This is a genomic window from Nocardia sp. CA-135398 (genome assembly GCF_050955845.1).
Taxonomy (GTDB): Bacteria; Actinomycetota; Actinomycetes; order Mycobacteriales; family Mycobacteriaceae; genus Nocardia.
The window spans coordinates 5,281,424-5,339,094 of the sequence record NZ_CP192084.1 but is presented as its reverse complement, the minus strand read 5'-3'; the positions used below and the strand labels follow the sequence as shown (position 1 = coordinate 5,339,094).

General features: G+C 65.7%; 53 protein-coding genes, 1 pseudogene and 1 riboswitch (2 of these 55 running past the window's edge). Of the genes and pseudogenes, 16 read left to right on the top strand and 38 right to left on the bottom strand.

Going from position 1 to position 57,671, the window contains the following annotated elements; genetic code table 11:
- On the bottom strand, positions 1–71 hold the 5' end (the start) of the coding sequence (locus tag ACQP1T_RS23170) for a heme oxygenase (biliverdin-producing) (RefSeq protein WP_433755127.1). It extends 592 nt beyond the left edge of the window; 71 of the gene's 663 nt are visible here — the first part of the coding sequence; it begins with the start codon at positions 69–71; the stop codon falls past the left edge of the window.
- Between the two features lie 95 nt (positions 72–166).
- Positions 167–1,711: a threonine/serine ThrE exporter family protein gene (locus tag ACQP1T_RS23165; protein WP_433755125.1), complete on the bottom strand. Its 1,545-nt coding sequence runs from the start codon at positions 1,709–1,711 to the stop codon at positions 167–169.
- Positions 1,712–1,858: 147 nt separating this feature from the next.
- On the opposite strand from ACQP1T_RS23165, the gene ACQP1T_RS23160 reads away from it, so the two are divergent.
- A complete protein-coding gene (locus ACQP1T_RS23160) occupies positions 1,859–2,713 on the top strand; it encodes a TIGR03619 family F420-dependent LLM class oxidoreductase (RefSeq protein WP_433762326.1) in 855 nt (284 codons plus the stop codon).
- A gap of 27 nt (positions 2,714–2,740) precedes the next feature.
- Here the strand turns inward: ACQP1T_RS23160 and ACQP1T_RS23155 are convergent, their stop codons facing one another.
- The 4 genes from ACQP1T_RS23155 to ACQP1T_RS23140 all read right to left on the bottom strand — a co-directional run bounded on the left by ACQP1T_RS23155 (position 2,741) and on the right by ACQP1T_RS23140 (position 8,164).
- Positions 2,741–4,663 carry a VWA domain-containing protein gene (locus tag ACQP1T_RS23155; RefSeq protein WP_433755124.1) on the bottom strand — a complete coding sequence of 641 codons (1,923 nt, stop codon included), beginning with the start codon at positions 4,661–4,663 and terminating at the stop codon, positions 2,741–2,743.
- Positions 4,664–4,971: 308 nt separating this feature from the next.
- Positions 4,972–6,600, bottom strand: coding sequence for an ABC transporter permease (locus ACQP1T_RS23150; RefSeq protein ID WP_433755123.1), 1,629 nt, complete (start codon positions 6,598–6,600; stop codon positions 4,972–4,974).
- Positions 6,597–7,529: an ABC transporter ATP-binding protein gene (locus tag ACQP1T_RS23145; RefSeq protein ID WP_433755122.1), complete on the bottom strand. Its 933-nt coding sequence runs from the start codon at positions 7,527–7,529 to the stop codon at positions 6,597–6,599. Before ACQP1T_RS23145 ends, ACQP1T_RS23150 begins: the two co-directional genes overlap by 4 nt.
- The gene (locus ACQP1T_RS23140; protein ID WP_433755121.1) at positions 7,529–8,164 is read right to left on the bottom strand and encodes a TetR family transcriptional regulator; all 636 of its coding nucleotides are present in this window, start codon (positions 8,162–8,164) and stop codon (positions 7,529–7,531) included. The genes ACQP1T_RS23145 and ACQP1T_RS23140 overlap by 1 nt, the downstream gene beginning before the upstream one ends.
- A gap of 230 nt (positions 8,165–8,394) precedes the next feature.
- Between ACQP1T_RS23140 and ACQP1T_RS23135 the strand changes: the two genes are divergently transcribed.
- Entirely contained in the window at positions 8,395–10,347 is a 1,953-nt protein-coding gene (locus ACQP1T_RS23135; RefSeq protein WP_433755120.1) for an acyl-CoA dehydrogenase family protein, read from the top strand.
- 5 nt (positions 10,348–10,352) lie between these two features.
- Here ACQP1T_RS23135 and ACQP1T_RS23130 read toward each other — a convergent pair whose 3' ends face one another.
- The gene (locus ACQP1T_RS23130) at positions 10,353–10,985 is read right to left on the bottom strand and encodes a phosphatase PAP2 family protein (RefSeq protein ID WP_433762324.1); all 633 of its coding nucleotides are present in this window, start codon (positions 10,983–10,985) and stop codon (positions 10,353–10,355) included.
- Between the two features lie 271 nt (positions 10,986–11,256).
- Here ACQP1T_RS23130 and ACQP1T_RS23125 point away from each other — a divergent pair, with 271 nt between their 5' ends.
- A complete protein-coding gene (locus ACQP1T_RS23125) occupies positions 11,257–13,620 on the top strand; it encodes a LuxR C-terminal-related transcriptional regulator (RefSeq protein WP_433755119.1) in 2,364 nt (787 codons plus the stop codon).
- Here ACQP1T_RS23125 and ACQP1T_RS23120 read toward each other — a convergent pair.
- From ACQP1T_RS23120 to ACQP1T_RS23110, 3 genes are all read right to left on the bottom strand, one after another.
- Positions 13,589–14,491 carry a nuclease-related domain-containing protein gene (locus ACQP1T_RS23120; protein ID WP_433755118.1) on the bottom strand — a complete coding sequence of 301 codons (903 nt, stop codon included), beginning with the start codon at positions 14,489–14,491 and terminating at the stop codon, positions 13,589–13,591. The genes ACQP1T_RS23125 and ACQP1T_RS23120 overlap by 32 nt on opposite strands.
- A gap of 90 nt (positions 14,492–14,581) precedes the next feature.
- Entirely contained in the window at positions 14,582–15,973 is a 1,392-nt protein-coding gene (locus tag ACQP1T_RS23115; RefSeq protein ID WP_433755117.1) for a DUF2252 domain-containing protein, read from the bottom strand.
- Between the two features lie 234 nt (positions 15,974–16,207).
- Positions 16,208–17,902 carry a GMC oxidoreductase gene (locus ACQP1T_RS23110; protein WP_433755116.1) on the bottom strand — a complete coding sequence of 565 codons (1,695 nt, stop codon included), beginning with the start codon at positions 17,900–17,902 and terminating at the stop codon, positions 16,208–16,210.
- A 270-nt stretch (positions 17,903–18,172) separates the two neighbouring features.
- On the opposite strand from ACQP1T_RS23110, the gene ACQP1T_RS23105 reads away from it, so the two are divergent.
- From ACQP1T_RS23105 to gcvP, 7 genes are all read left to right on the top strand, one after another.
- Positions 18,173–18,742 carry a CDP-alcohol phosphatidyltransferase family protein gene (locus tag ACQP1T_RS23105; RefSeq protein ID WP_062985784.1) on the top strand — a complete coding sequence of 190 codons (570 nt, stop codon included), beginning with the start codon at positions 18,173–18,175 and terminating at the stop codon, positions 18,740–18,742.
- Between the two features lie 40 nt (positions 18,743–18,782).
- Positions 18,783–19,181, top strand: a complete 399-nt coding sequence (gcvH, locus tag ACQP1T_RS23100; RefSeq protein ID WP_433755115.1) for a glycine cleavage system protein GcvH — start codon at positions 18,783–18,785, stop codon at positions 19,179–19,181.
- A gap of 169 nt (positions 19,182–19,350) precedes the next feature.
- Positions 19,351–19,836 carry a glycogen accumulation regulator GarA gene (garA, locus tag ACQP1T_RS23095; RefSeq protein WP_062985688.1) on the top strand — a complete coding sequence of 162 codons (486 nt, stop codon included), beginning with the start codon at positions 19,351–19,353 and terminating at the stop codon, positions 19,834–19,836.
- Between the two features lie 73 nt (positions 19,837–19,909).
- Positions 19,910–20,746, top strand: coding sequence for a transcriptional regulator FtsR (ftsR, locus tag ACQP1T_RS23090; RefSeq protein WP_433755114.1), 837 nt, complete (start codon positions 19,910–19,912; stop codon positions 20,744–20,746).
- Between the two features lie 168 nt (positions 20,747–20,914).
- Positions 20,915–21,388 carry a bifunctional nuclease family protein gene (locus tag ACQP1T_RS23085; RefSeq protein ID WP_433755113.1) on the top strand — a complete coding sequence of 158 codons (474 nt, stop codon included), beginning with the start codon at positions 20,915–20,917 and terminating at the stop codon, positions 21,386–21,388.
- A gap of 194 nt (positions 21,389–21,582) precedes the next feature.
- On the top strand, positions 21,583–22,182 hold the full coding sequence (locus ACQP1T_RS23080; RefSeq protein ID WP_040689886.1) for a MerR family transcriptional regulator: 600 nt from the start codon (positions 21,583–21,585) through the stop codon (positions 22,180–22,182).
- Positions 22,183–22,312: 130 nt separating this feature from the next.
- A riboswitch (glycine riboswitch) is annotated at positions 22,313–22,412 on the top strand.
- Positions 22,413–22,599: 187 nt separating this feature from the next.
- The gene (gene gcvP, locus ACQP1T_RS23075; protein ID WP_433755112.1) at positions 22,600–25,419 is read left to right on the top strand and encodes an aminomethyl-transferring glycine dehydrogenase; all 2,820 of its coding nucleotides are present in this window, start codon (positions 22,600–22,602) and stop codon (positions 25,417–25,419) included.
- Between the two features lie 53 nt (positions 25,420–25,472).
- Here the strand turns inward: gcvP and ACQP1T_RS23070 are convergent, their stop codons facing one another.
- The 10 genes from ACQP1T_RS23070 to ACQP1T_RS23025 all read right to left on the bottom strand — a co-directional run bounded on the left by ACQP1T_RS23070 (position 25,473) and on the right by ACQP1T_RS23025 (position 32,720).
- The gene (locus ACQP1T_RS23070) at positions 25,473–25,955 is read right to left on the bottom strand and encodes an SRPBCC family protein (protein ID WP_433755111.1); all 483 of its coding nucleotides are present in this window, start codon (positions 25,953–25,955) and stop codon (positions 25,473–25,475) included.
- On the bottom strand, positions 25,952–26,302 hold the full coding sequence (locus tag ACQP1T_RS23065; RefSeq protein ID WP_433755110.1) for an ArsR/SmtB family transcription factor: 351 nt from the start codon (positions 26,300–26,302) through the stop codon (positions 25,952–25,954). The genes ACQP1T_RS23070 and ACQP1T_RS23065 overlap by 4 nt, the downstream gene beginning before the upstream one ends.
- A gap of 95 nt (positions 26,303–26,397) precedes the next feature.
- A complete protein-coding gene (locus tag ACQP1T_RS23060; RefSeq protein WP_433755109.1) occupies positions 26,398–27,078 on the bottom strand; it encodes a hypothetical protein in 681 nt (226 codons plus the stop codon).
- A 48-nt stretch (positions 27,079–27,126) separates the two neighbouring features.
- Complete coding sequence (locus ACQP1T_RS23055; protein ID WP_433755108.1) at positions 27,127–27,297, bottom strand: TetR/AcrR family transcriptional regulator C-terminal ligand-binding domain-containing protein; 171 nt, start codon at positions 27,295–27,297, stop codon at positions 27,127–27,129.
- A gap of 186 nt (positions 27,298–27,483) precedes the next feature.
- Positions 27,484–29,088, bottom strand: coding sequence for a VWA domain-containing protein (locus ACQP1T_RS23050; protein ID WP_433755107.1), 1,605 nt, complete (start codon positions 29,086–29,088; stop codon positions 27,484–27,486).
- A gap of 145 nt (positions 29,089–29,233) precedes the next feature.
- Positions 29,234–29,503: a WhiB family transcriptional regulator gene (locus tag ACQP1T_RS23045; protein WP_433755106.1), complete on the bottom strand. Its 270-nt coding sequence runs from the start codon at positions 29,501–29,503 to the stop codon at positions 29,234–29,236.
- Positions 29,504–29,530: 27 nt separating this feature from the next.
- Complete coding sequence (locus ACQP1T_RS23040) at positions 29,531–30,076, bottom strand: HNH endonuclease (RefSeq protein ID WP_433755105.1); 546 nt, start codon at positions 30,074–30,076, stop codon at positions 29,531–29,533.
- A 48-nt stretch (positions 30,077–30,124) separates the two neighbouring features.
- Positions 30,125–30,271 (bottom strand): hypothetical protein, encoded by a 147-nt coding sequence (locus ACQP1T_RS23035; RefSeq protein WP_433755104.1) that lies wholly within the window; start codon positions 30,269–30,271, stop codon positions 30,125–30,127.
- A 36-nt stretch (positions 30,272–30,307) separates the two neighbouring features.
- Positions 30,308–31,207, bottom strand: a complete 900-nt coding sequence (locus ACQP1T_RS23030) for a cutinase family protein (protein ID WP_433762322.1) — start codon at positions 31,205–31,207, stop codon at positions 30,308–30,310.
- Between the two features lie 379 nt (positions 31,208–31,586).
- Positions 31,587–32,720 (bottom strand): acyl-CoA dehydrogenase family protein, encoded by a 1,134-nt coding sequence (locus tag ACQP1T_RS23025; protein ID WP_433755103.1) that lies wholly within the window; start codon positions 32,718–32,720, stop codon positions 31,587–31,589.
- A 91-nt stretch (positions 32,721–32,811) separates the two neighbouring features.
- Here ACQP1T_RS23025 and ACQP1T_RS23020 point away from each other — a divergent pair, with 91 nt between their 5' ends.
- Positions 32,812–33,492 carry a winged helix-turn-helix transcriptional regulator gene (locus ACQP1T_RS23020; RefSeq protein WP_433755102.1) on the top strand — a complete coding sequence of 227 codons (681 nt, stop codon included), beginning with the start codon at positions 32,812–32,814 and terminating at the stop codon, positions 33,490–33,492.
- 3 nt (positions 33,493–33,495) lie between these two features.
- Here ACQP1T_RS23020 and ACQP1T_RS23015 read toward each other — a convergent pair whose 3' ends face one another.
- The 5 genes from ACQP1T_RS23015 to ACQP1T_RS22995 all read right to left on the bottom strand — a co-directional run bounded on the left by ACQP1T_RS23015 (position 33,496) and on the right by ACQP1T_RS22995 (position 37,586).
- Entirely contained in the window at positions 33,496–33,726 is a 231-nt protein-coding gene (locus ACQP1T_RS23015; RefSeq protein WP_433755101.1) for a hypothetical protein, read from the bottom strand.
- Between the two features lie 92 nt (positions 33,727–33,818).
- A complete protein-coding gene (locus ACQP1T_RS23010; protein ID WP_433755100.1) occupies positions 33,819–35,108 on the bottom strand; it encodes an acyl-CoA dehydrogenase family protein in 1,290 nt (429 codons plus the stop codon).
- A gap of 2 nt (positions 35,109–35,110) precedes the next feature.
- A complete protein-coding gene (locus ACQP1T_RS23005) occupies positions 35,111–35,794 on the bottom strand; it encodes a TetR/AcrR family transcriptional regulator (protein ID WP_433755099.1) in 684 nt (227 codons plus the stop codon).
- Entirely contained in the window at positions 35,791–36,840 is a 1,050-nt protein-coding gene (locus tag ACQP1T_RS23000) for an alcohol dehydrogenase catalytic domain-containing protein (RefSeq protein WP_433755098.1), read from the bottom strand. The genes ACQP1T_RS23005 and ACQP1T_RS23000 overlap by 4 nt, the downstream gene beginning before the upstream one ends.
- The gene (locus ACQP1T_RS22995) at positions 36,837–37,586 is read right to left on the bottom strand and encodes an SDR family NAD(P)-dependent oxidoreductase (RefSeq protein WP_433755097.1); all 750 of its coding nucleotides are present in this window, start codon (positions 37,584–37,586) and stop codon (positions 36,837–36,839) included. The genes ACQP1T_RS23000 and ACQP1T_RS22995 overlap by 4 nt, the downstream gene beginning before the upstream one ends.
- 155 nt (positions 37,587–37,741) lie before the next feature.
- Here ACQP1T_RS22995 and ACQP1T_RS22990 point away from each other — a divergent pair, with 155 nt between their 5' ends.
- Both ACQP1T_RS22990 and ACQP1T_RS22985 read left to right on the top strand, forming a co-directional pair.
- Entirely contained in the window at positions 37,742–39,925 is a 2,184-nt protein-coding gene (locus ACQP1T_RS22990) for a malate synthase G (protein WP_433755096.1), read from the top strand.
- A gap of 423 nt (positions 39,926–40,348) precedes the next feature.
- The gene (locus ACQP1T_RS22985; RefSeq protein ID WP_433755095.1) at positions 40,349–40,903 is read left to right on the top strand and encodes a hypothetical protein; all 555 of its coding nucleotides are present in this window, start codon (positions 40,349–40,351) and stop codon (positions 40,901–40,903) included.
- Between the two features lie 21 nt (positions 40,904–40,924).
- Here the strand turns inward: ACQP1T_RS22985 and ACQP1T_RS22980 are convergent, their stop codons facing one another.
- Positions 40,925–41,410: a hypothetical protein gene (locus ACQP1T_RS22980; RefSeq protein WP_433755094.1), complete on the bottom strand. Its 486-nt coding sequence runs from the start codon at positions 41,408–41,410 to the stop codon at positions 40,925–40,927.
- Positions 41,411–41,453: 43 nt separating this feature from the next.
- Positions 41,454–42,122, bottom strand: a complete 669-nt coding sequence (locus ACQP1T_RS22975) for a hypothetical protein (protein ID WP_433755093.1) — start codon at positions 42,120–42,122, stop codon at positions 41,454–41,456.
- A gap of 202 nt (positions 42,123–42,324) precedes the next feature.
- Between ACQP1T_RS22975 and ACQP1T_RS22970 the strand changes: the two genes are divergently transcribed.
- Genes ACQP1T_RS22970 through ACQP1T_RS22960 form a run of 3 tightly spaced genes read left to right on the top strand, consistent with a single transcriptional unit; the run spans position 42,325 to position 45,242 of the window.
- Positions 42,325–42,885: a hypothetical protein gene (locus tag ACQP1T_RS22970; RefSeq protein WP_433755092.1), complete on the top strand. Its 561-nt coding sequence runs from the start codon at positions 42,325–42,327 to the stop codon at positions 42,883–42,885.
- A gap of 12 nt (positions 42,886–42,897) precedes the next feature.
- A complete protein-coding gene (locus ACQP1T_RS22965) occupies positions 42,898–44,232 on the top strand; it encodes a Dyp-type peroxidase (RefSeq protein ID WP_433755091.1) in 1,335 nt (444 codons plus the stop codon).
- Positions 44,229–45,242: a hypothetical protein gene (locus ACQP1T_RS22960; RefSeq protein ID WP_433755090.1), complete on the top strand. Its 1,014-nt coding sequence runs from the start codon at positions 44,229–44,231 to the stop codon at positions 45,240–45,242. Before ACQP1T_RS22965 ends, ACQP1T_RS22960 begins: the two co-directional genes overlap by 4 nt.
- 11 nt (positions 45,243–45,253) lie before the next feature.
- Here the strand turns inward: ACQP1T_RS22960 and ACQP1T_RS22955 are convergent, their stop codons facing one another.
- The 11 genes and pseudogenes from ACQP1T_RS22955 to ACQP1T_RS22905 all read right to left on the bottom strand — a co-directional run.
- On the bottom strand, positions 45,254–45,970 hold the full coding sequence (locus ACQP1T_RS22955; protein WP_433755089.1) for a hypothetical protein: 717 nt from the start codon (positions 45,968–45,970) through the stop codon (positions 45,254–45,256).
- Positions 45,971–46,131: 161 nt separating this feature from the next.
- Positions 46,132–46,773, bottom strand: coding sequence for a DUF305 domain-containing protein (locus ACQP1T_RS22950; RefSeq protein WP_433755088.1), 642 nt, complete (start codon positions 46,771–46,773; stop codon positions 46,132–46,134).
- 2 nt (positions 46,774–46,775) lie between these two features.
- Positions 46,776–48,350: an LVIVD repeat-containing protein gene (locus ACQP1T_RS22945; protein WP_433755087.1), complete on the bottom strand. Its 1,575-nt coding sequence runs from the start codon at positions 48,348–48,350 to the stop codon at positions 46,776–46,778.
- A gap of 145 nt (positions 48,351–48,495) precedes the next feature.
- Positions 48,496–49,374 (bottom strand): 3-methyladenine DNA glycosylase, encoded by an 879-nt coding sequence (locus ACQP1T_RS22940; protein ID WP_433755086.1) that lies wholly within the window; start codon positions 49,372–49,374, stop codon positions 48,496–48,498.
- The gene (locus ACQP1T_RS22935) at positions 49,371–50,435 is read right to left on the bottom strand and encodes a hemolysin family protein (RefSeq protein ID WP_433755085.1); all 1,065 of its coding nucleotides are present in this window, start codon (positions 50,433–50,435) and stop codon (positions 49,371–49,373) included. Before ACQP1T_RS22935 ends, ACQP1T_RS22940 begins: the two co-directional genes overlap by 4 nt.
- Positions 50,428–51,813: a hemolysin family protein gene (locus ACQP1T_RS22930; protein ID WP_433755084.1), complete on the bottom strand. Its 1,386-nt coding sequence runs from the start codon at positions 51,811–51,813 to the stop codon at positions 50,428–50,430. The genes ACQP1T_RS22935 and ACQP1T_RS22930 overlap by 8 nt, the downstream gene beginning before the upstream one ends.
- Before the next feature lie 469 nt (positions 51,814–52,282).
- Entirely contained in the window at positions 52,283–53,719 is a 1,437-nt protein-coding gene (locus ACQP1T_RS22925; RefSeq protein WP_433755083.1) for a GuaB1 family IMP dehydrogenase-related protein, read from the bottom strand.
- Positions 53,720–53,884: 165 nt separating this feature from the next.
- Complete coding sequence (locus tag ACQP1T_RS22920; RefSeq protein ID WP_433755082.1) at positions 53,885–54,730, bottom strand: DMT family transporter; 846 nt, start codon at positions 54,728–54,730, stop codon at positions 53,885–53,887.
- Between the two features lie 385 nt (positions 54,731–55,115).
- Positions 55,116–56,483: pseudogene (locus tag ACQP1T_RS22915) on the bottom strand (DEAD/DEAH box helicase); the annotation flags it as partial.
- A gap of 123 nt (positions 56,484–56,606) precedes the next feature.
- Positions 56,607–57,545 (bottom strand): M56 family metallopeptidase, encoded by a 939-nt coding sequence (locus ACQP1T_RS22910; protein ID WP_062993871.1) that lies wholly within the window; start codon positions 57,543–57,545, stop codon positions 56,607–56,609.
- 63 nt (positions 57,546–57,608) lie between these two features.
- Positions 57,609–57,671: the end of a BlaI/MecI/CopY family transcriptional regulator gene (locus tag ACQP1T_RS22905; protein ID WP_040689937.1), read on the bottom strand. It continues 330 nt past the right edge of the window; 63 of the gene's 393 nt are visible here — the last part of the coding sequence; its start codon lies beyond the right edge, outside the window; it ends in the stop codon at positions 57,609–57,611.

Below are 57,671 nucleotides of genomic sequence, written 5' to 3'. Positions count from 1 at the left end.
TTCTCCGCCTCTTCGTGCTGCCGTGCGGTGGCGGTGCGGATTGCCGTGGAGAACGGGACGGTATCCGACATTTCCGAACCACCTCACTGATGCCGACGGGGTGGGCTTCGGGCACCCTGACCAATCCGTATAACCATACCGGCTGCTCCTGGTAGCTATCTGTGCATCATGATCGACGGCCGGATTCGCGACGATGCGGGTGGCGCGGCAATCGGCGTCGGTGCACGATGACCGGCCGGCGGATCGAACCGAATCGGCTCAGTATCCGCGGCCTGCGCACGGTGCGGTCGAACCACTCGCCGAGGGTGACGCCCGCGGCCAGCGCACAGCCGACGCCGACCGCGGCGAGCACCTGGTTGCCTCCGATCAACAGTTCGTCGTTGAGCAGGGCATAGAGCCCGCGATATACCTTCAGACCGGGCAGCAGCGGGGTGATGCCCGCGAGCGCGACGACCAGCGGGGGAGTCAGCGCTCGGCGCGCCATCAGACCACCGGCCAGACCGACCAGCGTCGCGGCGACCGCGGAGGAGATCACCGGACCGAAGCCCAGATGCTGTACGAGCAGAAAACAGATCGTGCCCGCCGCACCGCCGAACGCGGCCGCGGCGAGCGCGCGGCGTTCGGCGTAGCAGGCGAGTGCGAACGCCAGCGCGGCCACCGCACCGGCCGCGATCTTGATCGGCAGATCGGTGATATCGCGGCTCGAGGTCAGATAGACCGGTGGGATCGTGGCGCCGAGGATATCGCCGATCCGCAGTGCCATCGCGATGCCGGCGATAATGCCGCCGGTCATCATCATGACCTCGAGCATGCGGGCGGTCGCGGTGATCGGCGCGCCGGTTATCGCGTCCTGCACCGCGCCGACCAGCTGCAACCCACTGAGCAGCACGGTGATTCCGGCGGCGATGACCAGTGTCGGGTCGACATCGATATGCAGCGTTGCCGCCAGAGTGGCCAGCAGCAGCGCCGGTGTCGCCGCGACCGCGCCGCCCACCACATGCTGGAAGAAGAACGGCAGACCGTAGCGATTCAGCACGCGATTGACGCGGTCGATGGCCAGGGTGGTGCCGAAGCTGACCGCGGCGACCAGCCAGCCGCCGCCGAGCAGCGCCGCGATCGATGCGGCGAGCAGCGACCAGCCGAAGGTGGCGACCCAGCGGTGGTACGGATGCGGCGCGGAGGTGATCGCGTCCAGGCGGGCGCGCGCGTCCACGGGTGGGACGACCTCATGGCGGATGCGGCGGGTGAGCCGGTCGACCGCGGCGAGGCGGGTGAGGTCAAGTGAGCGATATTTGACCACCCGCATGGTGCTGGCGGGCGGGAGCAGCGGACCGCGGTCGGCCCAGATCCTGATCGCGTCATAGGTGACGTCGATATCGCAGCGGGCCAGACCGTAGGTGGCGGCGATGAAGCGCACCTGGCTCATCGTGTCGTTGACCCCCGTACCGGAGGCGAGCACCACCTCGCCCACCCGCACGGCCAGATCGAGCACCTCGGCGACGCGGGCGTCGTCGGTGAGATCGATCGGCTGCAGCGGCGTCGGCGCGGCGACGATGTGGTCGGCGGTGGCCGGACGGTCGGCGACCAACATGTCGACCGCCTGTTTGACGACCGGAACGCGGGGCGCTCGCAGGAAGCGCAATCGCGGCCGCCTGGCAGCTTGATCGCCCGGGGCGGTGTCGTCTCCTCCTGGAAATGTGTCCGGACCCATGAGCGCGACCGTAGTCAACCGAGGCCCGGGTTCGCATCTGTGGTGGTCCGAGGGACCGTCTCGAGGGCTGGACGGTTGTCCGGACACTTGGTCGAAGCCGCCATAAGTGATAGAACTTGTTCTAATTCGCAGATGGGAGCGTGCACGGTGCGGTACGGAATTGTGTTGTTCACCAGTGACCGGGGCATTACGCCCGCCGATGCGGCCGCGGCCGCCGAACAAGCCGGATTCGACGCCTTCTACGTGCCCGAGCACACCCATATCCCGGTGGTTCGGGCGGCGGCGCATCCGCGCACCGGGGATGCGAGCCTGCCCGACGACCGATATCTGCGCACGCTTGACCCGTGGGTCGCGCTGGCCACGGCGGCGGCGGTCACCAGCCGGATCACACTGTCCACCGCGGTCGCCCTGCCCGCCGAACACCATCCGATCACCCTGGCCAAGACCCTCGCCTCGCTGGATCATCTGTCCGGCGGCCGGGTCAGCCTCGGCGTCGGTTTCGGTTGGAATACCGACGAAATGGCGCACCACGGAGTGCCCGCGAATAAGCGCAGGACGGTATTGCGCGAACATCTGGATGCCATGCGCGCGTTGTGGTCGGAAGAGGAGGCCAGCTTCGCGGGGCAATTCGTGAATTTCGGGCCGAGTTGGTCCTGGCCCAAGCCGGTGCAGAAACGGATTCCGGTGATTCTCGGTGCGGCCGGGACCGAGCAGTCGTTCACCTGGCTGGCCAAGAACGCCAACGGCTGGCTTACCACTCCCACCGAGGACGGCCTCGGGGCGAAGATCGAACTGCTGCATCGGGTTTGGCGCGAACACGAGCGCGAGGGCAGCCCGGAGATCATCGCACTGGCCGGACGTCACGATGCGGCGCAGCTAGCGCAATGGGCCGAATCGGGTGTCACCGAGGCGGTTTTCGGCCTGCCGGATCGCGATGCCGATGACGTGCGCGCCTATCTCACCCGCCTGGCCGGGAAGCTGGGTCTCGAAGCTGCCCGCTGACACCGAGGGGTGTCAGCGGGCTTTCCGCTAGCCGCGTCGCCTGCGTGCCAACAGTAATCCGATCAGCACACCGGCCACGCCGATGATCGCAACACCGATCACAGCGATCGCGATCAAGCCGATCGACGAATCCGATTCGGACGCCCTCGATTCCGCCACCGCGGGCGCCGCACCGGGCGTGCGGCTCGTCGGCGTCTTCACCCCGGTGGAATTCTCGCCGAAGACGCCATCGCCGATGCTGCTCGCGTACGTCGGACCGCTCTCCTTGGTATCGGTGACGGTGAGATCCAATTGCACCGACACCGGGCGGTTTTCGCCCTGTTCGAAGGTCGACCCGAGTTTGACGGCGATGTAGTACCAACCGGCCACCGCCTCCCGCCGTGACTCCAACTGGTCGGCCTTGCGGTTGTTGTACCGAATCGGCACGGTGGCTATCGCCTTATTCGCCGGAAGTACACCCTCGGTGCCGGTATAGGCCGAGAAGTCGGAATCGATCTCTTCGCGGATCGGACTGTAGAGGCTGGTCCGGATATTGGAGAGATTGTCGAGTCCGCGACCGCCGTTGGCCCCGAACCGAACTCGATACGCCAGGCCCTGACCCCAGTCCAATCTGACGCGATAGAACACGAATTCACCCGGCTGCAGCGTATCGGTGTAGCGACCGCTGCCCGACAGCGCGCCGGCCACGGTGAACGATGACCCGCCGGATACGGGTGTACCCCCACCGCTGGGTTCGACGAAGGTCGTCGGCGGTGCGACGGCAACCGGACCGGCGCCGGTCACCGCAGGTTCGATACCGACCATCAGTTCGACCGGAAGTCGTTCCGGCACACCGGCGGATACCTTCTCCCAGGTCAATTGGAAGTAGTAGCGGCCGCCACCTTTGCATTTATCGGAGCCGCTGTTGCCCTTGCGTTCCTTGGTCGCACCGTCGAAGGCCTTGGCCACCGTGAGTGCGGCGCCGTCGCTGGATTTGGTGGAGAGTTCGGATTCGAAGACATTGCAGTCCTCGCCGTCCGCACCGAAGATCCGCATCTGCAGCGTGTTCAGATCATCGGTCGGGGAGATATCACGCAGTCGCGGAAAGGAAAGGGTGCCACTGAAATACGCCGTCGCACCCGCCGGGACATCGACGGCCCAATACCGCTTTTCCCGCTGTCCGATGGTGTCCAGATACTGGCCCGGGGCGGCGACCGGCGCCGCGCCGTAGGTGGGTGCGCCGGTGATCGGTATGCCGACGGCCTGGTAATTGCGCAGGGCGGCCGACGATATGCGCGGCAGCGTACGTTCGAGTGCGGGACCGTCGGCGGCATCGCTGTAGGTACCGCCGGTGGCCTGCGCCATGCAGGTCAGCTGGGCGCGGGCCTTGGCGTCGACGGCGAATCCGATGGTGTGCACGATGAGATCGAGCCCCTGCTTTTTCAATTCGCGGGCGACCTCACACGGTTCGGGCGGGGAGCAGGTGTCGTCGCCGTCGGAGACCAGGACGATCGAGCGCGGTCCCGATTTCGGCAGGGTCTCGGCAGCCTGGCGCAATGCGGTGCCCATCGGCGTCCAGCCACTGGCCTTGATTCCATCGACCGCGCTGGTCAACGCGTTCCGGTCCAGGGTTTCGGGTTTGTGCAGTACCCGGACGTCACGGCAGCCGGATGCCTTCTCCGCCTCGGTATTTCCCGTGTTCGTGCCGTAAACGGTCAGTCCCACTTTGGATTCCGCGGGCGCCGAGTCGACGAAGTTTCGCACGGCATTCTTGGCCGCATCCATCATGGTGCCCGCCGGATCGGGGCGCTGCATGGAGCCGGATGCGTCCAGAATGAGCATGGTCGGCGCATACTGCGGATTGTCCGGACTCTGCTGTGCCTGTGCGGGCAACGCCGCCACGGCCAGTCCGATCAAGCCCGCAGCAGCGGCCGCGGTGAGTCGGGTGAAGCTTCGGGTCATCCTCGACATATGCCTCGTCTGCTTATTTCGCTTTGGTAACGGAGCAGACGTTACCCACAGCTGGGGGGTGTTCCCATTGGTGAAAGGGGCACTGGCAGGCTGGACTGCGCTGCACTTCACCCACGGCGCGTGACCCGATCGTCTATCGCGACGGTCTCGGGCGTCGGCCTTGTTCGGTAAGACGCTGGGCATCTCGACCGCACCGGACCGACCCGGTGCGGACTCGCACCGCATGGCGGCCGCTCGGAGACCGAGGATATCGAAAAGCGCCCCGCAACGAGCGGTGAAACTCGTTGCGGGGCGCTGGTTTCAGAATCTCAGCGCAGATCGCGGCGACGAAAGCCCACGATCCCGGCCCCGAGCAGTACCACCACGATCCCGAGCAGCCACAGGATCGGCGTGGCCTCGAAGGATGAGCCGGGCAGCTTCGGCGGATGCGCGAAGGGAACCAGGTCGCGGACCCACTGCGGGAGTCCGTCGAGTGCGCCGATGACGAAGATGATGATCATCGTGCTCAGCACGCCCCAGGCGGCCGGCGTGTAGCGGGGCGCGAGCCCGTAGATCGCCACCGTGATCGCGGTGAGCACCCACACCGCGGGCAGTTGCACCGCCGCGGCGCCGAGGCAGTCGCCCAGCTTGCCCGCCAGATCGCCGTCGGAGATGCCGTAGATGACTCCGACCGCCGATCCCGCGAGGAACAACAGCACCACCGGTCCGAGCAGCGCGATACCGATATGGCTGAGCGCGTAGCGTTCTCGGCTCACCGAACCGGCCAGCGTGGCCTCGGCGCGCTGGCTGGACTCCTCCTCGTGCAGCCGCAGGACCGCGGAGATGGAGTAGGCCGACGCCGCGATGGCCAGCATGCCGAGCGCGAAGGTGATGAACGAATTCTGCAGCACGTCGGTGCCGCCCATCCGGTTGATCACATCGCGGACCTGCTTGCTGTTGTCGAGCATATCGCCGACGCTGTTGATTGCGCCGCCCATCAACGAGCCGTAGAGCAGGAAACCGATGGACCAGGCCAGCAGCGAGCCGCGTTGCAGCCGCCAAGCCAGTCCCGATGGACCCGCGAGTGTGGCGGCCGCGACCGGCGCGCCGGGGCGCTCGGCGAGCAGGCCCGAGCCCGTATCACGTTGCCGCAGAAGCATATATGCGGCAGCAGTGGTCGCAATGGCGACGATGAGCAGCGGAATCAGCACCCACCAGCGCTCATCGGCGTACGGCCGCATATTGATACACCAGCCGAGCGGTGAAAACCACGTCAGCACACCGTTTCCGGCATCGCCCACCGCGCGCAGCGCGAAGGCGGTACCGAGTGCGCCGAATGCCACCCCGCGCGCCACCCGCGCACCCACGCTCACCTGTGCCGCGACGGCGGCGACACCGGCCCAGGCGAGACCGGAGCCGCCGAGGGTCGCGCCATAGGCCAGCGAACCGGCGGCGGGCAGGTCACTGCCGTACAGCGCGAGCGCACTCAGGATGGCGACGATCAGACAGCCGGTCGCCGTCATGATCATGGCGGCGGTCAGCCCGGCATAGCGGCCGATGCTGGTGGCCCCGACCAACTCCGCGCGACCGGACTCCTCCTCGACCCGGGTGTGCCGGATGACGGTGAGGATCGTCGCGATCGCGATCATCGCATAGAACGGTCCGGCCTTCCACAGTCCGACCGAGCCGAGATCGGTGCTGAAGACCGGCCCGTACATGGCAACGAGCGCGGGGCTTTCCATCACCGACCTCGCCGCGTGATCGAGGTCGGCCTGTGTGGTGTAAACGGCCTTGGCGCTGCTGACATAGAAGGCGGGCAGCAGTCCGAAAGCGAAAACCCAGAGTGGCAATACGATTCGGTCGCGACGCAGGAACAGTCTCAGTAATTGGGCGGTACCGGCGAAGTCGGCCGACCCGCGCGCAGCGTAATGCCTACCGCCTGCGGTTACGGTCGTCATGATCCCACCTTCTCCATGGTCGCCCTCGCCTGCTCGGACGCCGCCCCATCGACGTGGTAATGCCGCATGAACAGCTCCTCCAGCGTCGGTGGCGCACTGGTGAGGCTGCGCACACCGGTATCGCCGAGGACCCGGATCAGCTCGCCGAGATGTTCACCCTCCACCTGGCAGCGCAGGGTCGACCCGTCGAGTTCGATGTCCTCGACCCCCGGGATCCGGCTGAGATCGCCTGGGTCGCCGAGCAATTCGGCGGTGATGGAGGTCCGCGACAGGTGCCGCATATCCGACAGCGATCCGCTCTCCACGGTACGTCCGGCTCGGATAATGGTCACTCGGTCACACAGCACCTCCACCTCGGACAGGATGTGACTCGACAGCAGAACCGTGGTGCCGCGCTGATTTGCCTCCTCGACGCATTCGCGAAAAACCTGTTCCATCAACGGATCCAGGCCCGAGGTCGGTTCATCGAGCAGTAGCAGGCGCACATCTGAAGCGAGCGCGGAGATCAGGGCGACCTTCTGCCGGTTGCCCTTGGAGTAGGTGCGGGCCTTCTTGCGCGGATCCAGATCGAACCGCTCGATCAATTCGGCACGGCGCTGCGTATTGACGTCCCCGCGCATTCTGGCAAGTAGGTCGATGGTTTCCCCGCCCGATAACGACGGCCATAGCGTGACATCGCCTGGTACATAAGCGATTTCGCGGTGCAGCTCGACCGCATCGGTCCACGGATCGCGCCCGAGCAGGCGGACCTCGCCGGAGCTGGCCCGCAGGATGCCGAGCAGGATGCGGATGGTGGTCGACTTACCCGCGCCGTTCGGGCCGAGGAAGCCGTGGATTTCGCCCTCGCTGACCGCGAGATCCAGCCCACTGAGGGCGGCGAAGTGGCCGAAGTTCTTGTGCAGATCGCGAACTTCGATGATGTCGGACATCAGGTCTCCTTGGTAAGGGTGTCCAAGATCGTTGGGTCGGTCAGGAATCCCTGGGTATAGAGCTCCGCGGCGGGCAGCATGAAATCCTCGGTCAAGCTCCGAACGAGCTTGCGGTAGTCGAGCTTTTCGCCGCGGTTTTCCAGCAGGGTGAAGTACAGAACGGTCGCGCCGACATTGACAGTCGTCAGATATCTGGCCCGCGCGGCCGGATCACGGCTCGGCTTGATGGTGCCCGCCTCGACGCCTGCCTGGATGTACTCTTCGGCATCCGAGATCATGTGCTCGAGCAGTGACTGGGCCAACGGCCCGCCCGCCTGCAGGCTGCGCACCATGTAGGCGACCAGCGGGCCGTATGCCTCGATCTCGGACATCGCGTCGAGCATGCTTTTCGCGACGTTCGTCTCGGTGGCGGCCTTCCATTTCTGGTCCCGGATCAACTCGAGCACCCGCTCGTCGCAGGCGGCGCGCAGGCCGTCCTTGGAGCCGAAGTGATGGTTGACCAGTCCGGGGGATACACCGGCCGCTGCGGCGATCGCGCGCACTCCGACCTGGAATCCGTTGTCACCGAACACCTCGATCGCGATATCGCGAATGCGGGCTGCGGTGTTGAGATCCGAATTCGGGGTCGGCGTCACGCGTCGTCTCCTAGCTTGGCGGGTCCTTGCGATACGGCTCTCTGGTTGAACACATGTTTAGTATATTAAACACGTGTTCAACGGTAAAGCAAGAGCTGCACGAAGATGTCGTGTCACGATAATTCTTCGTACTGAATCCGCTGGTCAAAGCTCCGGCGACGGTCGATGTTCGGAGCATTCGGCCGGTACGAACGGCCCGCCAGGCACACTCGAAACGCTACTGTCGGGGTATGCCTGACACCGAGAACGTCTCGACATCGGACCACCTCCGCGACGCACTCGACGGTCCATGGCGCGCGGTACGCGCCGAGGCCAGGGTGCAACTGGCCGGGGATCAGTTCACCGGCGATCCGTCTCTGGACTACCGCGCGGCGCGGGCACGGGTACTCGAGCAGATGCGAACGATCGCCTCGATGGGCTACGCGGAGCGCGGTTTCCGCCGCGAGAACGGGGGCACCGGGGAGCCGGGGGAGGCGGTGGTCGGGCTGGAAATGTTGGCCTATGCCGACCTGTCGCTGTGGGTGAAATCGGGTGTGCAGTGGGGTTTGTTCGGCGGGGCGGTGGAGAACCTCGGGACCGAGCGGCATCGCGATGTGGTCAAGCGGCTGATATCACTGGATCTGCTCGGCTGTTTCGCGATGACCGAATCCGGACACGGCAGCGATGTCGCGAATCTGGAGACCACCGCGACCTACGATCCGCAGACCCAGGAGTTCGTCGTCCATTCGCCGACACCGTCGGCACGCAAGGACTACATCGGCGGCGCGGCCGAACATGCCAGGATGGCAGCGGTTTTCGCGCAGTTGATCATCGAGGGGACCAGTCAGGGCGTGCACTGCTTCCTGGTGCCGATCCGGGATGAACACGGCGCCGACCTGCCGGGTGTGACCACCTACGACGACGGCCTCAAGGGCGGTCTGCTCGGCGTCGACAACGGCCGCATCGTCTTCGATCAGGTCCGCATTCCCCGGGAGAACCTGCTCAACCGGTACGCCGATGTCGCGCCCGACGGTACCTACCGTTCCGATATCGAGAATCCGAGCCGTCGATTCTTCACCACCCTGGGCACTTTGGTGCGCGGGCGGGTCAGCGTCGGGGGTGCGGCCGCGGCGGGTGCTCGGGTCGCATTGAGTATTGCCACGCGGTATGCACTGAAGCGCCGCCAATTCTCGGATCCGGACAGCGGCCAGGAGACCTTGCTGCTGGACTACCGCAGCCATCAGCGACGGCTGCTGCCGTTGATCGCCCGGTCGTATGCGCTTGCCTTCGCGCAGAACGACCTGGTCCGGCGCATGCATCTGGTGCAGACCGGTCAGGATCTCGATCCCGGCGCGCAGCGCGCCCTGGAGAAGCGGGCCGCCGGACTCAAGGTCGCCCAGACCCGGTTCGCCACCCGCGCCATCCAGGAATGTCGCGAAGCCTGCGGCGGCGCAGGCTATCTCACCGAGAACCGCTTGGTCACGCTCAAGGCCGATACCGATGTGTTCACCACCTTCGAGGGCGACAATGTCGTGCTCACCCAGCTGGTGGCCAAGGAACTGCTCACCGCCTACTCCGATGAGATCCGTGATCTGGATGCGCTGGGCTGGGTGCGCTTCGCCGCCACCATGGCCGGTGATGTGGTGCGCAAGCGTTCCGGTGTGCGCCAACTGATTCAGACGTTGCGCGACCGCGGTGACGACACGGTCGACGACGGCGACCTGTCCCGCCGTTCGGTGCAGCTGCAGCTGTTCGCCGACCGCGAGGACTATCTGGTGCGCACCGCCGGATACCGGCTGCGTGCCCGCGCGAAGGACACCGCACCGTTCGAGGCGTTCAACAATGCGCAGGACCATATTCTCGCCGCGGGCGCCGCGCATATCGACCGACTGATCCTCGAGGCGTTCATCGAAGGTATTGCCGGAATCGCGGATCCGGCGGCGCGCGAACTCGCCGAGACCGTCTGCGATCTGTACGTCTACTCGATGCTCGAGGAGAACCAGGCGTGGTTCATCATGCACCGGTTCATGTCGGTCGAACGGGCGAAGGCCGTGCGTCGCGGTGTCAATGAACTGGTCGACCGGCTGCGACCGGATGCGCTGACATTGGTCGAGGGCATGGGGGTGCCGGAGAGCATGCTGCGTGCGGCGCTGCTGGATGATGCGAGCGTGTTCGATCGCGTCGGCAGTCGTACGACGGTGTAGCGGATCTAGGAGTCGACGCGCGTCTGCTCCGCGAGAAATGGCGCGGTGAGCATCCAGCACACCACGACCAGCGCGATCGCCACCGCCGCGCCGCCGAGAATATCGGTCGGCAGGTGATAGCCGAGGCCGATCATGCCGACCGCGGCGCAGACCAGTGCGACGGTGGCGCTCACGATGGTGACGACACGCGCCCGCGTCGATTCGGTCAGCACGACGAACGCGGTGGCGATCGCGACCAGATGCACAGTATGTCCGCTCGGATACGCGAGATAGTCGTGCAGCGGTCGATCCCACAGCGGTTTGAGCACCCAGCTGTTGAGCCCGACCACGACCTCGGGAATCACCACCATCGCCACGGCCCGTCGCCACTGCTTGCGATGGCCGAACCAGGCGGCGGCCGCGAGCAAGAGCGGGATCAGGATGTAGCCGTTGCTCGAAATCACCAGCGCCTGGTAGCCGCCGGGATGGTCGTCCAGCGCCGAGTGGATCGGCTGGGCGAGCGCGCGATCCAGATCGGTGGCACCGCTGTCGCCGGGAAAGGTCAGCGGCAGCGTGGCCGCGACAGCGACGCCGACCAGGACCGCGCACAGCGCGACGAGGTTCGCCCGTACCCAGCCGAGCCACCCATCCTGTTTCATGATCACCGCACGACGATAGGGCACGTGCGGACAGACACGACCGGTCGCGGGCGCAAGCTCCGCCGCCGGATCGAATCACGATCCGCTGGATTCGAGCAGCGCCTCGGCCCGATCCGGCGACCTCAGCGGCCATCGTCCACTGCACCGCCGCGCCGATGAGCAGTTTCTTCAGACCCGACAGCGGGAGTGCACCCGTCAATTTCATACGGTGTCAGTCGAAGTCGTCCGATAATGTGAGATCTGCGACAACCTGGACCGTGAGGGGGCCACCATGGTTGATCACAGATCGGCGCGGCCACCGCGTCCGCCGTCGGGAAACTACCGACTACCGAGCCTTATCGGCCGGGATGCCGAGCGCGCCGAGATCGCACGACTGCTGACAGATCCGCAGGTTCGTCTGCTCACTCTCACCGGCACCGCTGGTGTGGGCAAGAGCAGGCTTGCCCGAGAAGTGTTGGCCGACGGCCCTTTCCGGACCTGCCTGGACGCGGTCGCGGATCTCGGCGAGGTCGTGGATCGCGCGGGCGCGTGGCATGCGGTGCTGGACGCGTCGGGACAACGCCCGCTCGGAACCGTCGAACGTCCGCGCACCGATGCGCGGACCGCACTCACGATCCTGGCGGCCAGGATCGGCACCTGCAGGGCGATTCTCTTGCTGGACAACTGCGATCACGTTGCCGCCGAACTTTCGACAGATGTCGCATGGCTGCTCGGACGCTGTCCGCACCTGGTGTGCGTTACGACGAGCCGGGTGCCGCTGCACCTGTACCGCGAATGCGTGCTGTGCATCGCGCCGCTGTCGACCGGTGACGGCAACGGCGAGTACTACCCGGCCTCCTCGCCCGGCGCGCAACTGCTGCTCGCCAGTATCGATAGTCATTACCGCGCGGCCGCCGCAGTGGCCGACCGCCTGGTGCTCGACGAGATCGTTCGGGCGCTCGACGGCGTTCCATTGGCATTGGAACTGGCCGCCACCAGCATTTCTCGGCTCGGACCCGTCGGCACACTGCAGCGCATCGCCGCGGGCGTCGATCTGCCCGAGTCGACCTTCGTCGATCCGCCCGCGCGGCATCGGACCATGCACGCCGCCGTCGCATGGGGTTTGGTCGATCTCGATGGCGCGGCGCTGGATCTACTGTTGCGACTGTCGCTGTGCGAGTCGACGATCGATGCGGAGATCGCGTGTCTACTCGGCGCCGGCGATCAGGAACGGATCGGTGCGGCACTCGCCGAACTCGTCGATCGCAGTCTGCTGCACCACGCGGTGCTGGAAAGCGGCGGTATCGGCTACCGGTTCGTCAGTACGGTCCGCGCATACTGCCGCACCGCATTGCGCGTGGATGTCCAACGCGCCGAAGGGATTCGGCGCGAGCACGTCGATCGGATCTGCGAACTCGCCGAGGTGCTCGGCGCTCGCATGCATCGGCCTGAACACCGCGCCGACGCCTTGGCGCTCGCGGGCACCCACCTGCGCGATGTGCTCGCCGTGCTGCGCCAGCTGATCGCCACCGGCGAAGGCGAACGCGCCATCCGCGCCGCCGCAGCACTGCACTGCGCGTGGATCCAGCACGGATATCTGATCGAACTCGAGACGGTGCTCGCCGATGCGCTCGCATCGGGGGACCGGGGACTCGGCTCACCCGGCGAGACGGCGCCGCGATGTCTGGAACTGCTCGGCCACCTCGCCCTGTGCTCGGGACGAACGGTGCGCGCGGTCGGCATTCTCACCAATGCCGTTGCCGCATATGAGCGTTTCGACAATATCGTCGGTGCCGGTCGATGCGCGGTACTGCTCGCGGTGGCATTGCGTGGTTGTGGCGATCACGATGCCGCGGGGCGCGCACTGGCGACCGCGCGGTCGGCCGACCTGCCCATGCCGTGGTCCCGCTGGCTCGATATCGGTGCCGCACTGCTGGACATCCCGAATCCACCGCGGCTCGACGATACGACATGGTCGCAACTGCGAGATCGATTGCGACAGTGCGATACTCCGATCCAACTCGACGGACTGCTCATGCTCGCGCGCACCCAGCTCGGCGCAGACACCGCGGCGCGGGCCCAGGAGTTGTATCGCGAGGTACTCGAACACGACGAGCTGGCATCGCATGTGCTGTGCGCGATCATCGCATTGGAGGGCTGCGCACGGGCTTACGACAGTGCGGGTGTCTGCGATACCGAGGCCGCGACGCTCACCGTCGCCGCCCGGCATCTGCGTGCGGCACATGGTATTCCGCAATCGGACCGCGATCAGCGCCGGAAAGAATATCGGAATGCACTGGGCGAGACCGGATTTCGGGAGGCAACACAATCCGGGGCCGGAATGAGTCTGGCGGATGCGGTGGCCTACGCGCGTACCGCGCCCACCCTGACCATGCCCGTCGAATCGCCGCTGGACGCACTCACCAACCGGCAGCGCGAAATCGCGGAACTGGTCGCGACCGGCATGACGAACCGGATGATCGCGACGCAGCTGCGGATCTCGGAGTGGACCGTGGTCAACCATGTCCGTCAGGTGATGCTCAAACTGGACTGTCCGTCGCGACTACATGTCGCACTCGTGGTCGAGCGCGGACCCAACAGCCCTGAGCAGCCGACGCATGCCGTCAGCCCGGCCCGTAGGTCAATACCGCGGTGATCACGAACCAGATCACCCATGCGAAGGCGATGAGCATGCCCGCCGCCAGGGTGATCCGCATGAACGCCCGGCCGAGATCCATATCGCCAGCCTCCCGCGGATACAGCTTCCACGGGCTGTACCAGGGCGCCTCGATGACCATGGCCGGTGCGTTGGCATCCCTTTCGGCCTGCGCCAACTCCTCGGCATAGGCCTCCGCCTGCGCCTGGTTCGGGCCGCCGTGCCACAGCGTGATGTCGATCGGGCCGAGGAAGCCCTCGTTGATCAGATCCTGCGGGGCGGGTAGATAGGGCAGGATGCCCAGGCTGCGGAAGGCCACCGCGACATCGTTGGCCGTCCACAGATGGATATTCTTCTCCGATTCGGCCAACGTCTCGAAATAGTGCCGCAGTCGTTCCGGATCGGTGCCGAGGATCACATCGAAACTCGGATCGCTCCACTCCTGTTTGACCGACAACTCGGCGCCGCGCAGCGGCACGACCAGCGCGACACCGTGCACCGCGCGCTGACCGAGACCGCGTGCGGCCAGCCAATTCTGCAGTGCGAGTGTGTGTTCGCGCGATTTGTCCAGTGGGGTGCGGCGATCGCGACCCTCCGTGGCGACCGGCTCGCCGGAGATCGTCCACGGACCGCTGAGCGGCACCTCCAGCACGCCGTCCTGCCGCGCGACCAGTGCCTCGGCCTCGATCACCACACAACTGGTCGGGGTCCAGACCACGGCGTCGAACTGATGCAGCCGATCGTTGTGGAACAGACTGCAATTCACCGTGGCGACGCCGTGCGGGCTGGCCGGATCCTTCCAGGTGCGCAGCCAGTCGATCAGCGCCCGCTCGGCATTGGTGCCTGCCGGGTTCTGTACTCGCACGAGCATTCGCGACCGCCCTTCACGTCATCACTCGATGGTGGCAAGGATACGGACAACACGGCCCGCTTCGCCGCGCCTACGACCAGACGCGGCGTGTCACTGCGGTTGTTCGGCGTCGATCTTTCCAGCCCGCACCGCATCGACCAATTCGGCGTGGTCGGCCTCGGTCCGATCGGCGTAGCGAACCGCGAACCGCGCGAGGGCATCCTCGAACGCCTCGTCACCGTCGAAATACCCGGCGAGCAGGCGCGGATCGAGGGAACGCGAATGTGCGCGGGCCAGCAGCGCACCGGCCAGCCTGCCGTAATCGTCGAGGTCGTCCGAAGACAGCTCCGCCGGATCGATACTGCCCTTCATATTGCGGAACTGGCGCACCGTGAACGGCAGTTCGCCGGTCGGCAAGCGCAGTGTGGTCCAGCCGAGCAGAATATCGGTCTCGGACTGAACCAGTCTGGCGCCCTGCACGATTCGTTCCCCCTCGTGCACTGTCGGCGGCGCGGGCAGGAATGGTGCCAGGGCCGAAGGGTTGGCCTGTTTCAACTGCAGCACCAGCGCCTCGCCATCATTGCCGTGCAGCAGTGCCACATAGCTGTGCAGCCCGACGCTTCCGGTGCCGACAATGCGGAAGGCGGTGTCGGACACCGCGAATCGGGCCAGTAGATTGCGTCGGGACTCGCGCAGGGTATCGCCGTAGCGCTCCAGCCCGTCGATGATCTCCTCGGCGACCTCTGGGTCGACCGGCGTGAGAATCGGTGGGTCACTGACGAATCGGTGCTTGCTGATTCCGGTTTCGTGGTCCTCGAGATGTTCGGTCCACTTTTCGACCACCTTCGCGCTGGTGTTCTTGCGCGCCTTCTTGGCGGCCTTCTTGAAGTCGTCGAGCAGATCATCGGCCCTGGCCCTACTGATGATCGATTCGTCCGGCAGCGCGCTCCACGATTCCATGAACGGTTGCTCGGCCAGATGATCGATGGCGAGGCGGTAGGACCGGGCCGCATCCCGCGCGGCCCGCAGGCAATCGTCCTCTGCCGCACCGCCTTCGCGGCCCGCCAGCACCAGACTGGCCGCGAGGCGCTCCAGATCCCACTCCCACGGGCCGACGATCGTTTCGTCGAAATCATTGATGTCCATGACGATTTCGCCGCGTGGCGTGCCGTACAGACCGAAATTCGCGGCATGCGCGTCACCGCAGATCTGCGCGGGTACCCCGGTGTCCGGACTGCCCGAGAGATCGGCGGCCATCAGCCCGGCCGCACCGCGATAGAAGGTGAACGGCGAGGCGAGCATCCGACCGATCCGCAGCGGTATCAGATGCGGCAGCCGATCGGCATTACTCGCGGCAATGAAGTCGAGTACCTCCGGTCGCGTCGACCAGGTCACCGCTCGATCCCGGGCACTGACCGGAACCCGCTGACGCAGCGCCCGCCCGCGGGCGCGGACGTCCTCGGCAGGAACATACGAGCGAAGATCGATACCACTGTCCAACACTGTGTTTATTTTGCCGCGTCTGCGGCGCGGCGTGTTCGCGGCCCCCTGGTGTCTCGCGGCCGACCATTTCGAGCGACCTGCAAGCAGTCGCTAGCGGTGCCGTCGAGACTCGCGCCTGCGGCGCATGCGCTTCGACGACTCGGCCGCGAGACGGGCCGCGAACGTCGCTCGTAAGACTCGCTCCGTTGTGGTCGCGGAGGTCGGTACCGGTGCTCCTGCACCTATCCAGATCGGTCAGGTAGCTGGCACTGCGGGATCGACCGGTGTGATCGGCAGTCGCAGCGCACCGGGGGCGGAGGCGGGCACCGTTGGATGCTTCGGGGCGACGGGAGAGATCCGCTGATACGCCGAACCCAGTTCCGGGCGCGGATCGGCCTCGTTCTTGTTGGGCCAGAAGGCCATTGCGCGCTCGGCCTGCGCGGTGATCGTCAGCGACGGATTGACACCGAGGTTCGCCGTCACCGCCGAACCGTCCGCGACATGCAATCCAGGATGTCCGAATACCCGCTGGTACGGATCGACCACACCGGCCTGTGGACCCTCGCCGATCACACAACCGCCGATGTAATGCGCGGTGGCCGGGATGTTCAGCACGTCCATGATCAGGCCGTGCGTATCGCCGTTCACCTTGGCGCCGAACCGGCGGCCGATATCGTGCGCCAGCGGAATCCAGGTCGGATTCGGTTCGCCGGTGCCCTGTTTGGTCTTCAACTGCCCGCGCTTGCGGTAGGAAGTCAGCGAATTGTCCAGCGACTGCATCACCAGCAGAATCACCGACTTCTCCGAGGCATGGCGGGCATTGAGGCTGCGCAGGAATACCAACGGGTGCAACACGATTGCCAGCAGGAAGCGCAGGAATCGGAAAGCGCCGCCGTCCACGATCGGCACCGACATCGGGAACAGCGCGTTCTGGCCTTTCCCGTAATGGCAGACCTCGATGTGGGTATCGGCCTCGGGATGGATCGAGGAGGTGATCGCGATGCCCTCGGCGAAATCGCGGCGCGAGCGGCTGACCACATTGAGGATGGCCTCGGAATTGCTGCGGGTCAGTTCACCAAGGCGCGGTGACAGATTCGGCAGTATCGCCTCGTCGCGCATCTTGTGCAGCAACTTCTGCGTGCCGAGCGCCGCACCGGCGAACACCACCTGTTCGGCGGTGAAAGTCTTGCGCTGCTTGCGGATCCAGCGATCCGAACGCTCGGTCTCGACCGCATACCCACCGCCGGACAGCGGCCGAACCGCGGTCGCGGTGGTCAGCGGATGTACCTCGGCTCCGGCCTTTTCGGCCAGATACAGGTAATTCGTCGTGGTGGTGTTCTTGGCATTGTGCGGGCAGCCGGTGAAACATTGCGCGCAATGCACACAGCCGCGCCGATGCGGACCCGCGCCGCCGAAGTACGGATCCGCGACCTCGGCGCCCGGATCGGCCTCGTTGAAGAAGACGCCCACATCGGTCGGGTGGAAGGTATCGCCGACGCCGAGATCGTCGGCGATCTCCTTGATCACCTCGTCGGCGGGCGTCATCCGCGGATTCCGGGCCACGCCGAGCATCCGCTGCGCCTGGTCGTAATACGGCGCAAGTTCGGCCTTCCAATCGGTGATATGGGCCCACTGCTTATCGGTGTAGAAGTTCGGCAGCGGCTCGTAGAGGGTGTTGCCGTAGATCAGCGAACCACCGCCGACACCCGCGCCGGAGAAGACCGCGCATTTACCGAGCACACTGATCCGCTGCGGTCCGGTCAAACCGAGTCGCGGAGCCCAGATCGATTTGCGCACATTCCAATTCGTCTTCGGAATATCCTCGGCGGGCCAGCGCCGTCCGGCCTCGAGCACCCCGACCCGGTAGCCCTTCTCGGTCAAGCGCAGCGCACTGACGCTGCCGCCGAATCCGGAGCCGATCACTACCACGTCGTAGTCGAATGCTGGCATGGTTTCCCTCTCTGAACCGTGCGACAACCATGTGAGATGGTTTCGCACTCATTCTGTCACCCGGGTCGGTGCGGTGTATCGCACAGCAGGTAGCTACCCGAAAGTGCGCGCGACGGCGTGCCCGGATGGCGTGAACCGGGGTCGGTGCGGTATGCACGGGCTGTGACAACCGAATCGGGGAAAACGGAACCGGGCGAACGCGCCGGCTCCGGCGCGGACAACCCGGGAAAAGCGGGCGATCCGGCCGGGGGCGGCGTCTTCGCCGACCGTATCTTCACCGTCCCCAATATCCTGAGCGTGTTGCGACTGGCCGGTGTGCCGCTGTTCCTGTGGTTGCTGCTGGTGGTGCGCGCCGACGGCTGGGCATTCGCTCTGCTGGTGCTCAGCGGCGTCACCGACTTCCTGGACGGCAAACTGGCCCGCCTGCTCGACCAGTCGTCGCGACTGGGCGCACTGCTCGACCCGTTCGTGGATCGGCTGTACCTGGTGACCACCCTGGCCGCATTCGTGATCCGCGGTTTGCTGCCCTGGTGGGTCGCGGTGATCCTGATCGCCCGCGACGCCGTCCTCGCCCTGACTCTTTCGGTGTACAAACGCCGTGACCTGGACCCACCCGAGGTCATCTACCTGGGTAAAGCCGCCACCTTCAGTTTGATGTCGGCGCTGCCGTGGTTGCTGGCCGGTCAGATGGATTGGGCGCTGGCAGGTTTCGGCCGTGCCTTCGGTGGGGCATTCCTGGTCTGGGGCACGGCGGTGTATGTGTGGACCGGCGTGCTCTACATCTGGAAGGCTTTCGCCGTCGCGCGAGCGATACCGGCTGTGCCACACCGCGGTGAGTAGCGATTAGAGTTGCGTCGAGTCGACGACGAAAGGACGGCCTGTGACCCAGACCCCCGAGGATCTGCGCTACACCGAAGAGCACGAATGGGTGCAGCGGATCGGCCCGACCCGGGTTCGGGTGGGCATCACCGACTACGCCCAGTCTCAACTCGGTGACGTTGTGTTCGTGCAGTTGCCGGAGGTCGACAAAGAGGTGGCCGCCGCGGACAGCATCGCCGAGGTGGAGTCGACCAAGAGCGTGTCCGATATCTACGCCCCGCTCGCTGCGAAAGTCGTTGCGGTGAACGATGTTCTGGACTCGGCGCCGGAAACGCTGAACACCGATCCCTACGGCGATGGGTGGATCTTCGAGCTCGAATTGAGCGACGAGACGAGCGTGGATGCCGCGCTCGGTGAACTGCTGGATGCCGCCGGTTATCAAGGAGTTATCGGGGGCTGACCCAGCCTTCCCAGTTCTACCTGCACGGGTACGCCCTAGCAGGGTACGGTCAATGCCAACAGATGTGCCGGTGCTTGGCAGCCGGTGTTCTAGCGCCAGGATCCCAGGTCGTGGCGGTGAAGGCAGCACCTGCTTGCATGGATAATCAGGTTCGAGGAGGAGAGAAACGGTGAGCGAGAACAAAGACCCGGGTTACGGGGAGACCGCGGCCGAGACGACGTCGGTCTTCCGCGCGGATTTCCTGAACGAGGTCGACGCGTCGCGCTCCGCTGAGGCGACCGGCGAACAGCCGGTCCAAGGGGTCGAGGGTCTGCCGGTTGGTGCTGCCCTCTTGGTCGTGAAGCGAGGCCCGAATGCGGGCTCGCGGTTCCTGCTCGATCAGCCGACCACGTCGGCGGGCCGCCATCCCGACAGTGACATCTTTCTCGATGACGTCACCGTCAGCCGTCGGCATGCCGAATTCCGGCAGGACGACGATTCCTTCCAGGTGGTCGACGTCGGCAGCCTCAACGGCACCTACGTCAACCGGGAGCCGGTGGACTCCTCGGAGTTGCAGAACGGTGACGAGGTACAGATCGGTAAGTTCCGCCTCGTGTTCCTGACCGGGCCGCGGGTCGAGTCGAGCGATTCGTCGGCGGGTGCGGGCAGCCTGTGACATCAGCGGCACGGATTTCGCGTGTCGAGAATGTTGACAGGAAAGAACGCTGTGTCATGAAAGACTCGGTGCTATGACGGGCGCGGCGCAGTGGGCTCGCGGAGGCATGTCGATCGGCTCCGTGCTCGACCTGCTGCGACCGGACTTTCCGGATATCACCATCTCGAAGATCCGTTTCCTCGAGGCCGAGGGGCTGATCCGACCCGAGCGCACACCGTCGGGTTATCGCAGGTTCTCGATCGCGGACTGCGAGCGGCTCAGATTCGTGCTGACCGCACAACGTGATCAGTACCTGCCCTTGAAGGTGATCAAGGAGCAGCTCGAAGCGATCGACAGCGGTGCGGCGACGCTCGGTGTGCGGGAAGCCCGCGCCCGAGCGCACTCCGGCCGTAACGGTGCGCCGGAGTCCGGGCACGCCATGCCCGACTCCGAGCCCACCGCCACACCCGTGGCGCACAGTTCCGCACGTGCCGCGGCGCCGCGCAGACTCGGTCTCGTGCCCGGTGAAATCTCGCCCGACGAGCTGCGATTCGATCACGAAATCCGGCTCACCCGGTCGGATCTGCTCGCCAGGGCCGAGATCGATGAGAAGTTCCTCGCCGATCTGATTCGGGCAAATCTGATCACGCCGGGCGTCGCCGGTTTCTTCGACGAAGATGCGGTGACGCTGGCCAAGACCGCCAGGGCGATGGCCGAATTCGGCCTGGAGGCACGGCATTTGCGCGCCTTCAAGCTGGCGGCGGATCGCGAGGCCGCACTGGTGGCGCAGATAGCCGCCCCGATCGCCAAGAGTCGCGATGCCGGTGCCAGGGCCCGTGCGGAGGAGACGGTGCGCGAGTTGGCGGCATTGTCGCTGACACTGCACACCTGCCTGGTGAAAGCGTCGGTGCGGTCCTCGCTCGGCGGCTGAGTTCGGCGGGTGCCTGGGAAGTTCGCTTTGCGTTCCAGACGGACAACACGCCGATTTCGGCTGTGCACAGGGAATGCTGCACGCCTCGAGCTTCGCTTAGACTCGTGGGTACGGCGAGCTCTGCAGCGGTCATGCCGGGCGGCCGGCGAGTCATTGGGAGGCAGTGCGATGAGTGAGATGCGCGTAATCGGCATTCGTGTCGAGCAGCCACAGAACCAACCCGTGCTGCTGCTCCGCGAGGTATCCGGGGACAGGTATCTGCCGATCTGGATCGGGCAGGCCGAGGCGACCGCGATCGTGCTCGAACAAGAGGGGGTGACCCCGATCCGTCCGCTGACTCACGATCTGATCAAGATCTTGATCACCGACCTCGGGCACACCCTCAAGGAAGTGCGGATCGTCGATCTGCAGGAGGGCACCTTCTACGCGGATCTGGTCTTCGACAACGATCTGCGGATCTCGGCGCGGCCCTCGGATTCGGTAGCGATTGCCTTGCGGGTCGGTTGCCCGATCTATGCCGAGGAGCCGGTGCTCGAGGAGGCGGGGCTTGTCATGCCGGACGAGCGCGAGGACGAGGTGGAGAAGTTCAAGGAGTTCCTCGAGTCGGTCTCGCCGGACGATTTCAAGGCCACCGATAGCTGAGTTGCCCTGGCGGACTGGCGAAGTCGGTCCGGCTGCCCAAATTTTCGCTGGCCCTAAAGTAGAGGTCGAGACTCTTACCGCGCGTCGCGTTTGGTCGGATGATGCGGCTCCCGGGACAATCAGGGGGAGTAATCTCGATAGTTGGGCCACGTCCGTTATGGCCGGTCGTTGGTCGTTACGGAGCCGGGTCATCGATGAGGCAAGGCGTCGGCGAAGCAAGGGAGTGGTCAGTGGCAGAGCAATCGCAGGATGTGGTACAGCCAGGCCTGTTCCCGGATGATTCGGTGCCCGACGATTTGGTCGGCTACCGTGTGCCCAGCGCATGCCAGGTGGCCGGGATCACCTACCGTCAGCTCGACTATTGGGCGCGGACCGGACTGGTCGTGCCCTCCATTCGAGGCGCGGCGGGGTCGGGCAGTCAACGGCTGTATTCGTTCAAGGACATTCTGGTCCTGAAAATCGTGAAGCGACTACTGGACGCTGGTATCTCGCTGCAGAACATCCGCATCGCGGTCGATCACCTGCGCAGCCGCGGCGTACAGGATCTGGCGGGTATCACGCTGTTCTCCGACGGCACCTCGGTGTACGAATGCACCTCGCCCGAGGAGGTAGTCGATTTACTGCAGGGCGGGCAGGGCGTCTTCGGAATCGCGGTCAGCGGCGCCATGCGGGAACTGACCGGAGCCATCGCCAATTTCCCGGCCGAGCGGGCGGTCAGCGGCAGTGCGAGCGAACGTCCAGAGGACGAACTGTCCTTCCGGCGTAAGGCTCGGATGAACCGGAAGACCGGCTAGACCTCATGTCGAGTGCTCGTCGCTACCGCGGCGGGCACTTGTCGTATGTCCCGGAGTGATGAGCGCTACACGCCGTTCCGGGGTCCGGTGGCATCATTCGTTGCGCGCGCGGCATAAACTGGCGATGCGTCGCCGCCGTGCGGGAGAGTTCCGGACTTCACAAGAGTTCGGGCGCCGAAGGAGCAGCACCTCCCCGTCAATCTCTCAGGCAAAAGGACCGTACGGGCTTCGACGTCTCTGGAAAGTGGTGTTTGGCGCACAACGCGGCGATCGCCCGCCCATGGGGAAAGGGGTCACGGGCCCTGTCCGTTCGAGACAGGGAGTCGCGGCGTCCGAATCTCTCAGGCTCCACGACAGAGGGGGAGGGCTGGTACCCGTCGACCGTGTCGGTCGACCCCGCCCGACCTTGGAGCTGCCGTGACTCGATCATTCGCCGACCGCCATATCGGACCCGACCGGGACGAACTCACCCGGATTCTGGACGTCGTCGGCGTCGGCTCGCTGGACGAGCTCGCTGCCGCGGCACTGCCCGCGAGCATTCTGGACGGCTCCGGCCTGGAGGTACTGCCGCCGGCGGCCACCGAGCACGAGGTGCTCACCGAACTCGCCGAGCTCGCGCACGCCAATACCGTCGCCACCTCGATGATCGGGCTCGGCTACTACGACACGCTCACCCCGCCGGTGCTGGTGCGCAGCCTGCTGGAGAATCCGGCCTGGTACACCGCCTACACGCCGTACCAGCCCGAGATCAGCCAGGGGCGGCTCGAGGCGCTGCTCAACTTCCAGACCATGGTCTCGGATCTCACCGGGATGGAGGTGGCCAATTCGTCCATGCTGGATGAGGCCACCGCCGCTGCCGAGGCGATGACACTGCTGCGCCGCGCGGGCAGGTCCAAGTCCGCACGTCTGCTCATCGATGACGATCTGTTCCCGCAGACCAAGACCGTGCTCTACACCCGGGCCGAGCCGCTGGGCATCGAGATCGTCTCGGCGGACCTATCCGGTGGCGAGTTGCCCGAGGGCGAGTTCTTCGGCGTGCTGGTTCAGGTTCCGGGTGCGTCGGGTCGGATCGTGGACTGGCGGCCGGTGATCGAGGCGGCGCACGAGCGTGGCGCATTGGTCGCGGTGGGCGCGGATCTGCTTGCGCTGACATTGATTACGCCGCCGGGCGAGCAGGGTGCCGACGTATGTTTCGGCACCACACAACGTTTCGGTGTGCCGATGGGCTTCGGCGGTCCGCATGCCGGATATCTGTCGGTGCACACCAAACATGCGCGGCAGCTGCCAGGGCGGTTGGTCGGGGTGTCCGTGGACGTCGACGGCAATAGGGCGTACCGGCTCGCACTGCAGACCCGCGAACAGCACATTCGCCGGGAGAAGGCGACCTCGAATATCTGTACCGCACAGGTGCTGCTGGCCATTGTCGCCGCGATGTACGCGAGTTACCACGGTGCCGACGGGCTGCGCGCGATCGCCCGCCGCATTCATGCCCGCGCCGCCGCCATCGCGGCCGGGCTCGATGGTGTTGTGGTGCACGAGAATTTCTTCGACACCCTGCTGGTGCGCGTGCCCGGCGGCGCGGAATCGGTTGTCGCGAAGGCGAAGTCGAGTGGGATCAATCTGCGGCTGGTGGATGCCGATCACGTCGGCATCGCCTGCGACGAGGCCACCACGGAGGCGCATGTCACCGCGGTGCTCGAATCCTTCAGCACCGGACTGCCATCGGGCGTCAGCGATCCGGGCGATGTGCCGAGCGTGCCGGGCGGTTCGATCGAGACCCGCACCTCGGAATTCCTCACGCATCCGGCCTTCACCAGCTACCACACCGAAACCGCGATGCTGCGCTATCTGCGCAGGCTCTCCGATAAGGACATCGCATTGGATCGCAGCATGATTCCGCTGGGCTCGTGCACCATGAAGCTCAATGCGACCGCCGAAATGGAGGCCATCACCTGGCCCGGTTTCGCACGGATACATCCATACGCGCCTGTCGAGGATGCGACCGGACTGCTGCGGGTGATCACCGATCTGGAGGACTGGCTCTCGGCCATCACCGGATACGACCAGGTGAGCCTGCAGCCGAACGCGGGCAGTCAGGGTGAGTACGCCGGACTGCTGGCCATTCGGCGTTACCACCTGGATCGTGGTGATACACACCGGGATACCTGCCTCATTCCATCCAGTGCGCACGGTACCAATGCGGCCTCGGCCACCATGGCGGGATTGCGCGTGGAGGTCGTGAAGTGCCGGGAGAACGGCGATGTGGATCTCGATGATCTGCGCGCCAAGATCGCCGATCATGCCGACCGGCTGGCCTGCATCATGATCACCTACCCGTCCACGCACGGGGTGTACGAGCACGAGGTCGCCGAGTTGTGCGCGCTGGTGCACGATGCGGGCGGTCAGGTGTATGTCGATGGTGCGAATCTGAATGCCCTTGTCGGCCTGGCCCGTCCGGGACGATTCGGCGGCGATGTCAGCCATCTGAATCTGCACAAGACCTTCTGTATTCCGCACGGCGGCGGTGGGCCGGGCGTTGGTCCGGTGGCGGTGCGCTCGCATCTGGCGCCGTATCTGCCCGGCGACCCGCTCGAGCAGGGTTCGCACGCGGTGTCGGCGGCGAAGTACGGTTCGGCATCGATCCTGCCGATCACCTGGGCCTATATCCGGATGATGGGCGCGGATGGTCTGCGCAAGGCCACGCTGACCGCGATCGCCTCGGCCAATTACATCGCGCGCCGGTTGAACGAGCACTTCCCGGTGCTGTACACCGGTGAGAATTCGATGGTCGCGCACGAATGCATTCTGGATCTGCGCGAGATCACCAAGCGGACCGGTGTGACCGTCGATGATGTGGCAAAGCGGTTGGCGGACTATGGATTCCACGCGCCGACCATGAGCTTCCCGGTGGCGGGCACGCTGATGGTCGAGCCCACCGAGAGCGAAAACCTCGCCGAGTTGGACGAATTCATCCGCGCGATGACGGCGATCCGTGGCGAGATCGATCAGGTCGCCGCGGGTGTGTGGCCGGTGCAAGACAACCCGCTGCGCGGCGCACCGCATACCGCGGCCTGCCTGGTCGGGGAGTGGGAGCATCCGTACAGCCGGGAGGTCGCGGTGTATCCGCAGGGTCTGGATCCGGCGCGGGGCAAGGTGTGGCCCGCGGTGCGGCGTATCGACGGCGCCTACGGTGACCGCAACCTCGTCTGCTCCTGCCCGCCGCTGGACGCGTACTGACGGCTACCGAGCCGCACCTCGACCCCGTTGCAGGTGCGGCTCGGCAGCCATCTTCACTGTGCGGCAGCCGCTTTGGCGTAGGTATTGACCAGATCCGGCCAGCCGCCCTCGCTCTGCACGCTGTCGCGCATGGATTCCCAACCCTCGCCGTGCTTTTCGAAGCCCGAATGCACCAGGGTGACGGCCGTGCGGTCGGCGGTGACCGCCGCGAAGGTGACATCGACGCGGCTGGCACGGTTCGGATCGGTTTCGTACTGCCAGTCCAGGCTGATCTCCCAGGCGAACGCGAAATGCCGCGGTGGATCCCAGACGAGCACAGTGCCCCAAGGACATTCGGTGCCATTGGCTTCCCTGCCGAAACAGCGCCCGCCCTCGCGCGGCTCGATGACCTCCTGTGCGAGTTCGCCTTTGCCGATGTGATGTGCTCGCGGCCACCAACTGTCGATCCCGTTGGTGAATACGTCGTACGCCTTCTCGATCGGGGTGTCGACGACGAGTTCGACCCGAACTTCCTTATCGCTCAACTGCTGTGTCATGACTTCTCCTTCGCGGAGGTGTCCGCCGCCCGCTCGGTCGCGACTTGTCGGTTCACCTCGTCCTGAAAGGCCGACATCGCTGTCGACCAGAACTGCGTGAAGTACTCCCGAAGTCCATCGATCCCCGGTGGGTTCAGCCGATACACCCGCCTGGTGCCCACCGCCGCATCGGTGACCAGCCCCGCCGCCTTGAGCACCTTCAAGTGCTGCGAAACCGCAGGCCGACTGACCGGCAACCCCTCAGCCAGTTCCGCAACCGAACACGGCCCTTCCCCGAGCCGCTCAAAGATCGCCCGCCGCGTTGGATCCCCCAGGGCATCCAACGCGGCATGTCGGTAAGCCTTCACGAACCGTAAGTTTACGCTTACAGAACGTTGCCGTCTACTGCCTCCCGGTAGCTACCGGGAGGTCGCGGTCGGAATCCGAGCCGCCATGAGCGGGGTCAAGCAGGGTCCGGCACGGACTCGGGTTCGATTTCCGGGATCTCGCTGAGGGCTTCGATTCCCAGTTCCGACCGCGTTGCGTCGATGACGGCGCGTTCGTCCTGGACGGTATTGGCAATCGCCTTGTGCCACAGTGCGCGGATCGCGTTGACGTCGTCCATGGTTGCCTCGTGGTCGAGTTCGACCTTGAGGCGCTGCACGGTGATGCTCTGGGCCGCGGTGAGGGTGCGCAGGAGATCTTCGCAGCGCTGCGGGATCTTAGGGTTCGACAGGACGCGCAGCCGGGTGATGTAGCCGTTGCATGCGGAGATGCTCTGCTGCACTTCCTTGCCGAAACTGTCCACCTCCTCGACGGATTCGGCTTTCCAATCGAGGGTGTCCCACAGGCTTTGGCGGACGTCGGCGGCGGCGAGCAGTACCGAGGAGATCGCGGTCAGAATCGAGTCACGTCGCCACTTGTCCTGTTCGCGGCGTTCCGCGGCGGCGTTGGCGTTGTCGATGTTGCGTTGCGCGGCGGCGTGGGTTGCCTCGACATTCTGCTGTGCGGCATCGAGTGTGGTCCGGTTACGCTCGTCGGCCGCGGTGATCGCGTTGCGGTTCGTCCGGTTGTTGATCAGGACGCCGATGAGCGCCGCGGCGGCGACGATGAGCGAGCTGAGAAGCGGAAGCCAGGAAGTCACCGGGTCATCATTGCATTGCGGGGTGCTCCACTGTGCCTCGATCGGCCCTCAGATCGCACCGACGCGTGCCGCGGCCGGTCCGGAATCGGCCGCACGGACGGTGTCTTGCGTGGTCAGCGCTTCGTGAGTGACCAACGGGCGGTAGTAGATCGGCGCCACGGCAAGGTGAACAATCTGCTCGACATCGACGATGTCGGGAAGATTGCCGCGGGCGATCACCCGCGGCGCCCGTGCCGTCGGACAGCGTCAGGCGGCGGCCAGCACGGCGTCGGCTCTGCTCCGACACCCGACCCCGCCAGCGCTGAGTGAAAACGGTGTGCCGCACATCCATTCCCTACCTCGCACAACGTGTATCTTGTGCGCGACAGCCAATGCCTATGCGAGGCAATTGATCGCGACCAGTGCTCAGGGTGTTGTCAGCGCGTGCATGATCGCGGTTCCGAAGCTGACGTCGTCGGAGGTCGGCAGCCGCGTGTATGTGCCTCCGGTTCGCTGAGCGGCGGTTTGGAGGGTCTCGGTGCCATTGCCGCCGATGACGATGACATCGATGCGAACCGGGTGGGCCGGATCGGCCGCGGAGGTCAGCTCGGTCAGCAGTTTGGCTCCGGTGATGGTCGAGTCGTCATCCGGGCCGTCGGTAATGAGCAGGACCGAATTGGTGAGCCCCGCAGTGTATCCGCGAACAGCTGAGCGGTAGGAGGCGATCAGTGACGGATATGCCTGATCGGTGCGCGATTCGGCGGGTTTGACCGCTTCCAGCGCGGTATCCAACGCGGTGCGCTGCTGATTGTTCAGTGGCGCGGTGGGGGTTTGGATCTTGTACGGCGTTGTCCCGTCGAGGTTCTTGCCGAAGGTCCATACCCCGAGTCCGAAATCTGGCGGCATCACATTCATCGTGGAGCGGATCGCGCCGAGTGCGTTCGCGAGCCGGGTGACGGACCCGTCGCTATTCCCCATCGAGGACGATACGTCGAGCAGCACCGTAGCCTGCACGCCGAGAACGGGATTGGCGAGTGTGGCGCGCACCTTGTCCAGAGCGGTCCGCGGTGCCGAGGGTGCGGCGGTCGTCGGTGCCGCGGCGAAGCCGGCGGCGGTGAAGGCCGAGGCCTGCTGCGGTGCGCGCAGGTAGTCGGCGAACAGCGATGCGATCAGATTCTGGGTCTTGTCCACCCATGCTCCGGACATCAACGCGGCGGGATGATCCGCGACCGGGGCGGTACCCGCGGGCCGAAATGCCGACGTACCACCGAGAGCTTTCAGTTGCTGCTCAGTAGCGGCCACCGCGTGAATGGGCGAATTCGCCCCACCGATCGCGGCCAATGCGGCTGTGGTGTCCGCCGCCTGCGGCGCCTTCGCGGCGAGACCGGAGATCGCCGCGACAACCTGACCGGACTGCGCGACCTGATCGGTGAGCGGATCGGTCCCCGATACCGCGGAGCCGACCGCTGCCGCTGCCGCGAGAGTCGAGTCCCCGGCGGGCAGCGCCATCCGTAACCCACCCCACCCGGACAGCCCGAGCTCATCCAGCGAACCCTGTTGCAGCCGTGGCACATCCGCCCAGGTGATCTTCGCCTGCTCTAGCGCGGCGCGCAGATCCTCCGGAACGGCGACCACGATCGGAGTCATCGCGACCGGTGCCGGTGTGCCCTCGATCAGGCCGGGCACCCGCATGGATTCGATGGACCGCATCGAATCGGCGATCCACAGCCCCGGCTGCGGACCGAGCGCACCGTTCCACGCTGTGCCCGCGGTGAACCCGGCGACGATGGCCGCCGACGGCTGGGCCGTCACCGCTACTTTCGCGCAGTGATCGCGCACCTTCGGATTGGTCGCGTTGTAGTGCTCCGCCGCGGCACGCACCGGATCGGCGATATCCGGATCGACCGTCACGAACAGCGTCGACGGCCCTTCCTTACATTCCGCCGCGGCCGACTTGTCCCGGTTCGCGGCGCGATCACTGAGTTGAAAAAACGCGAAGACCGCCGCGACGAGCAGCAAAACGGCAACCACTGCGATAACCGGACCTTTGCTGACGCCCCGGGACCTGGTTCCGCTGCGATGTGTGCCCACGATCTTCAGTGTATGTTCACGCGAGATTTGCCGTGCCGGCGTGTCCGGTGCGGCGCACCGGCACGGCGTGGCGCGGATGATCCGACTAGGTTCGGATCATCCGGCCACGGTCGAACTCGTGGCCGCCCCAGACTCCGGACTGTCCGGTGCGCGCGGCGAATTCACCGCAGGCATCCCGGATCGGGCAGCCCGCGCAAACTTCACGCGCGTACTCGAAGTCCTGCGACGGGTACGGGAACCACGCTTCGTGATTCGGATCACCTCGGCAGGCGGCCCGATGCCACTCTCGGGAATCCGAGAGTGGGAGCAGGTCGGTCAGATCGACAACCGCGCTGGTCTCCAATTCGACGGTCATTTCGAGCCTTCTCCTTTCTCTCTCGGCTCAGGTGGTGGCCAATTGCTTCCAGATCCGGCGCTGACGCTTGGCCAAGTGGTCGGGCGCCTTCGGCTGCCACAGCAACCGCATGCCCGCCTCCTCCGGCGTCCGGTCGGCCTTGCTCGAGTTGCAGGGCGCGCACGCGGCGATCAGGTTGTCCCAGGTGTTCGGACCACCCCGGCTGCGCGGCCGGATGTGGTCGACGGTGCGCGCCCAGGACGCGCAGTATCCGCACCGGTGGTTGTCCCGGCGCAGCACACCGGCCAGCGTCGCGTGACTGCCGTCATGTATTCGCGTCACATGGTCGAGGTAGACGTAGCGCAGCAGCCGGATCGTCTCCGGCAGCGCGAGCTCGAGATGCTTGGACCGAATGGCGAAGTGCGGCTCCCGATCCGCGATCGACTCCGCGGCTCCGCCCATGAGCAGCACGACGGCCCGGTCGGCGCTGATCTCGGTGAGCGCCTCGTAGCTGGCGTTCAACACGAGTACCCGGGTGTGTATCCAGTTGTCGACAGTCGAGACCACCGGATCGGTGGCACGGTGGAACGTCATGGGAGTCACCATGTTTCGAGAGCGAGCGGATCGGAAAGCGAGGGTCGGTCAGTTACCGGCCGGGAGGCGGCGCAGTTCCTGCTCGACGCACGCGTCATACCGACGCGGGCTCGATACGACAATGGTCATGGCCGCCGCCTCCTTCCTCACGCTCGTGAGCACCCGCGGAATCGGGTGATCATCATCGAAATCCATGGTGGCACAGCGCACCCACCGGTGGCGAAGGGTTTTTCAGGCCAGGCCGACCAGCCACTGCCGCAGCCACGAGGTGGCGGTGGCGCCGTTGGCATCCACGACGTAGGTCGGATAGTTCTGGTGGACGAACGAGTTGTAGAACCGCTCGAATTCCTGCTTGCGTTCGTTCATTTCCGGATCGGCGAGCTGGTTCTGGATTAGTGGGGCCACCCCGGTCGCCATCAGGTCGTTGAAGATGGCGAACGCCTCCTGCTGATAACGCCACAACTGGGCCGGGTCGGGATCGGAGGCCTGGGCCAGGAATCCGGCGAAGCGGGTCGCGAAGTCGGTGGGCGGTGCGGCGCAGTAGAGGTCACCGACGGCGCAGATGGTCCGGGTCTTCGGGGTGAGCAAGCCGAAGCCGCCGATGCGCGGGCCGCCCGCGCCGGCGCCGTCGACCGGCGGGCCGATGAGTGCGTCGGCCGGGGAGCGGCGCGGATCCGAGATGAGGCCGACCGCGGCGATGCGTTCGGGCCGAACGGGACTCAGTCCGGTGCCGATCTCGGCGGCGAGATCGCCTGCCGCATCCGCGCCCTGGCTGTAGCCGATCAGCGCGATCTTGGTCTCGGCGCACTGCTGGGCCATCGCTGTGACCAGGCCGCGGGCATTGTCGATGGCCTGTCGCTTGGACCGGCCGTAAACGTCGGTCTCCCAGGGGAAAGCGGTCGCCGCGTAGGTCACGTAGTCGGTGCGGGTATTGCGCGGCAGGTTATCGGTTACGCTCGCGAGCATGCCCTCCCCGGGATTGGCATCGGAGGTCTCCCACGTGCCGGGCACCGCCACGACATACAGGTCGGGGCAGCCATCGGGGGCTGCCGTCGCCGCGCCGCCACCGCCGACGGCGCCCGCCGCACCTACCATGACGGTTCCCGCCACGGCACCGATCATCTTGCGCATAAACATGGTCCACACCTCGGTTTTGCTAGGTCCGAAGCGGCCGGGGGGCCGTACGCGACTGCCTGCCGTCGCGTCGGAGACAACCGTACGGTCTGACCAGGGGTTGATGCGGGAACAACCCGTGACAAATGCCGAACATTTTTAACAGAATGTGGCAATGCCGACGATTCGCCCGGCGCGCCGGGATGAAGGAGCCGCGGGCGAGGGGGTGCGCGACTCCTTCATCGTGTCCGAGGGGCAGTCACCGCCTCGTCCACGGTTGTGGTGGTGATCAGGACACCAATGACTCCCTCCCGTGCATCATCGTGTGCCCATCCATTGAACCGCGATCGGCGGGCCCTCGTCCCGGCTTCGGGCATTGCCGTTCGAGAAGTTCGGATCAACCGATGGGCGTGCGGCCCAACAGGACTCGACCGGTGAATCGCGTCTGCTTGGCCCGGGGCAGCGGGTGGAAGAGGCAGCCGTGCATGTCGCGATACCACATCTCCAGCTCGCAGCTGCGCGAAAAGCCCACGCCACCAACGGTTTCGATGGCGAGGCGGACGGTCTCGACGAGCGCGTCGGCGGCCACGGTCTTGCGGCTGAGGATGCGTGCTCCATAGCGGTCGGAGTTGTCGAAGTGCAGGTCGTCCGAATCGGTGAACATGGCGGCGACCAGATCCGCGGCGGTGGTGTAGGCGTTCATCATCTCGCCCGTGAGCTGGAAGGTGTGCGGTTCGGCGCGGTCGGCGACAACTGCGGCGGCCAATTCGACTGCGGCGTCGGCGATGCCGAGATAGGCCGCCATTACCAGCGGCATGGCCGCGCCGATCACCACATTCAGCACCGGGGGCCATACGTCGGCGGGGCGAGTCAGCGAGATCGCGGCATCGGGGACGAAGACATCCTCGAAGACCACGGTATGGGAGCCACTGGCCCGTAAACCGAGAGTGTCCCAAGTCTTTTCGATGCGAACACCGGCCGCGTCCAATGGCATCGCGAAGTGCAGCACCTGGGGTCCCTCCGGCGCATCACCGCGGCGGATACTGGTCACCACCACATCGCCGACCTCACAGCCGCTCGCGGGCGCCTTGCGCGCGCTCACCAGGAAGCCGCCGTCGACGCGCTGGGCCCGGCCGTTGGATTCGACCCAGTCCGAAGCGCCGGTGCTGACCAGGATCGCGCCGGCTGCCACCTTGCCGAAGACTGCCGAGGCGTCGATGCCGTGGTTGTGCCGCCAAACCTGCGCGGCGACCAGATGGGTGTGCATGGCGAAGGCGACGGCGGTGGACGGATCGTGGCGGCCGAGTTCGCGCAGGATCTCGCCCATCTCGCGATGCGACACACCGCCGCCGCCGAACTCGATGGGTACGAGTGCCGCGGACAGTCCTGTGGTCCGCAGCAGGTCGAAGGCGGCTACCGCGATGTCGCCGGTGCGGTCGCGGGCGGCCACGTCGGCGCGCAAAGTTTCCCCGACCCGGCGTGCCAGGGCGATCCAGTCGGTGGTGGTGATGTCATGGGCGATAGTCGTCATGTTTCGAAGTTAGGAACAGCCGCGATAACCGAATAGTCCAGAAAGTGGACTTCCCCGGTCCAGAAAATGGACCCCGGTTCGCGAGGTGACCATGACCAGCACGACCGCAAGCTATGGCCAATATTGTCCGATCTCCCGCGCGCTCGATGTGCTCGGCGAGCGCTGGTCGCTATTGATCCTGCGCGATCTGCTCATCGGTACAACTCGCTTCAATGATCTGGCGCGCGGTCTGCCGGGTCTTTCACGCAGTCTGCTCGCCAAGCGGCTGCGCCGATTCGAGCGGGCCGGACTGATCGACAAGGTGGGCAGCGAATACCTGCTCACCGCGGCGGGCCGGCAATTGGAGCCGATCCTGTTCGGTCTCGGCGAATGGGGTGCACGCTGGACCTTCGGCGAACCGCGGTCCGAGGAGTTGGATGCCGGGCTGCTGGTCTGGTGGATGCATTCGCGGCTGGATACATCCATGTTTCCGGGTAAGCGTCAGGTGTTGTGCGTGCGGTTCACCGACGATTTCCGGCGCTATTGGATCGTCATCGAATCGGGCGTGCCTTCGGTGTGCGACGCCGATCCCGGCTACCCGGTCGATGTCACCATCAGCTCCGATGTCGAATCGCTGTACCAGGTTTGGCTGGGACGAATTCCGCTCTCGCACGCGATGCGAACCGGCCGAGTGGAGTTCACCGGCCCGAGTGCTCTCACGCGACGAATGCCGTCGGTGCTGCTGCTGAGTCCTGTTGCGGGATATGCGGATCCGGTCGTGCGTGCCTCGTGACACTTACGCGGTAGTTTCCCGCGCGTAGATGTAGTAGCGGTAGACGCCGTCTTCCGGATCAGCGCTCAGTGGCCACTCGCCGTCGGCGGTGAACCATGCCCATTCGAGGGTGCGGCCCGCGTCGTGTTCGGCGATCGACTTCGCCCGGTCCAATGAGCTGTCGGTGCCGAGAGCCTGGTCGTCGGTGCCGCAGAACTCGCAGCTGTGCACCCGTCGCACTTCGTACGCGATCACTGGGTTACCTCCGCGTTTCCAGGCTAGACCTGGTCAGTTCCATCGACGCCTGCACCCTCAGCGTCCACCTGGTGACCGCCCAATAGTGGTTCTCAGAGGTTGCCGACGATGTGTTCGAGGCGGCGGGCCACCAGTTCGCGGGCCTGTTCGCGCAGCGCGGGGCGGTAGCCGCTGGGATAGACCGGGTCGCCGGGGGTGTAATCCTTCAGCACTTCCTTGGCGAGGGTGATCTTGTGGACCTCCGTGGGGCCGTCGGCGATCGCCATGACCTCGGCGTAGTTCATCATATCGACGAACGGCAGGTCCTGGCTGACGCCGATGGCGCCGTGCAGATGCAGTGCGCGCTGGGCGATATCGTGCATCACCTTCGGCATCGCCACCTTGATGGCGGCAATGTCCTTGCGCACCTTCAGATAGTCCTGCTCCTTATCGATGCGCCAGGCGGTGCGCAGGACGAGCAGGCGGAACTGCTCCATCTCGATCCAGCTGTCGGCGATGCGTTCCTGGGTCATCTGCAGACCCGCGAGCGGTCCCTTGCGCATCGGCCGGGAGACGGCGCGTTCGGCCATCATGTCGAAGGCCTTGCGCACCAGCGCGACGGTGCGCATGGCGTGGTGCACCCGACCGCCGCCGAGGCGGGTCTGCGCGACGATGAAGCCCATACCCTCCTGGCCGAGCAGGTGGTCGGCGGGCACCCGGACATCGGTGAAGCGCAGATGTCCCTCGTGCTCGCTGAAACCGTGCACGTGGAAGTTCTTCACGATCTCCAGGCCGGGGGTGTCGGCGGGCACGATGAACATCGACATGCCCTGGTACGGACTGACATCCGGATTCGTGACCACCATGACGATATGGAAGCTGGCGAACTGCGCATTCGAGTTGAACCACTTCTCGCCATTGATGACCCATGAGTCGCCGTCGCGCACCGCGCGGGTCTTGAACAGCGTCGGATCCGAGCCGCCGGTCGGTTCGGTCATGACATAGCAGGAGCCGATCTCACCGGCCAGCAGCGGTTCCAGATACTTGGCCTGCTGCTCCGGGGTGCCGTAGTGCGCGAGGATTTCCGCGTTACCGGAATCGGGTGCCTGGCAACCGAATACCGATGGCGCCCACACCGAGGTACCGAGCACCTCGTTGAGCAGGCCGAGCTTCAGCTGCCCGTAGCCGGGGCCGCCCAGTTCGGGTCCGAGATGGCAGGCCCACAGCCCCTGTTCCTTCACCTTCTCCTTCAGCGGTCGCATCAGCGCCATCGCCTCTGTATTGGTGCGGTCGTACGGATTCGGGTAGAGCAGATCGAGGGGCTCCACCTCGGTGCGGACGAACTCCGCCGCCCAGTCCAACTTCTGCTGGTATTCCGGGTCGGTTTCGAAATCCCAAGCCATGGTCAGCCTTTCGTGTCGGTGATGCCGTCGAGAATGGTGGATGCCACAATGTCGGCGATTTCGTCGGGGGTGCGCCCGCCGTGCGGCCGGTACCAGAAGGTCACCATGTTCAGCATGCCGAGCACACTGTTGGTGACGACGTGATCGTCGGTGCGCAGTAGGCCCGCCGCATGACCGGCATCGATGACGCGCTGCCAGCAGGCCTGTATTTCGTCCCGCATTTCCTGTAGTTCTTCGCCGCGCTCGCCGGTCAGCGCGGTGACATCGCGCAATTGGATGGCGACCTCGCGCCGGTGCTCGATGATCAGCCCGACGTGGCTGTGGATCAGCTTGCGCAACTTGACGATCGGATCGTCGGTGCCGCGGGAGATGCGCCGTGCGTCGGTGAGCATGAGCTGGATGTAATCGCGCAGGATCTGCCAGAGCAGCTCTTCCTTGGAACCGATGTGGTAGTACAGCGCGCCCCGCTGCACCCCGGCCCGATCACCGATTTCCGCGACGCCGGTGCCGTGGAAGCCCTGCTCCGCGAACAGTTCCACCGCCGCGGCCACGATGCGCGCCCTGGTCGCCTCGGCGGTGGTCTCCGCGGCCGGTGGACGACCGCGACGACGAGGCGCGGCCAATTCTGGCCCACCCGTCACCCGGCCACCATCTCTCATCGAATCGCTGCGCGAAACCGCGGTCATCGGCGCGGATCCAGGACGACCTTGGAAACCCCGTCGGCACGGTCGGCGAACATGCGGTAGGCGTTCGCGCCGTCCGACATCGGGAATCGGTGTGTGACAACGGCTTCGGGCCGGATGCGCCCGGCCGCGGTGAGCCGTAGCAGTGCGGGCAGCTCGTATTGGATCGAGCAGAGTCCGATATGGAATTCGAGCTCCTTGACCTGCGCCAGCTGCATATGGAAGGGGAAGGCGCGGTTGTGACTGACACCGACCACGCCGACCCGGCCGCGATGTCCGACGGCGCTGATGGCGAGATTGATGGTCGCATCGGCGCCCACCGCCTCGATCGCGACATCCGCACCGCCGCTGAGCATTTCGCGGATGACGGTCTTGGGCTCGGCGGATTCGACTATCTCCGCGCCCAATTCGGTGGCACGCTTGCGGCGCTCGGCCACCAGATCCACGCCGAGCACCCGCGACGCACCCATCGCGAATGCCGATTGCACGGCCATCAGCCCGACCGGTCCGAGTCCGATCACCACCACGGTCTCACCCGGTGCGATGCGGGTGCGGCGCGCGCCGTACCAGGCGGTCGGCGCATTGTCGGTGAGTACGATCGCCGCCTCATCGCTGACCGTGTCCGGCAGCCGTACCAGATTCCCCTCGGCATGGGGTACCGCGAGATACTCGGCCTGCGCACCCGGGAGCGAGCCGCCGAGTCCATAGCACGCATCGGCAGGCAGCGGATGGCGTTCGCAGGCCGCCACGATGCCAGCCTTGCACTTGGCGCAGCGGTTACAGCCGACGGACGCGGAGACCAGCACTCGATCGCCGACCGCGTATCCCTGTATGTCCGAACCCAATTCGACGATCTCGCCGACCGCCTCGTGTCCGACGCTGTATCCGGTGCCGTCGGTGAAGCCGTGCCCGGCATAGATGTGCAGATCACTACCGCAGATTCCGGCGGCGGTCACGCGAACGACGGCTCCGTCGCGGCCGGGCAGTACCGGATCGGGCACCTCGGTGTACGAGACCTGTTGTGGTCCTTCGTAAGTCAGGGCCTTCATCGCCAACCGCCGTCCAGCGCCAAGGTTGCGCCGGTGCAATACGCCGAGGCATCCGTCGCGAAGTACAGTGCCGCGCCGACGATCTCATCCGGGCGACCGATCCGCCCGAGCGCCATATGCCGAGCCAACTCCGTCCGTAGCTCATCGGGCCACGCCTTCGAGATATCCGTCTCGAACGGACCGCATTGAATCGTGTTGACCCGCACCTTCGGTGCGAAACTCTGCGCGAGTCCGCCGGTGAGATTGGCCAATCCGGCCTTGGCGGCGGCATAGGGGACCGCGAGCGGTTCCGGTCGCGTCGCCTCGATCGAGGAGATATTGATGATCGACCCGCCATCGGCCGCCGCCATCCGAGTACCGATCAAGGTCGACAAACGGAACGGGCCCTTGAGATTCACCGCGATCACTTTGTCGAACATCTCCTCGCTCACCTGATCCAGGCTCGGGTACAGCAGCGACATCCCGGCATTGTTGACCAGCACGTCGACCTTGCCGAACTCCGCGTAGGCCGCCTCGACCAGTGCATCGCACTGCGCCCAGTCGCTGATATTGCACGCCACCGGCAATGCGCGCCGACCATGGGTGTTCTTCACCTCATCGGCGAGCTCGACGCACCCGTCGAGCTTGCGACTGGCGATCACCACATCCGCACCGGCCGCGGCGAAGGCCAGCACCATCTGGCGACCGAGCCCGCGGCTACCGCCCGTGACCAGCGCGACCTTATCCGCTAACGACTGTCCTGGCATTGCGCTCCATTGCTCCGGATGCCGGTAATGTTCCAGTCAGTACATTAATTCCGCCGGGCGATACAATCAAGGCCCCGACACACCGTCCCATCACTACCGCTGGGTAACATTGGTTGCGATTTTCCCACCCGGCTTTCTCAAAAGTGAGGCAGTAGATGACAGAGCGGATTCAGGTCGGCGGGCTCCAGGTGGCCAGCGTTCTCCACGAGTTCATCGAGAACGAGGCGCTCCCCGGAACCGGCGTAGATTCCGCCGCGTTCTGGGCCGGAGCCGAGCAGGTCATCAATGACCTCGCTCCACGCAACCGTGCCTTGCTGGCCGAACGCGACGAGATCCAGGGCAAGCTCGACGCCTGGCACGCCGAGCACCCCGGCGCGAACTACGACAAGGCCGCCTACAAGAGCTTCCTCGGCGATATCGGCTACCTGCGCGCGGAACCGGCCGACTTCCAGATCACCACCCAGAATGTGGACGACGAGATCGCCACCACCGCGGGCCCGCAGCTGGTGGTGCCGGTGATGAACGCCCGCTTCGCGATCAATGCCGCGAACGCGCGCTGGGGTTCGCTCTACGACGCCCTCTACGGCACCGACGCCATCTCCGAGGCCGACGGCGGCGAGAAGGGCACCGGCTACAACCCGGTCCGCGGCGGCCGCGTGATCGAATTCGCGCGCAAGTTCCTCGATACCGCCGCACCGCTGGCCAACGGCTCGCACCAGTCCTCGACGCACTACGCGATCGATGGCGGCAAGCTGGCGGTCACCCTGAGCGACGACGGGATCACCACCCTGGCCGCCGATGGTGCGGAACTGGTCGGCTACCTGGGCGATCCGGCCTCGCCGACCTCGATCCTGTTGAAGCACAACGGTTTGCACGTCGACATTCAGATCGACGCCGCCTCGCCGATCGGCAAGACCGACCCGGCTGGCGTCAAGGACGTGGTGCTGGAGTCCGCGGTCACCACGATCATGGACTTCGAGGATTCGGTCGCCGCGGTGGACGCCGAGGACAAGGTGCTCTGCTACCACAACTGGCTCGGGCTGATGAAGGGCGAGCTGGCGGAGAAGGTGACCAAGGGCGATAAGACCTTCACCCGCACCATGAACCCGGATCGCGTCTACACCGCGCTCGGCGGTGGTGAGTTGGTGCTGCACGGCCGGTCGCTGCTGTTCGTGCGCAATGTCGGTCACCTGATGACCTCCGACGCGATCATCGATGCCGAGGGCAACGAGGTGCCCGAAGGCATCATGGACGGCCTGATCACCTCGCTGATCGCCAAGCACAGCCTGCTCGGCGATACGAAACTGAAGAACAGCCGCACCGGGTCGGTCTATATCGTGAAGCCGAAGATGCACGGCCCGGACGAGGTCGCCTTCACCAACGAGCTGTTCGGCCGGATCGAGGACGTCCTCGGCCTGACCCGCAACACCCTCAAGGTCGGCATCATGGACGAGGAGCGCCGCACCACGGTCAACCTCAAGGCCTGTATCCAGGCCGCCGCCGAGCGCGTGGTGTTCATCAACACCGGCTTCCTGGACCGCACCGGCGACGAGATCCACACCTCCATGGAGGCCGGGCCGATGGTCCGCAAGGCCGAGATGAAGACCCAGCAGTGGATCCTGTCCTACGAGGACTGGAACGTCGATACCGGTCTGGCCGCAGGACTGCCCGGGAAGGCGCAGATCGGCAAGGGCATGTGGGCCATGCCGGATCTGATGCACGACATGCTCGAGCAGAAGATCGGCCACCCGCGTTCGGGTGCCAACACCGCCTGGGTGCCGTCGCCGACCGCGGCCACGCTGCATGCGACGCACTACCACCAGGTCGACGTGTTCGAGCGGCAGCAGGAGATCGCCGCGGGCGGTCGCCGCGCCACCGTCGATCAGATCCTGGAGATCCCGCTCGCGGCCGATCCGAACTGGACCGAGCAGGAGAAGCGCCAGGAGTTGGACAACAACTCGCAGAGCATCCTCGGCTATGTGGTGCGCTGGATCGACCAGGGCGTCGGCTGCTCGAAGGTGCCCGATATCCGGGATGTCGGCCTCATGGAAGACCGTGCGACCCTGCGCATTTCGAGCCAGTTGATGGCGAACTGGCTGCGCCACGGCGTGGTCACCGCCGATGAGGTGGTGGCCAGCCTGGAGCGGATGGCGCCGGTGGTCGACAAGCAGAATGCGGGCGACCCGAACTACCGGCCGATGGCGCCGGACTTCGCGAGCAGCATTGCATTCCAGGCCGCGAAGGAGCTGGTGCTGGAGGGCACCAAGCAGCCGAACGGCTACACCGAGCCGATCCTGCACCGCCGTCGCCGGGAGGCCAAGGCGCTGGCTTGCGTCTAAGGCCTTGCGTGTCTGAGTAACTCGTGAAATCCCCCGCCCGAGAGCGTTCCGGGCGGGGGATTTCTATACCACACGACGGCCCGTCGACGGGGCGGATGATTGGTTTCGACCGGCATAACGATCCGTTACCCTGGGCGCTGCACGAGGTAGTCGGATGTGAGGAAGTTTTATGGGAAGCGTTGTCCTTGATGTATTCGCCCTGGTTGTGAATCGTGCGGCGATGTTCTGGAACTGGATGGCCACCGGTTCGGCCGGTTTCCCGCCGCTGTAACAGCCGAGCTGAACATCTGGTGCGACGACCCCCGGTCCTGGCCCCTCGATGGGATGCCGGGCCGGGGGTCTTCCTTCGTCCGGTGAAATATTTCCACCAGTGGTGCCCCGATTCCCTTCGGGGACAGGGCAGGTCGACGTATCTTCTTTGGCATGAGCAGCGGCACCCGACCGACACCGTTGTGGTTCGAACTCTGGATGGGCGCCATCACCACCGCCATCGCGCTATTGTGCGCCGCGCTGTGCTGGGAATTGGCTGCTCAGGGTAGCTTTCCGGCCAAAGTGCTGCTGTGGGTGGGACTTTCGGTGGTCGGGCTGGTCGCGATCGTCTTCGCCATCCTGGGCCTGATCCGCTATCACGCTGTCCTCGTGAGTCTTACCGCACCGCTACTGATCGCCGCCCTCGCCGCGCTGGTGTGGTACGAAGTGCCCGAAACCACCGGTTGGCGCCTGTCCCGCCCCATCCTCGAAGATCAGGCCACCGCCTGCGCCAACCCGGGCCATCGCACCCGCCTCGGCGTCTACACCGTCACCTACATTGCCCGCCGCGACGGTGCCTGCCTGTTCTACGTCAGTGGTGGAGCCACCGATTCCGAAGGCTTCGCCTACTTCCCGGACAGCGCCCCGAGCACCGGCCCCGCCGGACCGGGCGGCACCGAATACCGTCCCTTCCACGGCCCCTGGTACCGCTTCACCGAAAAGACCTGACGGATCCATCATCGATCGAGCTCAGTGCCCGACAGCGACCAGTGTCCGGATGATCATGAAGATGGCGGCCATGCCGAAACAGGCCAGTCCGACGACCCAAACGGTGAACATCTGCCGCATCGGAATCAGCTTTTCGAGCCAGCCGACGTCGAGCTCGACGTTCTGCTGCTGCGTCTCGAAGACGGTGCCGTGTGCACCCCAGGCGCCCGCGCCGATCTGCTGCTGTTCGAACCGCTCCAGCCACGACGCGTCCTTGCGTTCGGCGAGGCGATGGCTCGCCATGAGCATGATCGAAATGATCGACACGATGAGCGCGAGCAGCGACGAGGCTATTCGCGCGATGGAATCGCTGGCGGCTGCCATCGCGATACTGAACAAGAATGCCTGGGCAGTGAGACTGAGAGTGGGAACCTGCCAGAGGAGGTTCTCGTATTGCAGACGTCGGTCCGCCACCGTCTGGTAGACCATCTCCAGATCGGCCGAACGGCGGGGAGCTGGCTCGTCCACAAGGGGTACTGTCGCACAGTCGCGCAGACCCGGTGGGTGTTTGTCACGTTCGGGAGGCGGAGCGAGCCAGGATGAGGATGCTGACCACGAGTACCCACGCCGGGAAGGCAAGCGTCATCCATCTGCTCGTTTCGCTGGCGACCAGGAGCGCCACGGCCGCCAGGTAGCTGAGACCGGCGAGCCAGCGGGGCATCAGCCCGGTCTTCAGCCAAATCGTCGCGAGCGAGATCATGAAAACGGCCGCCATCCGCAATGCGTAGGTCTGACACACCGAAACCACGACCATCTTGCCGAAGTCGACCACTTGGGCGCGCGCGGTCGGGTCGGTGGCGCCGGTGTCGCTGGACACCAGACCGGCGGCGACGGCGGTGCCGACGAACATCATCGCCAGGAACAGCAGCCCGCTGCCGAGGAATACCGATACGAAGAACCGGTCTTCGTAGCGCCCTAACCCGTCCCGAACGACGCCGATGAACCATAGGAAGCTGATTCCGGCGAAGGGCATGAGTACCGTCGCTACTTTGATCGCGTTCTGCTGACTGTTCAGCCAACGAATCGAGCCTTCGATGCCGTCGGGCATGTCGAGACGGATCAAGATCAGCGTGGTGCCGAACAACACCGCGAAGACCACTCCGGCCAGTGCAGCTGCTCGCGGTGTCGACAACCGGCGCAGCGGCGGCTCCGGCTCGGTGTGGTGCTGCGATGTCGACATGCCGTCATCCTGTCAAATTCGAGCGCCGGTGGGTGGGTTTCCGGCCGGGTCGATTTTCTCGTTGTGCTCCCCGCACCCATTTCAACGCACCGACACCGTTGATTGAATTCTGTCCTGATTTACCGGTGCTGTGTATGTTTCGGCGAGATCGGCATAGCATATTTAAAGTCCAGCTTACTGCCGTGCGGAAGGTGGGTTAAGTATGACGACGACCGAGCGTGACTGGAGTAAACCGGCGGCCATGGCCATCCCGGCGGAGGGCTATTTCGAGCTGAAGCGGGGAAGATACGGTCCGATCTATCCGCAGACGCCTTCGTGCTACGGGTTCTCGATCATCGCCAAGGTGAAACCCGGGCGGGAAGAAGCTATTCGCGCGCACGGCAAGGAGCTCGAGGCCGCTGTAGCGGCTGATCCGGAGGTACTGGCACCGCTGCGACTGCACTATCTGCGGTGGCTGCTGTTCGATGTCGGATCGGGTCTGTATTTCCAATATCAAGGCATCTTCGACACCGATTTCGACAAATACACCGAGGATGCCGTCACGCTGTTCTCGCAGACCGGCATCACAACGGTTTTCACGAATCTCGAGGGATTCCCGGAGGATTGGAAGGAAAATCCGGCATCGTTCGTGAAATATGTCCGCGAGCACCAATTCCCGAGCTTCCTCGAGTACGGCGAGTATCCGTACGTCACCGGCGTCGAGATCAAAAAGGCGCTGCGACTGAAGGCGGCGTTCTCCGAAATGCTCGATCAGATGCAGTAATTACCTTGGCCTATGCTAGAACTCGACGATATTCAGCACATCCTGTTGACGCGGACCCCGGCGATGACCGGCCGCTACGAGTTCCTGTCGTTCGACGATCCCGCGGGTGCTCGTGCTTGGTTGACTCCGCTGGTGGACCGAGTGCAATCGGCTTCGGACGTGCGCGCGACGATGGACAGTTCCGACCGCTGGGTCACGCTGGCCTTCACCTGGCACGGGCTGCGGGCGCTCGGCGTGCCGGAGGAAACGCTGGCCGCCTTCCCGGACGAGTTCCGTGAAGGTATGGCCGCACGCGCGGACATCCTCGGCGACACGGGCGCTGCTCATCCCGACAATTGGGTAGGCGGGCTGGCCGGTGCCGAACTGCATGCCATCGCGATCCTGTTCGCCCGCAACGATGCCGAACACCAGCGCTGCACCACCGAACACCGCAAACTGGTCGCTCGCTGCTCCGGTGTGCGCGTGTTGTCATTCCTGGATCTGAATGCGACGCCGCCATTCGACTATGCCCACGATCATTTCGGGTTCCGAGACCGGTTGTCCCAGCCGGTGATCGCCGGATCCGGTGAAACGCCGACCCCCGGCTCGGGACCAGCGCTGCAACCCGGTGAGTTCATCCTGGGCTATCCGGACGAGGAAGGGCCACCGCGGGCGCTGCCGCAGCCGGCGGTGTTGTTCCGCAACGGAAGCTATATGGCCTACCGGCGGCTACAAGAGCACGTCGGCGCGTTCCGGAACTATCTGCGCGAGCACGCGGACACCCAGGACGGGCAGGAGTTGCTCGCCGCGAAGCTCATGGGGCGTTGGCGCAGCGGTGCGCCCCTGGTCCTGGCGCCGGACCGCGATGATCCGGCGCTGGGCGCGGATACCATGCGCAACAACGACTTCAACTACAAAGAAATGGATCCGCACGGCTACGCGGTACCACTCGGCGCGCATGCGCGGCGCCTCAACCCTCGCGACACCGCGGTGAATATGAACCGCCGCAGGATGATTCGCCGCGGCGCCACCTACGGGCCCGCGCTACCCGAGGATGCCCCCGACGACGGGGTGGACCGCGGTATCGCCGCGTTCATCATCTGCGCCAGCCTGGTACGCCAGTTCGAGTTCGCCCAAAACGTCTGGATCAACGACGAGACATTCCACGAACTCGGCAACGAACACGACCCGATCTGCGGCACCCAGGACGGCACCTACGACTTCACCATCCCCAAGCGACCCATTCGCAAGGTGCTCGCGGGACTGCCCGCCTTCACCACGCTCAGGGGCGGCGCGTACTTCTTCCTGCCGAGTATCAGCGCGCTGCGATACCTGGCAACGCTCGACAGTCGAGAGGTGACACCATGAGCACCAGTCCGCTGGCACGCACCTACAACCAGAGCCACATGCCGCGCAACCACGATGGGCGGCGACGGATGAGCATCTATTGGACATGGAGCTATCCGTGGGAGGCTCAACGCGATCCCGCCGAGATGTACAACCGCTTCTCGACGATGACCGAGGTCCGCAATGTGCTGTGGCCGAGCTACGAGACTCCGGAATACGACGCTGCGCACTTCCTGCAAGGAGTCGCGGGCACCCTGGAGCTGTTCCATCGCTCGACGCTGGCGTTCCAACAACTTGCCGGAGAGGCCACTGGTCATCCCGTCGCCGTGTTCCAGCGCGTCGACCAGGCCGGTTACACCTTGCCGATCGACGAGCGGATCCTGGCCGACACCGACACCCTGATGGTCTTCGGTCTCGATCACATTCTCTCCGAGCAGCAAGCCACACCGGAAGAGTGCGAGGCGATCCGCGACTGGCTGCAACGCGAGGGCACCTGTCTGCTGCTGGCACCGCACCACGATGTCGGCTGCAGCGACGACTATGCGCAGCGGCAAATGGAATACCAGCATCACGGCGACCCGCTGGTGCCGCGACAGCAACGATTCGGCCAGTACACACGCTCGCTCATGCGGGGCCTCGATGTTCCGGTGCACAACAAATGGGGCCTGCGACCCGCGGTCGTGGACGGCACCGATGAGATCGCACCCTTGACCGCGTTCCGTGATCTGGACGCAACCCGGCTGCTGGACAACGTCACGACATTCAACTTCCACCCTCATCTACCGCACTATGAGCTCACCGCGCCCGAATCCGACTCGCTCCGCGTCCTGGGCCGCCAGCGTGTCGACCCCGAGCGGCCCCATCCGTTCACCGCCGCGGGCAACACCGAATTCAACGCGCTGATCTGGATGCCACCCGCCGATGGGCGTGCCGGTGACATCGTGCTCGTCGACTCCACCAACTTCACCACGTTGTTCGGCGGTACCGACAGCCTGCGGAACCTGTGGCACAACCTCGCCACGATGAAGTAGGCCCAGCGCGTTCAGGGTTTTGGTTGGATCCAGAGCGCTTCGGCTACGGCACAGAGATCACCGGAGGGCGTGGCGAGTGCTATGCCGACAGTATGTTTGCGGCCCTGGTAGGCGATGGGCCAGGCGTAGGAAATATAGGGGGAGTCGGGGTAGATGGGCTGAAGTTGGGTGGCGGTGAGGGCCGCGGTCACGCCGCCGAAGCCCATGCCTTGTTTGCGCATCGCGGTCCAGCCGCCGGGGCAGTCCAGGGCGGACCAGACGACTTCCGGTGGGAGTCGGCCGGATTCGTCGGCCAACCCGGGATCGGGGGTCCAAGCGGCGATGACGAGGTCGTGATCCGGTGTGTCCCAAGTGAGTAGGCGCAGCCCACGACCGGGTGCGCAGGCGGCGCCGCAGCCATAGCAGTCGGTGACACGGCGCGACACCATGGCCGCGTCGGTGACGGCCTTCGCCTCGGTCCAGCTCGGGGCGCTGGGCGGATCGATGGTGAGCACCGCCGGAGTGGATTCGGCGAGCAAACCGCCGTCGGCATCGGTGAGCGAATATCCACCGGATCTGTTCGGACGCAATGACATCGGAGTCTCGAGCGGCACCCTGGCGCGGAAGTCGACGCGTATCTCAGCGGCCTCGCACGGCCCGGCCAGCAGACCAGCGACATAGCCGCCGAATGCGACGTCGGGGTATCCGTGCACGTGTTCGGGAACGGTGACTGTCTCGGTCCGGATCACGTTTCGCTCGAGCCTTCCTCTGCCGTCGATCTGGATCGACCTTACCTCCGGATTCGGACACATCGGAATCTGCGTATGTCTCCTGGGAGCCGACTGCGCCGAACACCCCTGCTCTGGCAAAGCTGGAAGTAGCACCGCGTGGCCGACCCGCGTCCGACGGGCTATTGCGGGGCCTGACCACCGAGTTGGGTAAGCAGCATGCTGATCACACCGGCCTCCTGGCTCTGGCTCTGGAACATCGAGCGGGCGGTTTCCTTGACCGCGCCCGAGGGCAGCAGTTCGTCGACGGCGCGAGCCATCACCAGTCCGCCCTGGTGATGACGGAGCATCAGTTGCAGGAACAGGATTTCGGCGTCGCGACCCCGGGCCGCGGCCAGGGCATCGAGTTCGGCGATGGTCGCCATACCCGGCATCGCCTCGCTGTTCGACGGGCTCGCACTCGGATGATGTTGCGACACAGCCACATCGGCGTGCATCCACGCCATCGGATGCGACGACAGCGGCGACGCATCGGCCAACCGCAGCCACCCGAGCATGGTCCCGATCTCGATGCGCTGCGCATCCGAAAGCTGTTGTGCCAACCGCAGTACGGTCGGATCCACGCCACGATCCAAGCGCTGCACCATGATCAGCGCCTGCTGATGATGTGCCGTCATATCCTGCGCAAATCCGATCTCGACCGCGCTGAGAACCGGTGCGGCCGTATGCTCGTCGGGCAGCACGAGCGGACGCAGCGCCGCCCCGAGCACCACAAGGACGAACGCGACAGAGGCGAGCGCCGCGACTCGGAACCAACGGGGCACGGCTACGACCCGACGGTCGATCGCTGATTCTCGGGCGCCGCGTACACCTCGTTCTCGAGTTGCAGCACCATGAATCCGTTATCGGAGCAAGCCACATACAGCTGATCGCCGCGCCACTCCGGCGGCGAGAAGCACCAATCGGTGGAGACGTCACCGAAGGCGAGCTTGCCGGTGCGTGGGGTGAGTGCGTCCAATGGATTGAATTGTCCCTCCAACACCGCGCGTGCGGCCGGTGGTGCGCTCATGAACGGCACGCCGATGATCGAGGCGAGGGCGTGCGGTGAGTTCCACAGACTCAGGTTCTGGCCGGTTCGTGCGGGCGGATTGAAGTAGGCGATCTCGCGAATATTGTGCGGATCACGGACGTCGAAAACCCGGATGCCGGAGGAGATCCAACCACACGCGAGTGCGGTGGGGTTGTCCGGACGGTCGGCGGCACAGTAGTGCGATTCGTAGGCGAAGACCGAACCGCCCATCGAACTTCCGATATTGCTGTCGATGTTCTGCAGCAGGTTGATCTCCAGCTTCACCTTCCCGGCGACCTTGGGCGCGGTGTCGTTGGAGATATCGATGAGTTTCACACCGCCGGAACCGCCTTCGTCGACGGTGTAGAGGTAGGGCTTGCCGTCGTAGGTCACAGGGATGCTGTGTTGGGTGGCCCACCCGTCGCTCCAGAAGGTGCGGCCGATATGGGTGACCTGCGGATTGGGATCGCGGCGCTGCACCGCGCTGATATCGAGCACGGTGAATCCGCCGAGCGCGGACAGGTACATGCGGTTACCGTCCGGACTGATGCCGAAGCCGTGCGCCTCGATCCCGGTCAGGCCCTGCCAGATGACGTGCGGATTGGTCGGATCGGTGAGATCGACAGCGCTGACGAAACCGGGAGCGATACCGGAGGCCCAATAGGTGCGGCCGTCGGGGGACCAGCCGCCCTCGTGGGTGGTGATCGGCAGCGGCATCAGCAGATTCGTGCCGGGTCCCGGATTGAGCAGCCTCGGATACGCGCAATCGGAGACGTCGTAGACCGACAGATAGCCGACGCCCTCGCCGACCGGAACCCCGGTCCCGACCAGCAGTTTGCGTTCGGTATTGACCTTGAGACTCTCCCAGGTGCCCGCGAGCATCGCGGGTTCGGTCAGGGTGACCGTCGGGCGCGGGTGCGCCGGATCGGCGACATCGAGTACCTGGACGCCACGGCCCTCGCTGATCAGGTCACCGGGGAAGAACGAACCCATATACGCGCAATGATCAAAGCTGGTGGAGGTGATCCCGGCACCGCGCCCGGCGAAATTGCCGACCATCGACATATTGCAGGAGTAGCCCTGGGTACTGCGCCGACTATCGCGGTCGGCGGCCGGAACATCACCCTGCAGCCCGGTTTCCGGCATCGACCCCGGACCGCAGTCCGCCCGCGGTACCGACGTCCGGCCGACATCGAGGAATTCCTGAACCGCCGTGGCGATGTCGTCTTGTAGATCGGCGGATGCGCTGCTCGGCAACATCATCGCGGCCGCCACCACGGTGGCGAACAAGACCAAGGGCCGGGCACGGCGCAGTGTCAGCTTCGGGTGCATCGTTGCATCCCAACTTTCCTCATCATGGGCACATACCGCGCCGACTCAGACGGAGCATGAACTGACTGAATGGTAGTAACACTCAGTAACTTACGCGGACGTTTTGGCGAAAATGCCAGGTAGTCAGTGTGTTGCGTGCTGATGCTCAGCTGGCGGTGAGCGCCTCGCTGTCGTATGCCAGCAGCGATGCGCAGACCTCGAGCAGGGACTGTCTGAGTCCAGTCGACCGCTCGGCCAATGCCGACTGCGCCCGTACGTATTCGGCACGCCCCGTCGGTGTTTCGATGCGGACCGGCTCGTAGCCGTAATCCGTCAGGTCGTACGGACTGGCGCGCATATCGAGTTCGCGTGCGGCGCAGGCGAATTCGAAGTAGTCGAGCAATAGGTCGGAGGAGAGGAGCGGGGTCAGTTTGAAGCCCCATTTGTAGAGGTCCATATTGGCGTGCAGGCAACCGGGCTGTTCGCGTGCGACCTGGTCGGCGCGCGTCAGCGGTTCCGCGTTGCGGCCGACAGCGTCCGGGGTGAAGAAGCGGAATGCGTCGAAGTGGGTGCAGCGCAAGGACATCGATTCGACGACCGCGTCGGTGCCGGTACCGCCCAGGCGCAGCGGCACCTGTCGGTGCCGGACGTCGTCGGTTTTGTACACCATCGCCCACTCGTGCAGCCCGAAGCAGGACAGCTGCGCGGGGCGTGATGCCGTGGCGCGCAGCAGGTTCGCGATGAATTCGATGGTGTCGCGACGCCGCCGGATGAACGCTGGGTCGGCTGTGTAGACAGCCGCGTCGTGTTGGTGATACCCACGGGCCCCGTCGTACTCCCGCGCTCCCGTCAATGCGACTCCGAATCCCGGGTGCCAGCGTCGCAACTGGGCGGGCTTATGTCCGTAGTACGTGAACAGGAAATCGATCACCGGATGTGACGAACCCGCCGTGCGCCGTTCGAGATACGGTCCGACGAGTTCGTCCAGCCGAGCCCGGTGCGCGGCGGCCCTGGCCCGCCACTCGGACTCGGCCAGCACGATCATTCGATCACCCGGTGCGTCCCGTCGCGCACGGTGCCGACGAACTCTTCCACCAGATCCTCCAGCGCCACAATGCCCACCGTATTGCCGCGGGTGTCCACGACGCGGCCGAGGTGGGAGTTGGTGCGGCGCAAGCGGGCCAGCGCCTCGTACAGCGGTGTACCGGCGGTCAGAGTCGGCAGCGGGCGAATATCCGTGCGCGGGATGGGCGTATTCGGTCCGGCGCTTTCGTCGGCGACCTTGTCGAGCACATCCTTCACATGCAGATACCCGACCAGCGAACCATCGCTCGCGCGCACCGGATACCGGGAGAAGCCGGTTTCGGCGACCGCGGTTTCGATATCGCCGAGCGTGGTGCCGTTGCCGCGCAATGGCACCGAGCGGGTCGTCGCCAGCCGCACCATCACATCGCCCACCACCCGATCGGAGGTGCCGAGCGCCTGGGTGAGGCGGCGGTGCTCCTCCTCGTCGAGCAGTCCCTCCGAACGGGATTCACCGATCATCTCGGCGAGCTCCACACTCGAGACCGTCGCCTGCAGCTCATCCTTCGGCTCGATCCGCAACATGCGCAGCGACAGATTCGCGGCCAAGTTGTAGAGCGCGATGAGCGGGCGCGCCAAGCGCAACCACATCAGATGCACCGGAACCAGCAGCAGCGCACTGCGTTCCGGTCCGGCCAGCGCGATATTCTTCGGAATCATCTCGCCGAACAGAATGTGCAGGATCACCACGATCGCCAGCGCGATGGCGAAGGCGACGGGATGCAGCAGCTGTTCGGGCATACCGACCAGCTCGAACGGCCCCTCCAGCAGATGCGCCACCGCGGGTTCGCCGACCCGGCCGAGCAGGATCGAGCAGATGGTGATGCCGAGCTGTGCGGCGGCCAGCATCATCGACAGGTTCTCTCCGGCCCGGATGACCGTATTCGCCTTGCGCTTTCCCTGTGCCGCGAGCGCTTCCAGGCGGTCGCGGCGCGCGGAGATGAGCGCGAATTCGGCGGCGACGAAGAACGCATTGCAGGCCAGCAGCACCACCGTGAGCAGGACGCCGAGGAGATCACCCATGGCTGTTCTCCTTGGCATGCGAGTTCAGTACGGCGGCCGCGACCGGGACCAGCCGGATCCGATCGATGCGCCGCCCGTCCATCCGTTCGACCTTGGCGATCCAGCCGCCGTCCTCGTCGTCCGGATGACGGTGCGACGATCGTGGATTCGGCAGGATCACTTCGTCACCGGTGACCGGGATGCGGCCCAGCCGAGTGAGCACCAGACCGCCGAGGGTTTCGTATTCGCCCTCGGGCGCGTCGTAGCCGGTGGCGCGGGAGACCTCGTCGATGCGCAGCAGTCCCGAGCAGTCCCAGCCGTCGGCGACCCGGCGGACATCGCGTTCTTCCTCATCGTGCTCGTCGCGGACATCGCCGAGGATTTCCTCGATGAGATCCTCCATGGTGACGATGCCCGCGGTGCCGCCGTATTCGTCGACCACCAGCGCGACCTGCATGCCGTCGGCGCGCACCCGCTCGAGTACCTCGTCGCCGTCGAGACTGGCGGGCACGATCGGCACCTGCCGGGCGAGCATATGCAGCGGAATGGTGTTGCGCACATTCGCCGGATGGGTGAACGCCTGTTTGACGTGCACCACGCCCAGGGTGTTGTCCAGATCGCCGTCGATGACCGGGAAGCGGGAGTAACCGGTGCGGCTGGCGGCCGCGATCAGATCGGCGATGGTGTCGGACTTGTCCAGGGATTCGATCTTGACCCGCGGCGTCATCAACTCCTCGGCGCTGCGCTCACCGAATTGCAGCGATCGATCGACCAGCTGCGCGGTGCGGTGATCCAGCGCGCCGCGCAGTGCGGAGGTACGCACCAGCGAGCCGAGTTCCTGCGGGGAGCGTGCCGAACGCAACTCCTCGGCCGGTTCCACGCCGAGGCGCCGGACCACCCAGTTCGCGCTGCCGTTGAGGAAATGGATCATCCACTTGAACACCACCGAGAAGGCGATCATCGGGCCCGCGGTCACCCGGGCGGTGCCGAGCGGCTTCGATATCGCGATGTTCTTCGGGACCAGCTCGCCGTAGATCATCGATAGCGAGGTGGCGAGCAGCAACGCCAGCGTGAGCGAGATACCATGCGCCGCACCCTCGCTCAGACCGAACGCGGTGAACAGCGGCGACAGCAGTCGGGCAAGCACGGGTTCCGCGATATAGCCCGTGATCAGCGTGGTGATGGTGATACCGAGCTGGGCTCCGGAGAGCTGGAACGACAATGTGGTGTGCGCCTGCCGGACCATGCGCGAGCGGGCGTCCCCGACCGCGCGCACATGCGATTCGACGGTGCTGCGTTCCAGAGCGGTGAGCGAGAATTCGGCGGCAACGAACAATGCGGTGCCGACCGTGAGGGCGATGAACCCGATCAGGCTGAGCACGGTGAGCACGACGGACATCCTCAGCACCACCTGCGAAACACACGATGAGCTGAATCGGATCGGGCGGCTGTGGGACGGAGAGCGCCGGGTTTGTCACCCGGCTCGGTAGAGGAGCCCTCCTGTGCGGCGCCCTCGGACGCGGGTGACAACTTGTTCCTCTCGGCAAATGGGTTCGTGAAGCCGGAAACCGGCAACCACTATGCTACCGGCTGTGTCTAATGGCAGCGCCTTCGGCGCTGCGTGTTCGCGGCCCCCCGGTGTCTCGCGTCCGAGCCGTCGAGACTCGCGACTTCGTCGCATGCGCTTCGACGACTCGGACGCGAGACGGGCCGCGAACGGTCGCTCGTGAGACTCGCTCCGTGGTGGTCGGTTGGGGCGGGCAGCCTTCGTCGCTATCCGTCGCTGAGCAGGGACCACCGCTATCGGGCTGGGCTGGCGTTCGCGAGGGACTGCTGGCTGTTCGGCTGAGCTGCCCGTTTTCGAGGGCCTACCAGCCGCTCGGCAGCGGGCGACCTTCCGCGAAACCTGCCGCCGACTGCACGCCGAGAACGGCCTTGTCGTGGAACTCGGTGAGGCTGCGGGCACCCGCGTAGGTGCACGCGCTGCGGACACCGGAGCAGATGTGGTCGATGAGGTCCTCGACGCCGGGGCGTTCCGGATCCAGACGCATGCGCGAGCTGGAGATGCCCTCCTCGAACAGTGCCTTGCGGGCGCGGTCGAAGCCGCTGTCGGTGGCGGTGCGGGCGGCGACGGCGCGCTTGGAGGCCATGCCGAAGCTCTCCTTGTAGGCATTGCCGTCGCGGTCCACGCGCAGGTCACCGGGGGATTCGTAGGTGCCTGCGAACCAGGAGCCGATCATCACATTGGACGCGCCCGCAGCAAGTGCGAGAGCGACGTCGCGGGGGTGTCGGACACCGCCGTCGGCCCAGATGTGCACGCCGAGTTCTTTTGCGGCGGTAGCGCATTCGGCCACCGCGGAGAACTGGGGACGGCCGACGCCGGTCATCATCCGGGTGGTGCACATGGCGCCGGGGCCGACACCGACCTTGATGATGTCCGCGCCCGCCGCGGCCAGATCGCGGGTGCCCTGCGCGGAGACCACATTGCCAGCGACCAGCGGCACACCGAGGCCGAGATCGCGGATGGCGCTGAGGGTTTCGAGCATTTTGGACTGGTGGCCGTGTGCGGTATCGATGACGAGCAGATCCGCGCCCGCGTCGACGAGCGCCTTGGACTTGGCCGCCACGTCGCCGTTGATGCCGACCGCGGTGGCCACGCGCAACTGGTTATCGGCGTCGACATTGGGCTGGTAGATCCCCGCGCGGATGGCGCCGGTGCGGGTCATCACGCCCGCGAGGCTGCCGTCCTCGGCGACGAGCACGGCGAGCTGCGCGTGCTTGGACTCGAGCAGATCGAACAGATCGCGCGGCGAGGTGCTGGCCGGTGCCTGCACGAAGTCGGTGACCGCGACATCGCGCAGCCGGGCGAACCGGTCGACATCCGTGCAGGACGCCTCGGTGACCACGCCGACCGGCTTACCGCCGTCGACGACGACCACCGCGCCGTGTGCGCGCTTGTGCATCAGCGCGACGGCCTCGGAGACCGAACGCTCCGGATCGAGCGTGACCGGGGTATCGGCGGTGAGCGAGCGGCTCTTGACGAAGGCGATGGTTTCCGATGCCGCGGCGATCGGGAGATCCTGCGGCAGGACGACGATGCCGCCGCGACGGGCGACCGTCTCGGCCATCCGGCGTCCGGCGACCGCGGTCATATTCGCGACGACAATGGGAATGGTGGTGCCGGACCCGTCTGCGGTCGACAGATCCACATCGAACCGTGACGCGACATCCGTCCGATTCGGGACGAGGAAGAGGTCGTCGTAGGTCAGGTCGTACGGCGGCTGATGACCAGGGAGAAACTGCACTTAACCGATTCTAACCGGTGCGCCGTACTCCCATGCAATCACCCAGCATTCCGTCCCACCTCGCGCGAAACGCCCGGCGCAACTTCGGAATCAAGATCAGGTGACACTGGTGCGGGGCTTTCTCGGCCGATACCGCCATGGTTTCCACCTGATCTTGATCCGTTGTCATGTGTCGGCTTGGACGCGGGAGAGTTGGATTGTGGTGGCGCACATGATGGTTACGGCCACGATGATTACTGCGAGTCCGATGTGGTTGGTGCGGAGGCGTTCGTCGAGGACGGTGATGCCGATGAAGGCGGCGGCCAAGGGCTCGGCGATGGTGACGGCGGGTAGCGATGCGACGAGGGGACCGGATTGGTAGGCGCGTTGCTGCAGATAGAGGCCGATCACGCCGGAAGCGACCAGGGCCCAGGTCTGCCAGCTGGCGAGTACATGAATGAGGCCGCCTTCGAAGAGTTCGGTCACATAGTCGGTGAGCGCGGCGGCCAAGCCGAACAGTGCACCGCCGACGGCGCCGAACAGGAGTGCGCGCCGGGTCGGGTCCGAGGTCGCGACGGCGATGACCGTGGCCACCGCCAGCATAGCGAGGAGGGCGGCCAGCGGCGGGATCCAATCACGCAGGGACGCATTGGAATTGCCCTCGGTCGGATCGCCGACGATCAAGAAGCAGGCGAGGGCCGCGGCGAGGGCGACGGCGGCCGCCCAGGTGCGCGGGGTGACGCGGCGGCGATTGAGCCGCGCGGAGAGCGGGAGCGCGAAGACCAACATGCTCACCAGAATCGGCTGGACGAGCAGCACAGCACCCAGCGCCAGCGCGGCGACCTGCATCGCGTAACCGCCGGTGTCACCGACGATTCCGGCCCACCATCGCGGATTGCGCAGCAGTGCACGCATGAGCGACTCGTCCTGCGCGACCGCGGCGGCCGCATGCTGCTGGGCGACCGCGGCCACCGCGAAGAGCAAGGCCGCGATCAGCGCACAGACAACCGCGCCAACCTGATGATTCGCCACCCGGTCAGTTTGCCCCGCGATTGCGACCGCCCGGCACCCCCTGTGCCCGCCCGGCGCGTCGACGCGCACGCCCGGGCGTGTCGCCGCTGGTCGCAGCGGTGCGGCCGGATGCGGCGCCGCGGCCGGACGCGGCTCCTGTGCCATGGCTGGCCGATGTGCCACGCGCGGATGAGCCCGCTGCGTGGGCCGTCTTTGCCGACCCGCCAGCACGACCCGGTGCGGCCGATGCCGCGCTCGCGGTCCGTCCCGGAGCCGTTTTCGCGCCGCGGCCCGGCGCTGCCGTTGCTACGCCCGCGGTTCGACCCGCGGCGGGGGCGGCCGTCGACCCACGTCCCGACGTTCCGACACCGCGCCGACTCGATGTCGCGGTGGAGCCTGCGGAACCACCCGAAGTCTTCTTCGCACCCCCGGCCCGACCGTTCGAACCAGCACCGTGACGCCCGGCACCAGCTGAGCCCGCATCGCCCGCGCGTGCGCCGCGACCACGACCGCCCGCCCGACGACTCGACCTCCCGGCCTGCAACTCACCTTCGTCACCCACGGTGACCGCCGAGTTCGCGGCGACGATCGGTATACCGGATGGCTGCTTCGCGCCGGTGATCTGGATCAGCCGCCGATCGCTCGGACGGACCTGCACGCCGTCGACATCGACGCCCGCCTTGCGGGTCATCTTCTCGACCTCGGCGCGCTCCTCCTCGGTGACCAGCGTGACGACCACGCCGTCCTCACCGGCGCGGGCGGTACGGCCCGCGCGATGCAGGTACGCCTTGGACTCCCCGGGCGGATCAACGTGCACGACAAGGGAAATCCCGTCCACATGGATGCCGCGCGCGGCCACGTCGGTGGTCACCAGCACGGGTGTCTTACCGTCGGCGAATGCGGCCAGCGTGCGCACGCGGTTGTTCTGTGCCTTCCCGCCGTGCAGCGCGCCCGCGGCGATGCCCGCCGCGCGCAACTGCTTGGCGAGCCGGTCCGCACCGTGTTTGGTGCGCACGAACATGATGGTCAGCCCGTCGCGGGCGGCGATCTGCGCGGTGACATCGCGCTTATCGGCCTTGCGCAGATACAGCAGATGATGCGACATCGTCGCGACCGAGGCCGACGGCGGTGCGGTGGAATGGGTGACGGGGGAGCGCAGGTAGCGCTTGACCAGCTTGTCCACCTCACCGTCGAGGGTCGCCGAAAACAGCAGGCGCTGACCATCTTTCGGCGTCCGATCGAGCAGCTTGGTGACCTGCGGCAGGAAGCCCATATCGGCCATGTGGTCGGCCTCGTCCAATGCGGTGATCCGCACGTCGGACAGGTCGGCCGAGCGTTGGTTGATCAGATCTTCCAACCGTCCGGGCGTGGCGATGAGCAGGTCCACTCCGCGCGCGAGCCGATCGGCCTGTCGCTTGATCGGCGCGCCGCCGACCACCGAGGCGACCCGCAGCCCGAGCGAGAGTGCGGCATTGTCCAGCGCCTTTTCGATCTGGGCCGCCAGTTCGCGGGTCGGCACCAGCACCAGACCGCGCGGACGGCCCGGCTTGGCCTGGCCACCCGCGAGCAGCGCGAGCATCGGCAGTCCGAAGGCCAGGGTCTTGCCGGAGCCGGTCGGGCCGCGCCCGAGCACATCCTTACCCGCCAGCGCATCGGTCGCGGTCGCGGCCTGGATCGGGAACGGCGCCTCGATGCCGTCGCGGCGCAGCGCCTGGACGAGCACGGCGGGTAGGCCCAGCTCCGCGAAGGTGGTGGCAGGGGTGGAGGAGGTCAACGGGTTTGTGTGCCTTTCATGTCTCGGCGCGGGGGATCCGGGCACGCGTGGTGCCGCCGAGATGGTTGGGCCCGGTCATCGGGATGGGGTAGGACCGGGTGTGTCGGGGGAGAACCGGAGGAATCAGTTACGCAGCAGTCGATCCAGTTCGACCAGCCAGGGTACCGCGACGGCCATGGTCGGGACCACCAGGATGGCCGCCGACCCCAGATATGCCGCCGAGGCGACCCGAAGATCGCCGATCCGTCCACCCAGGCGTTGGATGCGGATCAAGGTGGTCGGGCCGCCCGCGGCGAGCGCGCCCTGCGGAGCGGTGGATTTGGCGCAGGCGACCAATGCACGGGCCAGCGGTTTCGGGCCGGTGACCTTCACCGCCGAATCATCGGCGAGCAATTCGATCAACAGTTTGACCGAGCCGAGCGCGGCCTTGCTGCGAACCACCCGAGGGAACGCCTCGTGCACCGCGGTGAATGCCTCGAGCACCAGGTCGTGCCGGGCGCGCAGATGCGAACGTTCATGGCTCACGATGGCGGTGACCTCGGCGTCTTGCAGGCTGGTCAGTGTGCCTTCGCTCAATACGACCCGCTGGCGCAGGCCGGGCAGACAGTAGGCGATCGGTTCGGTCGAGGCGAGGACTCGGATATCGGCGGCGCGGCGCTGCGGTCCGCTCTGGTCGAGCAGATCGACGAGCATGCGGTGGCGCGCCCGACGCCTGCGGGTGTGCACACCGACGCGCACGATCGCGTACATCAGCCGGGCGCCGACCAGCAGGGTCAGCGCGAAGACGAAGACATAGGCCAGCCACAGCGGCAGTCCGAGCGCGTCGATCTCGCGGGCCGGGGAGGTGGTCGGGCGACCGTCCGGTCCGGGAACGAGTAATTGGGCGGCGATGGCCAGGCCCGAGCCGAATGCGCTGAGCACGGCGGCGAGCGCGATGGCCTGCCATAACACGAGCGCGGCGCGCGGTGTCCGATACGGCCAGGTCGCGCGGCTCAGCAGCGCTGGGGCAGGCCCCGCGAGAAGCAAAGCGAGACCGGCGAAGACCGGCGCGGTTGCATTCATCGACTCAGCTCACTGCGTTGTGGGGCCAGGGCGTCACCTCGTTGTGAGGCCAGGATCCCAAGACTACTGCTTCGGCGGCGCAGTATCTTCGGATGCCTCGAGCTTAGCGAGTGCTTCCCGCAACGC

Bases quoted from the DNA above. Each gene is read 5' to 3' on its own strand.
- ACQP1T_RS23165 (WP_433755125.1), bottom strand. From the start codon at position 1,711: ATGGGTCCGGACACATTTCCAGGAGGAGACGACACCGCCCCGGGCGAT.
- ACQP1T_RS23155 (WP_433755124.1), bottom strand. From the start codon at position 4,663: ATGTCGAGGATGACCCGAAGCTTCACCCGACTCACCGCGGCCGCTGCT.
- ACQP1T_RS23150 (WP_433755123.1), bottom strand. From the start codon at position 6,600: ATGACGACCGTAACCGCAGGCGGTAGGCATTACGCTGCGCGCGGGTCG.
- ACQP1T_RS23145 (WP_433755122.1), bottom strand. From the start codon at position 7,529: ATGTCCGACATCATCGAAGTTCGCGATCTGCACAAGAACTTCGGCCAC.
- ACQP1T_RS23135 (WP_433755120.1), top strand. From the start codon at position 8,395: ATGCCTGACACCGAGAACGTCTCGACATCGGACCACCTCCGCGACGCA.
- ACQP1T_RS23130 (WP_433762324.1), bottom strand. From the start codon at position 10,985: ATGAAACAGGATGGGTGGCTCGGCTGGGTACGGGCGAACCTCGTCGCG.
- ACQP1T_RS23125 (WP_433755119.1), top strand. From the start codon at position 11,257: ATGGTTGATCACAGATCGGCGCGGCCACCGCGTCCGCCGTCGGGAAAC.
- ACQP1T_RS23120 (WP_433755118.1), bottom strand. From the start codon at position 14,491: ATGCTCGTGCGAGTACAGAACCCGGCAGGCACCAATGCCGAGCGGGCG.
- ACQP1T_RS23110 (WP_433755116.1), bottom strand. From the start codon at position 17,902: ATGCCAGCATTCGACTACGACGTGGTAGTGATCGGCTCCGGATTCGGC.
- ftsR (WP_433755114.1), top strand. From the start codon at position 19,910: ATGACGGGCGCGGCGCAGTGGGCTCGCGGAGGCATGTCGATCGGCTCC.
- ACQP1T_RS23085 (WP_433755113.1), top strand. From the start codon at position 20,915: ATGAGTGAGATGCGCGTAATCGGCATTCGTGTCGAGCAGCCACAGAAC.
- ACQP1T_RS23080 (WP_040689886.1), top strand. From the start codon at position 21,583: ATGAGGCAAGGCGTCGGCGAAGCAAGGGAGTGGTCAGTGGCAGAGCAA.
- ACQP1T_RS23070 (WP_433755111.1), bottom strand. From the start codon at position 25,955: ATGACACAGCAGTTGAGCGATAAGGAAGTTCGGGTCGAACTCGTCGTC.
- ACQP1T_RS23045 (WP_433755106.1), bottom strand. From the start codon at position 29,503: ATGACCGTCGAATTGGAGACCAGCGCGGTTGTCGATCTGACCGACCTG.
- ACQP1T_RS23040 (WP_433755105.1), bottom strand. From the start codon at position 30,076: ATGACGTTCCACCGTGCCACCGATCCGGTGGTCTCGACTGTCGACAAC.
- ACQP1T_RS23035 (WP_433755104.1), bottom strand. From the start codon at position 30,271: ATGGATTTCGATGATGATCACCCGATTCCGCGGGTGCTCACGAGCGTG.
- ACQP1T_RS23030 (WP_433762322.1), bottom strand. From the start codon at position 31,207: ATGCGCAAGATGATCGGTGCCGTGGCGGGAACCGTCATGGTAGGTGCG.
- ACQP1T_RS23025 (WP_433755103.1), bottom strand. From the start codon at position 32,720: ATGACGACTATCGCCCATGACATCACCACCACCGACTGGATCGCCCTG.
- ACQP1T_RS23020 (WP_433755102.1), top strand. From the start codon at position 32,812: ATGACCAGCACGACCGCAAGCTATGGCCAATATTGTCCGATCTCCCGC.
- ACQP1T_RS23010 (WP_433755100.1), bottom strand. From the start codon at position 35,108: ATGGCTTGGGATTTCGAAACCGACCCGGAATACCAGCAGAAGTTGGAC.
- ACQP1T_RS23005 (WP_433755099.1), bottom strand. From the start codon at position 35,794: ATGACCGCGGTTTCGCGCAGCGATTCGATGAGAGATGGTGGCCGGGTG.
- ACQP1T_RS23000 (WP_433755098.1), bottom strand. From the start codon at position 36,840: ATGAAGGCCCTGACTTACGAAGGACCACAACAGGTCTCGTACACCGAG.
- ACQP1T_RS22995 (WP_433755097.1), bottom strand. From the start codon at position 37,586: ATGCCAGGACAGTCGTTAGCGGATAAGGTCGCGCTGGTCACGGGCGGT.
- ACQP1T_RS22990 (WP_433755096.1), top strand. From the start codon at position 37,742: ATGACAGAGCGGATTCAGGTCGGCGGGCTCCAGGTGGCCAGCGTTCTC.
- ACQP1T_RS22985 (WP_433755095.1), top strand. From the start codon at position 40,349: ATGAGCAGCGGCACCCGACCGACACCGTTGTGGTTCGAACTCTGGATG.
- ACQP1T_RS22975 (WP_433755093.1), bottom strand. From the start codon at position 42,122: ATGTCGACATCGCAGCACCACACCGAGCCGGAGCCGCCGCTGCGCCGG.
- ACQP1T_RS22970 (WP_433755092.1), top strand. From the start codon at position 42,325: ATGACGACGACCGAGCGTGACTGGAGTAAACCGGCGGCCATGGCCATC.
- ACQP1T_RS22965 (WP_433755091.1), top strand. From the start codon at position 42,898: ATGCTAGAACTCGACGATATTCAGCACATCCTGTTGACGCGGACCCCG.
- ACQP1T_RS22960 (WP_433755090.1), top strand. From the start codon at position 44,229: ATGAGCACCAGTCCGCTGGCACGCACCTACAACCAGAGCCACATGCCG.
- ACQP1T_RS22945 (WP_433755087.1), bottom strand. From the start codon at position 48,350: ATGCACCCGAAGCTGACACTGCGCCGTGCCCGGCCCTTGGTCTTGTTC.
- ACQP1T_RS22940 (WP_433755086.1), bottom strand. From the start codon at position 49,374: ATGATCGTGCTGGCCGAGTCCGAGTGGCGGGCCAGGGCCGCCGCGCAC.
- ACQP1T_RS22935 (WP_433755085.1), bottom strand. From the start codon at position 50,435: ATGGGTGATCTCCTCGGCGTCCTGCTCACGGTGGTGCTGCTGGCCTGC.
- ACQP1T_RS22930 (WP_433755084.1), bottom strand. From the start codon at position 51,813: ATGTCCGTCGTGCTCACCGTGCTCAGCCTGATCGGGTTCATCGCCCTC.
- ACQP1T_RS22910 (WP_062993871.1), bottom strand. From the start codon at position 57,545: ATGAATGCAACCGCGCCGGTCTTCGCCGGTCTCGCTTTGCTTCTCGCG.